This window comes from Enterobacter chuandaensis (genome assembly GCF_003594915.1).
Taxonomy (GTDB): domain Bacteria; phylum Pseudomonadota; class Gammaproteobacteria; order Enterobacterales; family Enterobacteriaceae; genus Enterobacter; species Enterobacter chuandaensis.
The window spans coordinates 1-57671 of the sequence record NZ_QZCS01000013.1; the positions used below are offsets into that span (position 1 = coordinate 1).

53 protein-coding genes (1 of these 53 running past the window's edge) are annotated in these 57671 nt (G+C 54.9%); 34 read left to right on the top strand and 19 right to left on the bottom strand.

The genetic code is table 11. The annotated features are described in order from the left end of the window. The first annotated feature begins 159 nt into the window (after positions 1 to 159). Both D5066_RS17570 and mdtD read left to right on the top strand, forming a co-directional pair. Positions 160 to 867, top strand: coding sequence for a FadR/GntR family transcriptional regulator (locus tag D5066_RS17570; RefSeq protein WP_080329726.1), 708 nt, complete (start codon positions 160 to 162; stop codon positions 865 to 867). Next, complete coding sequence (mdtD, locus tag D5066_RS17575) at positions 864 to 2297, top strand: multidrug transporter subunit MdtD (RefSeq protein ID WP_119916685.1); 1434 nt, start codon at positions 864 to 866, stop codon at positions 2295 to 2297. The genes D5066_RS17570 and mdtD overlap by 4 nt, the downstream gene beginning before the upstream one ends. Here the strand turns inward: mdtD and rbsR are convergent. From rbsR to kup, 7 genes are all read right to left on the bottom strand, one after another. Next, positions 2263 to 3255, bottom strand: coding sequence for a ribose operon transcriptional repressor RbsR (gene rbsR, locus D5066_RS17580; protein WP_119916686.1), 993 nt, complete (start codon positions 3253 to 3255; stop codon positions 2263 to 2265). The two genes, mdtD and rbsR, sit on opposite strands and share 35 nt — an antisense overlap. A gap of 3 nt (positions 3256 to 3258) precedes the next feature. Continuing rightward, entirely contained in the window at positions 3259 to 4188 is a 930-nt protein-coding gene (gene rbsK / locus D5066_RS17585) for a ribokinase (protein ID WP_119916791.1), read from the bottom strand. A 106-nt stretch (positions 4189 to 4294) separates the two neighbouring features. Then, positions 4295 to 5185 carry a ribose ABC transporter substrate-binding protein RbsB gene (gene rbsB / locus D5066_RS17590; RefSeq protein ID WP_010426610.1) on the bottom strand — a complete coding sequence of 297 codons (891 nt, stop codon included), beginning with the start codon at positions 5183 to 5185 and terminating at the stop codon, positions 4295 to 4297. Positions 5186 to 5212: 27 nt separating this feature from the next. Continuing rightward, on the bottom strand, positions 5213 to 6178 hold the full coding sequence (gene rbsC / locus D5066_RS17595) for a ribose ABC transporter permease (protein WP_006808742.1): 966 nt from the start codon (positions 6176 to 6178) through the stop codon (positions 5213 to 5215). Positions 6179 to 6182: 4 nt separating this feature from the next. Next, positions 6183 to 7688 carry a ribose ABC transporter ATP-binding protein RbsA gene (gene rbsA, locus D5066_RS17600; RefSeq protein WP_024907897.1) on the bottom strand — a complete coding sequence of 502 codons (1506 nt, stop codon included), beginning with the start codon at positions 7686 to 7688 and terminating at the stop codon, positions 6183 to 6185. Between the two features lie 7 nt (positions 7689 to 7695). Continuing rightward, complete coding sequence (gene rbsD, locus D5066_RS17605; RefSeq protein ID WP_003862392.1) at positions 7696 to 8115, bottom strand: D-ribose pyranase; 420 nt, start codon at positions 8113 to 8115, stop codon at positions 7696 to 7698. Positions 8116 to 8341: 226 nt separating this feature from the next. Next, entirely contained in the window at positions 8342 to 10210 is a 1869-nt protein-coding gene (gene kup, locus D5066_RS17610) for a low affinity potassium transporter Kup (protein WP_119916687.1), read from the bottom strand. A 222-nt stretch (positions 10211 to 10432) separates the two neighbouring features. Here kup and ravA point away from each other — a divergent pair, with 222 nt between their 5' ends. Further along, a complete protein-coding gene (ravA, locus tag D5066_RS17615) occupies positions 10433 to 11929 on the top strand; it encodes an ATPase RavA (RefSeq protein WP_119916688.1) in 1497 nt (498 codons plus the stop codon). Beyond that, positions 11923 to 13374, top strand: coding sequence for an ATPase RavA stimulator ViaA (gene viaA / locus D5066_RS17620; protein ID WP_119916689.1), 1452 nt, complete (start codon positions 11923 to 11925; stop codon positions 13372 to 13374). The genes ravA and viaA overlap by 7 nt, the downstream gene beginning before the upstream one ends. On the opposite strand, the gene asnA is transcribed toward viaA, so the two are convergent. Then, positions 13375 to 14367, bottom strand: a complete 993-nt coding sequence (gene asnA / locus D5066_RS17625) for an aspartate--ammonia ligase (RefSeq protein WP_119916691.1) — start codon at positions 14365 to 14367, stop codon at positions 13375 to 13377. It lies immediately after the preceding gene. Positions 14368 to 14518: 151 nt separating this feature from the next. On the opposite strand from asnA, the gene asnC reads away from it, so the two are divergent. The 24 genes from asnC (at position 14519) to phoU (ending at position 39820) form a co-directional block, all read left to right on the top strand. Beyond that, entirely contained in the window at positions 14519 to 14977 is a 459-nt protein-coding gene (gene asnC / locus D5066_RS17630) for a transcriptional regulator AsnC (RefSeq protein ID WP_008500198.1), read from the top strand. A 90-nt stretch (positions 14978 to 15067) separates the two neighbouring features. After that, positions 15068 to 15517: an FMN-binding protein MioC gene (gene mioC / locus D5066_RS17635; protein ID WP_041911749.1), complete on the top strand. Its 450-nt coding sequence runs from the start codon at positions 15068 to 15070 to the stop codon at positions 15515 to 15517. 374 nt (positions 15518 to 15891) lie between these two features. Beyond that, the gene (gene mnmG / locus D5066_RS17645) at positions 15892 to 17781 is read left to right on the top strand and encodes a tRNA uridine-5-carboxymethylaminomethyl(34) synthesis enzyme MnmG (RefSeq protein ID WP_119916693.1); all 1890 of its coding nucleotides are present in this window, start codon (positions 15892 to 15894) and stop codon (positions 17779 to 17781) included. A gap of 107 nt (positions 17782 to 17888) precedes the next feature. After that, a complete protein-coding gene (gene rsmG / locus D5066_RS17650) occupies positions 17889 to 18512 on the top strand; it encodes a 16S rRNA (guanine(527)-N(7))-methyltransferase RsmG (RefSeq protein ID WP_013099403.1) in 624 nt (207 codons plus the stop codon). Positions 18513 to 19128: 616 nt separating this feature from the next. Then, the gene (gene atpI, locus D5066_RS17655; protein ID WP_008500194.1) at positions 19129 to 19509 is read left to right on the top strand and encodes a F0F1 ATP synthase subunit I; all 381 of its coding nucleotides are present in this window, start codon (positions 19129 to 19131) and stop codon (positions 19507 to 19509) included. Between the two features lie 8 nt (positions 19510 to 19517). After that, on the top strand, positions 19518 to 20333 hold the full coding sequence (gene atpB / locus D5066_RS17660) for a F0F1 ATP synthase subunit A (protein WP_014881883.1): 816 nt from the start codon (positions 19518 to 19520) through the stop codon (positions 20331 to 20333). A gap of 49 nt (positions 20334 to 20382) precedes the next feature. Beyond that, a complete protein-coding gene (gene atpE, locus D5066_RS17665) occupies positions 20383 to 20622 on the top strand; it encodes a F0F1 ATP synthase subunit C (protein ID WP_000429386.1) in 240 nt (79 codons plus the stop codon). Positions 20623 to 20670: 48 nt separating this feature from the next. Next, a complete protein-coding gene (gene atpF / locus D5066_RS17670) occupies positions 20671 to 21141 on the top strand; it encodes a F0F1 ATP synthase subunit B (RefSeq protein WP_003862370.1) in 471 nt (156 codons plus the stop codon). A 14-nt stretch (positions 21142 to 21155) separates the two neighbouring features. Further along, complete coding sequence (atpH, locus tag D5066_RS17675; protein WP_003862369.1) at positions 21156 to 21689, top strand: F0F1 ATP synthase subunit delta; 534 nt, start codon at positions 21156 to 21158, stop codon at positions 21687 to 21689. A gap of 12 nt (positions 21690 to 21701) precedes the next feature. Then, positions 21702 to 23243, top strand: a complete 1542-nt coding sequence (gene atpA / locus D5066_RS17680) for a F0F1 ATP synthase subunit alpha (RefSeq protein ID WP_080329736.1) — start codon at positions 21702 to 21704, stop codon at positions 23241 to 23243. 51 nt (positions 23244 to 23294) lie between these two features. Then, positions 23295 to 24158: a F0F1 ATP synthase subunit gamma gene (atpG, locus tag D5066_RS17685; protein ID WP_032673476.1), complete on the top strand. Its 864-nt coding sequence runs from the start codon at positions 23295 to 23297 to the stop codon at positions 24156 to 24158. 31 nt (positions 24159 to 24189) lie between these two features. Further along, positions 24190 to 25572 carry a F0F1 ATP synthase subunit beta gene (gene atpD / locus D5066_RS17690; RefSeq protein ID WP_003862362.1) on the top strand — a complete coding sequence of 461 codons (1383 nt, stop codon included), beginning with the start codon at positions 24190 to 24192 and terminating at the stop codon, positions 25570 to 25572. Positions 25573 to 25592: 20 nt separating this feature from the next. Further along, a complete protein-coding gene (locus D5066_RS17695; RefSeq protein WP_006177560.1) occupies positions 25593 to 26012 on the top strand; it encodes a F0F1 ATP synthase subunit epsilon in 420 nt (139 codons plus the stop codon). Between the two features lie 138 nt (positions 26013 to 26150). Then, positions 26151 to 27521 carry a bifunctional UDP-N-acetylglucosamine diphosphorylase/glucosamine-1-phosphate N-acetyltransferase GlmU gene (glmU, locus tag D5066_RS17700; protein ID WP_119916694.1) on the top strand — a complete coding sequence of 457 codons (1371 nt, stop codon included), beginning with the start codon at positions 26151 to 26153 and terminating at the stop codon, positions 27519 to 27521. A 241-nt stretch (positions 27522 to 27762) separates the two neighbouring features. Beyond that, positions 27763 to 29592: a glutamine--fructose-6-phosphate transaminase (isomerizing) gene (gene glmS, locus D5066_RS17705; protein ID WP_119916696.1), complete on the top strand. Its 1830-nt coding sequence runs from the start codon at positions 27763 to 27765 to the stop codon at positions 29590 to 29592. 443 nt (positions 29593 to 30035) lie between these two features. Beyond that, entirely contained in the window at positions 30036 to 30617 is a 582-nt protein-coding gene (locus tag D5066_RS17710) for a chaperone-usher fimbrial major subunit (protein ID WP_119916698.1), read from the top strand. A 69-nt stretch (positions 30618 to 30686) separates the two neighbouring features. Then, positions 30687 to 31373, top strand: coding sequence for a fimbrial chaperone (locus D5066_RS17715; protein WP_119916699.1), 687 nt, complete (start codon positions 30687 to 30689; stop codon positions 31371 to 31373). Between the two features lie 17 nt (positions 31374 to 31390). Next, entirely contained in the window at positions 31391 to 33901 is a 2511-nt protein-coding gene (locus tag D5066_RS17720; protein WP_119916793.1) for a fimbria/pilus outer membrane usher protein, read from the top strand. A 9-nt stretch (positions 33902 to 33910) separates the two neighbouring features. Further along, positions 33911 to 34984, top strand: coding sequence for a fimbrial protein StgD (stgD, locus tag D5066_RS17725; RefSeq protein ID WP_119916701.1), 1074 nt, complete (start codon positions 33911 to 33913; stop codon positions 34982 to 34984). A 245-nt stretch (positions 34985 to 35229) separates the two neighbouring features. After that, positions 35230 to 36270, top strand: coding sequence for a phosphate ABC transporter substrate-binding protein PstS (gene pstS / locus D5066_RS17730; protein WP_080329742.1), 1041 nt, complete (start codon positions 35230 to 35232; stop codon positions 36268 to 36270). 127 nt (positions 36271 to 36397) lie between these two features. Further along, a complete protein-coding gene (pstC, locus tag D5066_RS17735) occupies positions 36398 to 37357 on the top strand; it encodes a phosphate ABC transporter permease PstC (RefSeq protein ID WP_080329743.1) in 960 nt (319 codons plus the stop codon). After that, a complete protein-coding gene (pstA, locus tag D5066_RS17740) occupies positions 37357 to 38247 on the top strand; it encodes a phosphate ABC transporter permease PstA (protein ID WP_119916703.1) in 891 nt (296 codons plus the stop codon). Before pstC ends, pstA begins: the two co-directional genes overlap by 1 nt. A gap of 47 nt (positions 38248 to 38294) precedes the next feature. After that, positions 38295 to 39068, top strand: coding sequence for a phosphate ABC transporter ATP-binding protein PstB (gene pstB, locus D5066_RS17745; protein ID WP_010426574.1), 774 nt, complete (start codon positions 38295 to 38297; stop codon positions 39066 to 39068). A gap of 26 nt (positions 39069 to 39094) precedes the next feature. After that, a complete protein-coding gene (gene phoU, locus D5066_RS17750; RefSeq protein ID WP_008500182.1) occupies positions 39095 to 39820 on the top strand; it encodes a phosphate signaling complex protein PhoU in 726 nt (241 codons plus the stop codon). Between the two features lie 44 nt (positions 39821 to 39864). On the opposite strand, the gene yieH is transcribed toward phoU, so the two are convergent. After that, a complete protein-coding gene (gene yieH, locus D5066_RS17755; protein WP_119916705.1) occupies positions 39865 to 40530 on the bottom strand; it encodes a 6-phosphogluconate phosphatase in 666 nt (221 codons plus the stop codon). A gap of 166 nt (positions 40531 to 40696) precedes the next feature. Here yieH and adeP point away from each other — a divergent pair, with 166 nt between their 5' ends. Next, complete coding sequence (gene adeP, locus D5066_RS17765; RefSeq protein WP_139784207.1) at positions 40697 to 42034, top strand: adenine permease AdeP; 1338 nt, start codon at positions 40697 to 40699, stop codon at positions 42032 to 42034. A 91-nt stretch (positions 42035 to 42125) separates the two neighbouring features. Here adeP and D5066_RS17770 read toward each other — a convergent pair whose 3' ends face one another. The 9 genes from D5066_RS17770 to rpmH form a co-directional block, all read right to left on the bottom strand. Beyond that, the gene (locus tag D5066_RS17770; protein ID WP_080329747.1) at positions 42126 to 42692 is read right to left on the bottom strand and encodes an NADPH-dependent FMN reductase; all 567 of its coding nucleotides are present in this window, start codon (positions 42690 to 42692) and stop codon (positions 42126 to 42128) included. 36 nt (positions 42693 to 42728) lie between these two features. Continuing rightward, on the bottom strand, positions 42729 to 43475 hold the full coding sequence (locus D5066_RS17775) for a 4'-phosphopantetheinyl transferase family protein (RefSeq protein WP_119916706.1): 747 nt from the start codon (positions 43473 to 43475) through the stop codon (positions 42729 to 42731). Positions 43476 to 43597: 122 nt separating this feature from the next. Further along, on the bottom strand, positions 43598 to 44569 hold the full coding sequence (gene yidZ, locus D5066_RS17780; protein ID WP_080329749.1) for an HTH-type transcriptional regulator YidZ: 972 nt from the start codon (positions 44567 to 44569) through the stop codon (positions 43598 to 43600). Next, complete coding sequence (locus tag D5066_RS17785) at positions 44538 to 45713, bottom strand: MFS transporter (protein ID WP_119916707.1); 1176 nt, start codon at positions 45711 to 45713, stop codon at positions 44538 to 44540. The genes yidZ and D5066_RS17785 overlap by 32 nt, the downstream gene beginning before the upstream one ends. Before the next feature lie 111 nt (positions 45714 to 45824). Further along, the gene (mnmE, locus tag D5066_RS17790; protein ID WP_048961460.1) at positions 45825 to 47189 is read right to left on the bottom strand and encodes a tRNA uridine-5-carboxymethylaminomethyl(34) synthesis GTPase MnmE; all 1365 of its coding nucleotides are present in this window, start codon (positions 47187 to 47189) and stop codon (positions 45825 to 45827) included. Between the two features lie 72 nt (positions 47190 to 47261). Then, positions 47262 to 48905, bottom strand: a complete 1644-nt coding sequence (gene yidC, locus D5066_RS17795; protein WP_119916708.1) for a membrane protein insertase YidC — start codon at positions 48903 to 48905, stop codon at positions 47262 to 47264. Between the two features lie 2 nt (positions 48906 to 48907). Further along, positions 48908 to 49165, bottom strand: a complete 258-nt coding sequence (gene yidD, locus D5066_RS17800; RefSeq protein WP_001307474.1) for a membrane protein insertion efficiency factor YidD — start codon at positions 49163 to 49165, stop codon at positions 48908 to 48910. Continuing rightward, positions 49129 to 49488: a ribonuclease P protein component gene (gene rnpA / locus D5066_RS17805; protein WP_014072458.1), complete on the bottom strand. Its 360-nt coding sequence runs from the start codon at positions 49486 to 49488 to the stop codon at positions 49129 to 49131. Before rnpA ends, yidD begins: the two co-directional genes overlap by 37 nt. 16 nt (positions 49489 to 49504) lie before the next feature. Then, a complete protein-coding gene (gene rpmH, locus D5066_RS17810) occupies positions 49505 to 49645 on the bottom strand; it encodes a 50S ribosomal protein L34 (RefSeq protein ID WP_000831330.1) in 141 nt (46 codons plus the stop codon). Between the two features lie 599 nt (positions 49646 to 50244). Here rpmH and dnaA point away from each other — a divergent pair. From dnaA to gyrB, 4 genes are read left to right on the top strand one after another with little or no spacing between them, the layout of a single operon-like run. After that, the gene (dnaA, locus tag D5066_RS17820; RefSeq protein WP_119916710.1) at positions 50245 to 51639 is read left to right on the top strand and encodes a chromosomal replication initiator protein DnaA; all 1395 of its coding nucleotides are present in this window, start codon (positions 50245 to 50247) and stop codon (positions 51637 to 51639) included. Between the two features lie 4 nt (positions 51640 to 51643). Then, positions 51644 to 52744 (top strand): DNA polymerase III subunit beta, encoded by a 1101-nt coding sequence (dnaN, locus tag D5066_RS17825; RefSeq protein ID WP_008500170.1) that lies wholly within the window; start codon positions 51644 to 51646, stop codon positions 52742 to 52744. Beyond that, positions 52744 to 53817, top strand: coding sequence for a DNA replication/repair protein RecF (gene recF, locus D5066_RS17830; RefSeq protein WP_045260850.1), 1074 nt, complete (start codon positions 52744 to 52746; stop codon positions 53815 to 53817). The genes dnaN and recF overlap by 1 nt, the downstream gene beginning before the upstream one ends. Positions 53818 to 53845: 28 nt before the next feature. Beyond that, entirely contained in the window at positions 53846 to 56257 is a 2412-nt protein-coding gene (gyrB, locus tag D5066_RS17835; protein WP_119916712.1) for a DNA topoisomerase (ATP-hydrolyzing) subunit B, read from the top strand. A 34-nt stretch (positions 56258 to 56291) separates the two neighbouring features. On the opposite strand, the gene D5066_RS17840 is transcribed toward gyrB, so the two are convergent. Further along, a complete protein-coding gene (locus tag D5066_RS17840; RefSeq protein ID WP_119916713.1) occupies positions 56292 to 57227 on the bottom strand; it encodes a LysR family transcriptional regulator in 936 nt (311 codons plus the stop codon). A 110-nt stretch (positions 57228 to 57337) separates the two neighbouring features. On the opposite strand from D5066_RS17840, the gene D5066_RS17845 reads away from it, so the two are divergent. After that, on the top strand, positions 57338 to 57671 hold the start of the coding sequence (locus D5066_RS17845; RefSeq protein ID WP_119916715.1) for a zinc-dependent alcohol dehydrogenase family protein. 692 nt of this gene lie beyond the right edge of the window; only the first 334 of its 1026 coding nucleotides appear in the window; the start codon lies at positions 57338 to 57340; its stop codon lies beyond the right edge, outside the window.

The window sequence follows — 57671 nt, forward strand, 5'->3', positions numbered from 1 at the left end:
TAAGTGACAAGAGGAAATTTAAAAAAAGTTTCCATACGTGTTTTTTTTCACCAACAGCGATGAAATCAAGCTACAAATTGTTCTATTTGATGTATCTGCAACCACAATCACATCCGAGGTGGCATAATTATCAGCATGAAACATTAAGGAATAAAAGCGATGCCATTAAGCGCACAACAGCTGGCCGCCCAAAAAAATCTGTCGTACGTGCTGGCAGAAAAGCTGGCGCAGCGGATTTTAGCGGGCAAATATGCCCCGGGTAGCATCCTGCCGGGTGAAATGGAGCTGGGTGAGCAGTTTGGGGTAAGCCGCACCGCCGTTCGCGAAGCGGTGAAAACGTTGACGGCAAAAGGCATGGTGCTTCCGCGCCCTCGTATTGGCACACGCGTGATGCCACAAAGTAACTGGAATTTTCTCGATCAGGAGCTGCTATCCTGGTGGATGACCGAAGATAACTTTCACCAGGTCGTCGATCACTTTCTGGTGATGCGCAGCAGCCTTGAACCTCAGGCATGCCTGCTTGCCGCCACGCTTGGCACAGCAGAGCAGAAAGCGCAGCTTAACGCCTTGATGGAAGAGATGGTGTTCCTGAAAAAGCACTTCAACCGGGAACGCTGGGTAGAGGTTGATATGGCCTGGCATGAACATATCTATATGATGAGCGCGAATCCGTTCCTCACTTCCTTTGCCTCGTTGTTCCATTCGGTGTACCACACCTACTTTACCTCTATTACTCAAGACGAAGTGGTAAAGCTGGATTTGCACCAGGCAATCGTAGATGCCATTCAGGAAAGCGACGGGCAGCGAGCCCTGACAGCATGCCAGGCATTGCTCACCGCGCCAACCCACCAGCAGGTAGCTAAATGACAGAGAAAAAAGCGCGCAGTATGGCCGGATTGCCATGGATTGCAGCCATGGCGTTCTTTATGCAGGCACTGGATGCCACTATCCTCAACACAGCGCTCCCCGCAATTGCGCAAAGCCTTAACCGTTCTCCGCTGGCGATGCAGTCCGCCATCATCAGCTACACCCTCACGGTAGCGATGCTGATCCCGGTAAGCGGCTGGCTGGCCGACCGCTTCGGCACCCGCAGAGTCTTCATGCTGGCCGTAACGCTCTTTACGCTCGGTTCGCTGGCCTGCGCGCTCTCCACTTCATTAACGGAACTGGTAATCTTCCGCGTGCTGCAGGGAATAGGCGGCGCGATGATGATGCCCGTGGCGCGCCTCGCCTTGCTGCGTGCCTATCCGCGCAGCGAACTGCTTCCCGTGCTCAACTTCGTCACCATGCCAGGGCTGGTCGGCCCGATTCTTGGCCCGGTACTCGGCGGCGTACTGGTGACCTGGGCAAGCTGGCACTGGATATTCCTGATCAATATTCCGATTGGTGTGGCAGGCCTGATCTATGCCCGCAAATATATGCCGAACTTCACCACGCCAAGACGGAGCTTCGATATGGGCGGCTTTTTCCTGTTTGGCCTGAGTCTGGTGCTGTTCTCCAGCGGGATGGAGCTGTTTGGTGAGAAAATCGTTGAAACGTGGCTGGCGCTGGCCGTCATCCTCAGCGGAATTCTGCTGTTCCTTCTTTATATACGTCACGCGCGCCGTCACCCGACGCCGCTAATCTCACTTGGGCTCTTTAACACCCGAACCTTTTCCGTCGGGATCGCGGGCAATATTGCCTCACGCCTGGGCACGGGCTGCGTACCGTTCCTGATGCCGCTGATGCTGCAGGTCGGTTTTGGCTACCCGGCGCTGATTGCGGGCTGCATGATGGCGCCCACGGCGATGGGCTCGATCCTGGCGAAATCAACGGTTACGCAGGTACTGCGCTGGTTTGGCTATCGTAAAACGCTGGTTGGCGTGACGGTCTTTATCGGTCTGATGATTGCGCAGTTCTCGCTGCAATCCGCTGCGTTACCGGTCTGGATGCTGATCCTGCCGCTGTTTGTGCTGGGAATGGCGATGTCAACGCAGTTCACGTCAATGAACACCATCACCCTTGCGGACCTGACCGACGAGAATGCAAGCAGCGGCAACAGCGTACTGGCGGTTACGCAACAGTTATCAATTAGTCTTGGGGTTGCCGTGAGCGCGGCGGTACTGCGGTTTTATGAAGGGTTCGATAGTACAAATACCGTTGAGCAGTTCCACTACACCTTTATCACCATGGGCGCGCTTACCGTGGTATCGGCGCTGGTCTTTATGTTGTTAAAACCGAAAGATGGCCGAAACCTGATTAAAGAACGTCACAAAGAAAAGGCTAAACCGAACCGCGTTCCATCAAAACAGGAGTAAGCTGCAGACGTTGCTGCTGCAGCGTGGGCTGCGCCATACGGTGGATTAGTACATCGATGGCCAGCTCACCCAGTTCATCCTTCGGCTGATGGATAGTGGTCAGCGGCGGCGTCATATAGCGCGCCAGTTCGATATCATCGTAGCCCACGATCGCCATATCGTCCGGAACGCGTAGCCCCGCCTGATACAGCGCCTGATAAGCGCCAAACGCCATCGCATCGTTACCGATAAACACCGCCTGCGGGCGCGGCTTTTGCGCCAGCAGCTTCTGCATCGCCTCGAATCCACCGTTAAACTCGAAATCGCCGGTGATGCGGTAGCCATCAGGAATGGCAAGCCCTGCCCGCTCCATTGCCGAAAGATAGCCTTCCAGACGCAGGCGCGCCGGGGTTTTATCCAGCGGGCCGGTAATGCAGGCGATGCGGGTATGGCCCTTATCGATCAGATGCTGAGTCGCCATATCGCCGCCCAGCAGGGAGTTATCCTGAATCAGATCGCTGGTCCCATCGAACGGCGCCCAGTCCATCATCACTGTGGGAATCGAGGGATAGCGCTGGATGATCTCTTTCGAGGGTTGATGCGTTTCGGTACAGAGCAGCAGCAGCCCGTCGACGCGTTTTTGCATCAGCGTTTCCAGGTTGCGGTTCATGCGCTGCTCGTCGCCTTCGGTATTGCACAGCACCAGGCTGTAGCCACGCTCGAAGCAGCTGCGCTCCACGCCGCGCACCAGTTCAGAATAGAAAGGGTTCGTACTGGCCGTGATCAGCATGCCGATGGTGCGCGTCTGGTTGAGCTTGAGACTGCGCGCCAGCGCCGACGGCGCATAGTTGAGATCTTTTACTGCGGCTTCGACTTTCTCCCGAATCGCCTCGCTGACGAAACGATCGTTATTAATAACGTGAGAGACGGTCGAAGTAGAAACGCCCGCCATGCGGGCGACATCTTTCATCGTAGCCAAGCGTTACCCCTGCTGACTTAAGAATTCATCGATCTCTTTACGCCACGGAACGGAAGGCTGTGCGCCTTTGCGCGTCACCGCGATAGCCGCAGCCGCATGCGCAAAGCGGATGGCATCATCCATCGCTTTTCCTTCCAGCAGCGCCGTCACCAGCGCACCGTTAAAGGTATCTCCCGCTGCGATGGTATCAATGGCTTTCACCTTAAAGCCCGGCACGCGACGACCTTCGCAGTTTACGCTTGCCCACACGCCGCGGCTGCCGAGGGTAATAATAACGGTGCCGATACCTTTATCGTGCAGCGCTTTTGCCGCACGCGCTGCATCGTCGTCATTCTCAACACGAATGCCCGTCAGCTTTTCCGCTTCGGTTTCGTTTGGCGTGATGATGTCCACCAGCACCAGCAGCTCGTCTGATAATACACGGGCTGGGGCCGGGTTAAGTACTACAGTGGTATGATTTTCATGCGCAATTTTCGCGGCAGCCAGCACGCTTTCAACCGGAGATTCCAGCTGCATCAGCAGGGCTTCCGCTCTGGCAATGATCCCGCGCTGCGCGTCGACGCGTTCTGTCGTTAACGCAGCATTAGCCCCCGCATGAATACCGATAACATTCTCACCTTCCGCGTTGACGAAAATCAGCGCCACGCCGGTAGATTCCCCTGCAACTACGCTGACCGGCGCGATATCAATACGATCGCTGACCAGCTGTTTGCGAACGCGCTCGCCCGTATCGTCATCACCCGTGCAGGCGATAAACGCAATATTCGCTCCGCTGCGTCCGGCAGCGACGGCCTGATTTGCGCCTTTACCGCCAAACGCCACCTGATACTGATTACCGGTGACGGTTTCGCCCGGCGTAGGGAACGATTCAAGGTTAAGAATGTGATCGGCATTGATACTGCCAAGGACGACGAGGTTGCCTGCGGTTTTCATGGTTGGGTTGTCCATCTGAGAGCGCCACCGGTATTACCCGGTGGCGTATGCCACACTTTTCTTTATTGGTGTCCCTCAGGCAGCCAGCGACTGCCTGATTCGCCTTTTACTGCTTGATGACCAGCTTCAGGTCAACCGGGTATTTGGCCTGAACTTTTTCGCCCTTCAGCACTTTGTCGGCAGTTTCAACGCCAGTCGCGCCAATCTGCTCAGGCAGCTGAGCGATGGTCGCCGCCAGTTTGCCATCATTTACTGCTTTTTCACCATCCGGCGTACCGTCAAATCCGACAACCATCACATCAGATTTACCTGCGGTCTGCAGGGCACGCAGCGCGCCGAGCGCCATTTCGTCGTTCTGGGCGAATACCGCCTGCACGTCAGGATGCGCGGTCAGCAGGTTCTGCATAACGTTCAGACCCTTAGTACGGTCGAAGTCTGCCGGCTGGCTTGCCAGCACGTTAAATTTGTGCGCAGCCACAGCCTGCTGGAAGCCTTCACCACGCTCACGCGCTGCGGAAGTCCCGGCAATGCCCTGCAGTTCGATAACTTTCGCGCCTTCACCGGCTTTCTTCGCAATGTAGTCACCCGCGATTTTGCCGCCCAGCACGTTATCAGACGCAATGTGACTCACTACTTCGCCCTTCGTTGCCTGACGGTCCAGGGTGATTACCGGGATCTTCGCCTGGTTTGCCATTTTAACGGCGTTACCTACTGCATCGGAATCGGTTGGGTTGATCAGCAGAATTTTAGTACCACGCACGGTCAGGTCCTGAACGTTCGCCAGCTCTTTCGCCGGGTTGTTCTGAGAATCCAGCACCACCAGGTTGTAGCCCAGCTTATCCGCTTCTTTCTGCGCACCATCCTTCAGGGAGACGAAGAACGGGTTGTTCAGGGTAGAGACAACCAGCGCGATGGTATCTTTCGCCATGGCGTTAGCACTTACGGTTGCGCTCAGCGCGACAGCAGAAACCAGGGTAGCCAGTTTTTTCATGTTCATATCTAAGATGTCCTGTAGTGTCGTCAGTTACTGTTTTTTGTTGTCTACCAGGACCGCCAGCAAAATCACCACTGCCTTAACGATCATCTGGTAATAGGAGGAAACACCTAACAAATTCAAACCATTATTCAGGAAACCAAGAATCAGTGCGCCGATCAATGTCCCAACAATGCGACCTTTACCGCCCGCAAGACTCGTACCGCCCAGAACCACTGCCGCAATGGCATCCAGCTCATAACCCGTACCTGCCGTTGGCTGCGCAGAGGAGAGACGCGCCACTTCAATGATGCCCGCCAGCGACGCCAGCAGGCCGCACAGGGAGTAAACGATAATTTTGACTTTATTGACGCTGATACCGGACAGGCGCGTTGCCGCTTCGTTACCGCCCAGCGCGTAGATATAACGGCCCAGACGAGTGTGGTGCAGCATGTACCACGCCGCCAGGAAGACGATAGCCATGATCCAGACCGGCGTCGGAACCCCCAGCGGGCGACCGATACCGAACCAGCCAAACAGATCCGCGTTATCGGTGAAGCCGGTATTAACCGGGCTGCCGTTGGTGTAAACCATGGTCACACCGCGCAGCAGCAGCATCATCACCAGCGTGGCGATGAACGCCTGAACGCGGCCTTTTGCCACAATCACGCCGGTTACGGCACCAATCGCCGCGCCAGCGGCCAGCGCAGCGGCAACGGCCACCAGCGCGTTGACTTCAATGCCAACAATCGAAGCGGCGATCGCACCGGTGAGCGCCAGCAGGGAACCGACGGACAGATCGATACCCGAGGTCAAAATCACCAGCGTCATGCCGACCGCCATAATGGCATTCACCGACGTCTGCTGCAGAATGTTGAACAGGTTATTCACGGTGAAGAAATTCGGGCTCATAGTCGACACAATCGCGATCAACACCAGCAGGGCAATCAGCGATTTTTGTTCCATCAGCCATGCCTTTGTGAAATAGCGGCGACCAGAAACAGCCTGGGTAGTCATCTTCTTACTCCTGATTCACGCGATTAAGCTTGCCCACAGCGGCAGCCATCAGAACTTCCTGGGTGGCCTGCTCGCGAGTGAATTCACCGCCGAGATGCCCTTCATGCATGACGATAATGCGATCGCTCATGCCTAATACCTCTGGCATCTCGGAAGAGACCAGAATGATGCTCAGACCGTCGGCCTTAAACTGGTTAATCAGCTGATAGATCTCTTTCTTCGCGCCCACGTCTACGCCGCGGGTTGGCTCATCGAGGATCAGCACTTTCGGGCGCGTCATCAGCCCGCGGGCAATCGCCACTTTCTGCTGATTCCCGCCGGACAACAGGCCAATCGCCTGCTCCATTGACGGGGTTTTGACGTTAAAGAGACGGATAAAATCGCTGACCGCCTGCTGTTCGTCTTTATGCTTCAGGCTACCGCCGCTATGGCTGAAATAGCGCAGCGCGGTCAGGGACATGTTCTCTTTTACCGACATGCCCAGCACTAAGCCGTCGCGCTTACGGTCTTCAGAGATATAGACGATGCCGTTCGCCAAGCCGTCCTGCGGCGAGCGGGTCACCACTTCATGACCATCAAGGGTGACGTAACCGCTCGTGCGCGGCAGTGCGCCGTAGAGTACTTTCATCAACTCGGTACGGCCCGCGCCCATCAGGCCCGCCACACCCAGGATCTCGCCCTGACGCAGGGTAAAGGTCACATCATTCACACCCGGACCGCAGAGGTTGTCCACCTTCAGGCGGATCTCACCCGGCGCTTTGTCCAGATGCGGATACTGATCTTCGAGCTTACGTCCCACCATCATTTCGATAAGCGTATCTTCGGTCAGCGTCGCCACTTCGCGCTCGGCAATAAACTGCCCGTCGCGGAAGACGGTAACGTCATCGCAGATCTCGAAAATCTCTTTCATACGGTGGGAGATATAGACAATCCCGCGCCCCTGCGATTTCAGCTCGCGGATAACGCGGAACAGGGATTCGGTTTCGGTATCGGTCAGGGCGTCGGTCGGTTCATCCATAATGATGACCTTCGATTCAAAGCTCAGCACCTTCGCAATTTCCACCATCTGCTGATCGCCGATGGAGAGATCGCCCACCAGGCGGTCACTCTTAAAGCGCAGGTTCAGCTTCGCCAGCAGCTTGTCCGCTTCGGCGTACATGGTTTTCCAGTCGATTTTACCGAACCGGTTCACAAACTCGCGGCCGAGGAAGATATTCTCGGCAATGGTGAGCTGCGGGATGAGGTTCAGCTCCTGGTGGATAATGCCGATACCCGCTTCCTGAGAGGATTTCGGGCCGTTAAAGGTGGTCTCTTTACCCAGCCATAAGAGCGAACCGGCATCGCGTTGGTAGATACCGGTCAGCACTTTCATCATGGTGGATTTGCCGGCACCGTTTTCGCCCACCAGCGCCATCACGCGTCCTGGATAGACGTTCAGCGCCGCACCGGAGAGGGCTTTTACGCCCGGGAACGATTTATCGATCCCTTTGAGTTGCAGTAATGCGTCCATGATGGCCTCAGAAGGTGACGCCAGCACAGAGAATGATATTCGCATACGGGGAACACTCCCCGCTGCGAATCACCGCCTGACTGTCTGCGGTTTGTTGTTTGAACTGTTCGTGCGTTGTGTAACGAATTTCTATGGTGTTTCCCTGGTGTTGTTGCAGTTGCTCAATATGGCTGAGCAACGTTTCGTGGAGTTGCGGATTATGTTGTTTGATTTCCGCCGCGAGAATGGCTGCCTCAACCTGCATCTCCGCCGTCACGACTTCCAGTACCTGCATAAACGAAGGGACACCCTGCGTTAACGCCATATCAATACGGGTTGTGCTGCGCGGAACCGGTAAGCCTGCATCGCAAACTACCAGCGTATCGGTATGCCCAAGACGGGAAATAACCGATGAGATTTCTGAGTTGAGAACCGTGCCTTTCTTCATTTTCTTGCTCCACTAGCGAAACGTTTCGCTACAAAGAGTGTAGACGCAAGAGTGTTCAGAAAACCACCATGACGTAACGGATTTGTGATCAACGTCGAAACGTTTCGCTAAGTGAAATGGAGTGGAGGTAAATGCAAAACGGTAACCCCAAGGTTACCGTTTTTTATGTTTGCGCCCTCTCCCACAGGGAGAGGGTCGGGGTGAGGGCATCAGGCCGCACAAAGACTTAAATCTCAACCTGCGTCCCCAGCTCAATCACGCGGTTAGGCGGGATCTCAAACTGGTCAGGCGCGCGCAGGGCGTTACGTTGCAGAATGAGGTACAGCTTGCCGCGCAGGCGCAGGTACCACGGACGCTTGCCGATGATCAGCGACTCGTGCGACATAAAGAATGACGTCTCCATCATCCGGCAGCTTAACCCTTCCAGACCGCAGCGGTGGAACACCTCTTCCACGTTCGGCGTTTCGCGCCAGCCGTAGCTTGCCACCACGCGCCAGAAGGTTGGCGATAGCTGCTCGATCTGCACGCGACGCACGTTGTGAACATACGGCGCATCTTCTGTACGCAGCGTCAGCAGGATCACGCGCTCGTGCAGCACCTTGTTGTGCTTAAGGTTATGCATCAGCGCAAACGGGATCACGTTCAGGGCGCGAGACATATAAACCGCGGTACCCGGCACGCGCACCGGCGGGGATTTCTCCAGCGATGCGATCATCGCCTCCAGAGAATTCCCGTGCTCATGCATGCGGCGCAGCAGACGGAAGCGCTCGCTCTTCCATGTGGTCATCACAATGAACATCAACAGGCCCAGCGTCAGCGGCAGCCAGCCGCCGGAGACAATTTTGTCGAGGTTCGCGGAGAACAGCGGTACGTCGATGCACAGGAAGCCGACCAGAATCATCGCCACGAGGAATTTATTCCAGTGCCAGTTGCGGTACGCCACCGTGGTGGAGAGAAGCGACGTCAGCACCATCGTACCGGTCACGGCAATACCATAGGCTGCCGCCAGATTACTGGAGTGCTCGAAGCTGACGATCACAATCACAACAGCAAAGTAGAGCAGCCAGTTAACGAACGGGATGTAAATCTGACCCGACTCCATTTCTGAAGTATGGATAATGCGCATTGGCGAGAGATACCCCAGACGCACGGCCTGGCGCGTCAGAGAGAAGACGCCGGAAATCACCGCCTGAGACGCAATAACCGTCGCCAGCGTAGCGAGGATCAGCATAGGCACCAGCGCCCAGTCAGGTGCCAGCAGGAAGAACGGGTTCTTAATTGCCTCCGGGTTTTTGAGTAACAGCGCGCCCTGGCCGAAGTAATTCAGTACCAGCGACGGCAGCACAACCATAAACCAGGCCACGCGGATAGGCAGCTTCCCGAAGTGCCCCATATCGGCATACAACGCCTCAACGCCGGTGATGGAAAGCACGACCGCACCCAGCGCCACGAAGGAAACCACTTTGTATTCCAGGAAGAAATGCACTGCCCAGTATGGGTTCAGCGCCTGAAGGACTTCCGGGTTAGCGATGATGCTACGCAAACCGAGCGCGGCCAGGATCAGGAACCAGGCCAGCATAATCGGCGCAAACAGTTTCCCCACCAGCCCGGTACCATGCTTCTGGATCATAAATAGCAGCGTCAGAACGATGATTGCCAGCGGGACAACCCAGGTATCAAGCTTCGGGGCAATAATTTCCAGCCCTTCAATCGCCGAGAGCACAGAGATAGCTGGCGTTATAACCACTTCCCCGTAGAAGAAGCTGCCGCCTATCAGGCCGATAATCACCAGCACAGACGTCATTCTGGCCGAGGTATTGCGCCCTGCAAGGGACATCAGGGTCAGGATACCGCCTTCACCCGCGTTATCAGCGCGCATAACGAAGGAGAGATATTTAACGGAAACGACCAGGATAAGCAGCCAGAAGATGAGGGACAGGAAGCCAAATACGGCATCGCGCTCAACTCCAAAGCCAAACTGGCCGGACAAACATTCACGAAGCGTATAAAGCGGGCTGGTGCCGATATCACCGTAGACAACCCCGATCGCCGCAAGCGTAATTGCGGGTAATGATTGCTTATTATCAGTGCTCATAGACTAGTCTTTTCGTTTAAATAACAAATGTGTTCCTGATCCCTTGGTCCACAAAAAGCGCACAGTATGCACGATTCATTGCAAAATCGTACCCCTAAATGCAACCGCATTAATGTAGCGCAAAGAAAATTGCGCCGCACTTCAGCCTATTACCAGCCCTGACTGAAACGTCTATACTCGCTTCAATTAGCCGCCACGACGGCGAAAGGATGCAAAACTATTATGGCTCACTCACATTTATTAGCAGAAAGAATTTCCCGCCTCAGCAGCGCGCTGGAGAAAGGCCTTTACGAGCGTAGCCACGCCATTCGCCTTTGCCTGCTGGCAGCGTTGAGCGGTGAAAGCGTGTTTCTGCTGGGACCGCCGGGCATTGCCAAGAGTCTGATCGCACGCCGCCTCAAGTTCGCTTTCCAGAACGCCCGCGCATTTGAATATTTAATGACGCGCTTCTCCACCCCCGAAGAAGTTTTCGGTCCGCTTTCTATTCAGGCGCTGAAAGATGAAGGGCGCTATGAACGTCTGACGGCGGGCTATCTTCCGGAAGCGGAAATCGTCTTTCTTGATGAGATCTGGAAAGCCGGTCCGGCCATTCTGAATACCCTGCTGACGGCGATTAACGAACGTCGGTTCCGCAACGGGGCCAGTGAAGAGAAAATCCCCATGCGCCTGCTGGTGGCCGCGTCAAACGAACTGCCCGAAGCCGACAGCAGTCTGGAAGCGCTGTATGACCGTATGCTGATCCGCCTGTGGCTCGATAAAGTGCAGGACAAATCCAACTTCCGCTCCATGCTGGTGAGCCAGCAGGATGAGAACGAAAACCCGGTGGCGCCGTCACTGCAGGTGACGGACGAGGAGTACCATCAGTGGCAGGACGAGATCGGCAAAATTAAACTGCCCGACGCCGTTTTTGAGCTGATCTTCATGCTGCGCCAGCAGCTTGATTTATTGCCTTCCGCCCCGTATGTCTCTGACCGTCGATGGAAAAAAGCGATTCGTCTGCTTCAGGCCAGCGCCCTGTTCAGTGGCCGTGATGCCGTCGCACCAATCGATCTGATCCTGCTGAAAGACTGCCTCTGGCACGATGCTGAAGGCATGAATCTAATGCAGCAGCAGCTGGACGTTTTGATGACCGGACACGCCTGGGGACAGCAGGCGATGCTCAATCAGCTGGGGGCAATTGCCCAACGGCGCATTCAGCTCCAGCAGCAGCAAAGCGATAAAACCGCGCTGAAAGTGAGTCGCCTGGGCGGCATGTTCGCCCGCAAACCGCATTACGAGCTACCCACCGATCTGACCGGCACGACGCTGACACTGCTGCTCCAGCAGCCACTCAAGCTGCATGATATGCAGGTGGTGCACATTACGATTGAGCGCGAGCCGCTGGCGCAGTGGCTGGATAAAGGCGGTGAGATCCGCGGCAAGCTCAACGGCATCGGTTTCGCGCAGCCGCTGAATATGGAAGTGGACAGCAGCCAGCATCTGGTGATCCGCGACGTCAGTCTGCAGGGATCGCGTCTTGCGCTTCCCGGCACCGCCACGGACAGCGTGCCGGAAGAGATTAAACAGCAGCTGGATGCACTGGATACCGAATGGCATCAGCAGCACACCCGCTTCAGCGAGCAGCAAAAATGTCTCTTTATCCATAGCGACTGGCTAGGTCGCATTGAAGCCAGCCTGCAGGACGTCAGCGCGCAGATCAAACAGGCGCGTCAATGCTAACGCTGGACACGCTCAATATGATGCTGGCCGTCAGCGAGGAAGGGTTGATCGAGGAGGTGGTGATTACCCTTCTGGCATCGCCGCAGCTGGCGGCCTTCTTTGAAAAATTCCCAAAGCTCAAAAAGGCGATGACCGACGATCTCCCTCGCTGGCGCGACAACCTGCGGCAGCGATTTAAAGAGACAGAAGTCCCGCCCGAACTGACCGAGGAAGTCGCGGCCTATCAGCAGTGTCAGCGGCTATCGACGCCGCAGTTTATCGTCCAGATTCCGCAAACCCTGACCTTGCTCGATAAAGTCCATTCTCCATTTGCCAGCCAGGCGCGCGCGCTGGTCACGGAAAATGCCACCATGACTCCGGCGCTTCACACCCTCTTTTTACAGCGCTGGCGGCTGAGCCTTATTGTCCAGACCACGACGCTGAACCAGCAGTTGCTGGATGAAGAGCGGGAACAGCTGCTCAGTGAAGTTCAGGAACGCATGACGTTGAGCGGGCAACTGGAAGAGGTGCTGGTAGAAAATGAAAACGCCGCCGGCCGCCTCTGGGATATGAGCGCCGGGCAGCTGCGGCGTGGGGATTATCAGTTGATCGTGAAGTACGGCGACTTTCTTGCCCAGCAGCCTGAGCTGATGAAGCTTGCTGAACAGCTGGGCCGCTCGCGAGAGGCCAGGTCAGTCCCAAAGAAAGATGCCCCGATGGAAACCTTCCGCACCCTGGTACGCGAACCGGCTACCGTGCCGGAACAGGTCGACGGGCTTCAGCAAAGCGACGACATCCTCAGGCTGCTGCCTACGGAGCTAAGTACGCTGGGAATGACCGAACTGGAGTATGAGTTTTACCGTCGGCTGGTGGAAAAGCAGCTTCTCACCTACCGGCTGCACGGTGAAGCCTGGCGCGAAAAGCTCAGCCAGCGCCCGGTAGTCCATCAGGATTTTGATGAACAGCCGCGCGGGCCATTCATTGTTTGTGTGGATACGTCCGGCTCAATGGGCGGCTTTAACGAGCAGTGCGCGAAGGCATTTTGTCTGGCGCTGATGCGCGTGGCGCTCGCTGACCGCCGTCGCTGCTTTATCATGCTCTTTTCCAGCGAAGTCGTGGGCTATGAGCTGACGAACCAGCAGGGTATTGAGCAGGCCATCCGCTTTTTAAGCCAGCGTTTTCGCGGCGGCACCGATCTCGCCAGCTGTTTTCGCAGCATCGTTGAACGGATGCAGGGCGGCGACTGGTACGACGCTGACGCGGTGGTGATTTCCGATTTTATTGCCCAGCGGCTGCCGGATGATGTGGTAAATAAAGTGAAGGAGCTGCAGCGGGTGCATCAGCACCGTTTCCATGCCGTCGCGATGTCCGCACATGGAAAACCCGGCATCATGCGCATTTTCGATCATATCTGGCGCTTTGATACCGGGTTGCGTAGCCGTCTGCTCAGACGCTGGCGGCGTTAATTAAAGAAGCGAGCCGACGCTTTCACGAACCTGCTGCGGCCAGACGCCACACTGCACCTGACCGATATGGGACAGCTGCAGCAACAGCATGGTCAGACGGGACTGGCCGATGCCGCCGCCGATGGTCTGCGGCATTTCACCGCGCAGCAGCGCCTGGTGCCACTCCAGCTTCAGACGATCTTCATCACCGGTCACCGCCAGCTGGCGCTTCAGCGCCTCAGCATCCACGCGGATCCCCATGGAAGAGAGCTCAAACGCATCTTCCAGAACCGGGTTCCACACCAGAATATCGCCGTTCAGCCCGGCAAATTCACCCTCACCCGCAGTGCTCCAGTCATCATAATCCGGCGCACGCACGTCATGACGTTTGCCATCAGACAATTTGCCGCCGATGCCAATCAGGAAAACCGCGCCCAGCTCTTTGGCGATCGCCCGCTCGCGGCCTTTGGCATCCAGATCCGGGAAGCGGCTCAGCAGTTCCTGGCTGTGGACAAAGTGGATCGTATCCGGCAGGAACGGTACCAGGCCAAACTCTTTGCTCACGGCCGCTTCGGTCGCTTTGATCCCGGCGTAGATCGCCTCAACGGTGGATTTCAGCGTGCCGACGTGGCGCTCGCCATCACCCATTACGCGCTCCCAGTCCCACTGGTCAACGTAGACAGAGTGAATGGGGGAAAGACGGTCTTCATCGGGGCGAAGGGCTTTCATGTGCGTGTAAAGCCCTTCGCCCGCGCTGAAGTCGTGTTGTCCCAGGGTTTGACGCTTCCACTTCGCCAGTGAATGAACCACTTCGAACTGTGCGTCTGGCAGTGTTTTCACTTTCACCTGTACCGCTTTTTCGCATCCAGACAGGTTATCCTGCGTCCCGTCACCCACGCGGCTAAGGATCGGCGCCTGAACTTCAATAAGACCAAGCTTCTCTTCCAGCTGGCGGGAAAAATGGGATTTTACGAAACTGATCTGGCGTTGTTTTGCGATGTAAGCGGTTTTCATTATTTATACTCCTGCGTCCTGTTGGTAATGATTAAGCAACAGAACTGGCAGTTAATTCAATAACCCACTAACAAAAAGCCTCCTTAACTTTTGATTCGTTAAAATAAGACGCTAGAATAGACGTATTCATTAATCTTCATAAGAAAAAGCTATGGAAAATTATCAGATCGACAATCTGGACCGCGGCATTCTGGAGGCCTTAATGGCAAATGCCCGTACCGCCTATGCCGAACTGGCGAAACAGTTTGGCGTCAGCCCCGGGACAATTCACGTTCGCGTAGAGAAAATGAAGCAGGCAGGGATCATTACCGGCGCGCGCATTGACGTCAGCCCGAAACAGCTGGGTTACGACGTTTGCTGCTTCATCGGCATCATTCTTAAAAGCGCAAAAGACTACCCCTCCGCACTGGCGAAGCTGAACGCGCTCGATGAAGTCACCGAGGCGTACTACACCACCGGGCACTACAGCATCTTTATAAAGGTGATGTGCCGATCCATCGATGCCCTCCAGCAGGTACTTATCAACAAGATCCAAACAATCGATGAAATTCAGTCCACCGAAACCCTGATCTCCCTGCAAAACCCGATCATGCGTACCATCCGCCCGTGATCGGGCAAATTCATTCCCACATTTTCCACAGGTAGATCCCAGCTCGTTCACAGCGTACAATGATCCCCTCCTTATCTGAGCGAGCGATCAATGGCGGACATTACCCTTATCAGCGGCAGCACTCTTGGCGGTGCGGAATATGTAGCGGAACATCTGGCCGAGAAGCTGGAAGATGCAGGCTTTTCTACACAAACGCTGCACGGGCCGCTGCTTGAAGATCTCCCGGCTGACGGGGTCTGGCTGCTGATCACTTCCACGCACGGCGCGGGCGATCTGCCGGATAACCTGCAACCTTTATATGACGAACTGCTGGAACAGCAGCCCGACCTGTCAAACGTCCGTTTTGGCGCGGTGGGGATCGGCAGTCGTGAATATGACACCTTTTGCGGGGCAATAGAGAAAGTTGAAGCCGCTGTTACCGCTTGCGGGGCAAAACAGCTGGGTGAAACGCTCAAGATCAACATCCTCGATCATGATATTCCGGAGGATCCAGCTGAGATCTGGCTCGCGGAATGGAAAAATTTACTCAAAAACGATTAAAGATCGCGCGATCAGATGTGGATAACTCTGGTTAAAAGCTCGTATTAACCCGTAGTTATCCAAAGAACAACGCGAGTTTAGTTTTTGACCTGTGTATAAAGCGGCGATCTGATCCCAGCTTATACGGTCCAGGATCACCGATCATTAACAGCAAACGATCCTTCCTAACTGCATGATCTTATTCATGGGATCGGACTTATCCACACAGGTCCGCGATCCTAATAAGAGATCACAATAGAACAGATCTCTAAATAAAAAGATCTTCTTTTTAATAGCCCAGGATCCCAGTGCTTTCTCGAAAGACTAAAGTTGAGTAGAATCCACGGCCCGGGCTTCAATCCATTTTCATACCGCTTTACGCGAGGCAGACCACCATGTTTTATCAGGATCCTTTTGACGTCATCATCATTGGCGGGGGTCACGCAGGCACTGAGGCCGCAATGGCCGCAGCGCGAATGGGTCAGCAGACCCTGCTTTTGACACACAATATCGACACGCTGGGACAAATGTCCTGTAATCCGGCGATTGGCGGCATTGGGAAAGGACACCTGGTAAAAGAAGTGGATGCACTTGGCGGCCTGATGGCGAAAGCGATCGATCATGCAGGTATCCAGTTTAGGATACTAAACGCAAGTAAAGGCCCCGCAGTCCGCGCCACCCGTGCGCAGGCAGACCGCGTGCTTTACCGCCAGGCCGTGCGCACTGCGCTAGAGAACCAGCCAAACTTGATGATCTTCCAGCAGGCGGTTGAAGATCTCATCGTTGAAAACGATCGCGTTGTCGGCGCAGTCACCCAGATGGGGCTCAAATTCCGCGCGAAAGCGGTGGTGCTGACCGTGGGTACATTCCTGGACGGCAAAATTCATATCGGTCTGGATAACTACAGCGGTGGCCGTGCTGGCGATCCGCCGTCTATTCCGCTGTCTCGTCGCCTGCGTGAACTGCCGCTGCGCGTCAGCCGTCTGAAAACCGGTACACCGCCGCGTATTGATGCGCGCACCATTGATTTCAGCGTGCTGGCCCAACAGCACGGTGATAACCCAATGCCGGTCTTCTCGTTCATGGGCAACGCTGCGCAACATCCGCAGCAGGTACCGTGCTACATCACGCATACCAACGAAAAAACCCATGACGTGATCCGCAATAACCTCGATCGCAGCCCAATGTACGCTGGCGTGATCGAAGGGATCGGCCCACGCTACTGCCCGTCGATCGAAGACAAAGTGATGCGCTTTGCCGATCGTAACCAGCACCAGATCTTCCTCGAGCCGGAAGGGCTGACCTCGAACGAAATTTATCCGAACGGCATCTCCACCAGCCTGCCGTTTGACGTGCAGATGCAAATTGTTCGCTCAATGCAGGGGATGGAGAATGCGAAAATCGTTCGCCCTGGCTACGCTATTGAGTACGATTTCTTCGACCCGCGTGACCTGAAGCCGACGCTGGAGAGCAAGTTCATCCACGGTCTGTTCTTCGCTGGCCAGATTAACGGCACCACTGGCTACGAAGAAGCCGCAGCGCAGGGTCTGCTTGCCGGTCTGAACGCTGCCCGCTTCTCTGCCGAGAAAGAGGGCTGGGCGCCATCGCGTTCTCAGGCCTATCTGGGCGTGCTGGTTGACGATCTCTGTACCCTGGGCACCAAAGAACCGTACCGTATGTTTACCTCTCGCGCGGAATATCGCCTGATGCTGCGCGAAGACAACGCCGACCTGCGCCTGACCGAGATGGGCCGCGAACTGGGTCTGGTGGACGACGAACGCTGGGCGCGCTTCAACGAGAAGCTGGAACGCATTGAACAGGAGCGTCAGCGCCTGAAAACCACCTGGGTGAATCCACAGGCGGAAACCGCTGCCGAAGTGAACGCTCACTTAACTGCGCCACTGTCGCGTGAAGCCAGCGGTGAAGATCTGCTGCGTCGTCCGGAAGTGACCTATGAGAATCTGGTGAAACTCACCGCGTTCGCCCCGGGTCTTGAAGACGCGGAAGCCGCTGAACAGGTCGAAATTCAGGTGAAGTACGAAGGTTACATCGCGCGTCAGCAGGATGAGATCGAAAAACAGCAGCGCAACGAAAACACGCTGCTGCCGGAAATGCTGGACTACCGTCAGGTAACGGGCCTTTCCAACGAAGTGATCGCCAAGCTGAACGATCACAAACCGGTGTCGATCGGCCAGGCTTCACGTATCTCCGGCGTTACCCCAGCAGCGATTTCGATTCTGCTGGTGTGGCTGAAAAAGCAGGGCATGCTGCGCCGCAGCGCGTAATATGTGTAATTCGCCCGGTGGCGCTGCGCTTACCGGGCCTACAGAACTCCGTAGGGCGGGTTAGCGAAGCGCCACCCGCCACTTAAGTCTCTCAACAGGTATTCACCGTGCTCAATAAACTCTCTCGTCTGCTGGATCAGGCAGGTATTTCGCTCACCGATCACCAGAAAAATCAGCTGGTGGCCTATGTCGATATGCTGAACAAATGGAATAAAGCGTACAACCTCACCTCCGTACGCGACCCCAACGAGATGCTGATTCGCCATATTCTCGATAGCATTGTGGTTGCGCCGTACCTGAACGGTGAGCGCTTTATCGATGTGGGCACGGGTCCTGGCCTGCCGGGTATTCCCCTGTCAATTGTCCGCCCGGAAAGCCATTTCACGCTGCTGGATAGCCTTGGCAAGCGCGTGCGTTTTTTGCGCCAGGTACAGCATGAGCTGAAGCTTGAGAACATCACGCCTGTGCAAAGCAGGGTAGAGGAGTTTCCGGCAGAGCCACCGTTCGACGGGGTTATCAGCCGTGCGTTTGCTTCGCTTAATGACATGGTGAGCTGGTGTAAGCACTTACCGGCAGAGAATGGCCGTTTTTATGCGCTGAAAGGGCAGTTGCCCGGCGATGAAATTGAACAGCTTCCGGACGGTTTTGCCGTCGAGTCCATTGAGAAATTACAGATTCCTCAGCTCGAAGGCGAACGTCATCTGGTGATAATTAAGCCAAACAATTTTTAAAAAATTAATAAAAAATGTGGAATTTGTGCTGTTCTGTCAGTGTTAAAAAACAGCACAACACAACGGATTTCGCCGGAGAGAATTTAACCGTGTTTTTACTAAGGGTTTTCTAATGGTTAACTTCCTCACCATTGTTCACCCTGAAGATAATCAACCACGAAAATATCAGCCTGCTAAAAGTGGAAAGCAGCAACCAGAATGCAATGTTAAATATTTATTAAGAATGTCAATAAAAGGTTTTTATTGTATACGGGGCTGTTTTGAAAATAGTTGCGACATTTTATCTTTATTTTCAGAAAGATGAAATTAAGCGATTTACGAGTTTGATAAATACAACCTTATCGCAAATGTGTGTTTTGTGATCTCGTGCACGCTTTGTAGTCAACGTTTTCGCGCTGTTTGCAGTTTTGCTCGAAGGTCGATGCTTTCTACGAAAGTTAAAAAATAGCGGCGGGGAAAAATATTTAAACATTTATTCACCTTTTCGCTACTTAATGTTTGAAATCACGGGTACGCACCGTATAATTTGTCCGCTTTTTGATGCTTGACTCTGAGCCTTAAAGGACGTTTTATACGACACGCGGCATACCTCGAAGGGAGCAGGAGTAAAAACGTGATGTCTGTGTCGCTCTTGAGTAGAAACGTTGCTCGTAAGCTTCTGTTCATTCAGTTTCTGGCTGTGATAGCAAGTGGACTGCTGTTTAGCCTCAAAGACCCCTTCTGGGGCATCTCCGCCGTGTGCGGAGGTTTGGCGGTTGTGCTGCCAAACGTGTTGTTTATGATTTTTGCCTGGCGTCATCAGGCGCATACACCCGCCAAAGGCCGCGTGGCCTGGTCCTTCGCTCTCGGCGAAGTGTGTAAGGTGTTGCTGACCTTTGCTCTACTGGTGATGGCGCTGGCGGTTTTGAAAGTGGTATTCATGCCGCTGATAGCAACGTGGGTTTTGGTGCTGGTGGTACAAGTTCTGGCTCCAGCTGTAATCAATAACAAAGGGTAAAAGGCATCATGGCTTCAGAAAATATGACGCCGCAGGATTACATAGGTCACCATCTGAATAACCTTCAGCTGGACCTGCGTACATTCTCGCTGGTGGATCCACATAACCCCCCGGCCACCTTCTGGACGATCAACATCGACTCCATGTTCTTCTCGGTGGTTTTGGGTCTTCTGTTCCTGGCCATGTTCCGCAGCGTTGCTAAAAAGGCGACCAGCGGTGTTCCAGGGAAATTCCAGACGTTCGTTGAGATGATCATCGGCTTCGTCCATGGCAGCGTGAAAGACATGTACCATGGTAAGAGCAAGCTGATTGCTCCGCTGGCCCTGACCGTGTTCGTTTGGGTCTTCCTGATGAACCTGATGGACCTGCTGCCAATTGACCTGCTGCCGTTCATCGGCGAGCACATCTTCGGCCTGCCTGCGCTGCGTGTTGTACCGTCTGCGGACGTGAACATCACCCTGTCGATGGCGCTGGGCGTGTTTATCCTGATTCTTTTCTACAGCATCAAAATGAAAGGCGTAAGCGGCTTTGTGAAAGAGCTTACCTTGCAGCCGTTCAACCACTGGGCGTTTATTCCGGTCAACCTGATCCTGGAAGGCGTTAGCCTGCTGTCCAAACCTGTTTCACTGGGTCTGCGACTGTTCGGCAACATGTATGCGGGTGAGCTGATTTTCATTCTGATCGCGGGTCTTCTGCCGTGGTGGTCACAGTGGATTCTGAATGTGCCGTGGGCCATTTTCCACATCCTGATCATTACGCTGCAAGCCTTTATCTTCATGGTTCTGACGATCGTCTATCTGTCGATGGCGTCTGAAGAGCACTGATTTTTTACCAACACTACTACGTTTTAATTGAAACAAACTGGAGACTGTCATGGAAAACCTGAATATGGATCTGCTGTACATGGCTGCCGCTGTGATGATGGGTCTGGCGGCTATCGGTGCTGCGATCGGTATCGGCATCCTCGGAGGTAAATTCCTGGAAGGCGCAGCGCGTCAACCTGATCTGATTCCTCTGCTGCGTACTCAGTTCTTTATCGTTATGGGTCTGGTGGATGCAATCCCAATGATCGCTGTAGGTCTGGGTCTGTACGTGATGTTTGCTGTCGCGTAGTAGTTGTTTTAAAACCCCAAGCCACAGAAATTTAAGAGGTATTGTGCTGTGAACATGAACGCAACAATCCTCGGCCAGGCCATCGCGTTTATTCTCTTTGTCTGGTTCTGCATGAAGTATGTATGGCCGCCTTTAATGGCTGCCATCGAAAAACGTCAGAAAGAAATTGCTGACGGTCTGGCTTCCGCAGAACGCGCTAAGAAAGATTTGGACCTTGCACAGGCCAACGCGACAGACCAGCTGAAAAAAGCGAAAGCTGAAGCTCAGGTAATCATTGAACAGGCTAACAAGCGCCGTTCTCAGATCCTGGACGAAGCCAAAGCTGAAGCAGAACAGGAACGTACTAAGATCGTGACACAGGCTCAGGCTGAAATTGAAGCTGAGCGTAAACGTGCTCGTGAAGAACTGCGTAAGCAGGTTGCGATTCTGGCTGTTGCTGGCGCCGAGAAGATCATCGAACGTTCCGTGGATGAAGCTGCTAACAGCGACATCGTGGACAAACTTGTCGCTGAACTGTAAGGAGGGAGGGGCTGATGTCTGAATTTGTTACGGTAGCTCGCCCCTACGCCAAAGCAGCTTTTGACTTTGCTGTCGAACACCAAAATGTCGATCGCTGGCAGAACATGCTGGCGTTTGCCGCTGAGGTGACGAAAAACGAACAAATGGCCGAGTTGCTTTCTGGTGCGTTAGCACCTGAAACCCTCGCCGCGTCGTTTATCGCCGTGTGCGGAGAGCAACTGGATGCCAACGGCCAGAACCTGATTAAGGTGATGGCAGAAAATGGTCGTCTCCGTGTGCTCCCGGATGTTCTCGAGCAGTTTGAGCACTTACGTGCCCTTAGTGAAGCAACTGCAGAAGTCGAAGTGACTTCCGCGACTGAACTGAGTGACGAACAGCTTGCGAAAATCACCGCCGCGATGGAAAAACGTCTGTCACGCAAAGTTAAGCTGAATTGCAAAATCGATAAGTCTGTAATGGCAGGCGTAATCATCCGTTCGGGTGATATGGTCATTGATGGCAGCGTACGCGGCCGTCTTGAGCGCCTTGCAGACGTCTTGCAGTCTTAAGGGGACTGGAGCATGCAACTGAATTCCACCGAAATCAGCGAACTGATCAAGCAGCGCATTGCTCAGTTCAGTGTTGTGAGTGAAGCTCACAACGAAGGTACTATTGTTTCTGTAAGTGACGGTGTTATCCGCATCCACGGCCTGGCCGATTGTATGCAGGGTGAGATGATTTCCCTGCCGGGTAACCGTTACGCTATCGCACTGAACCTGGAGCGCGACTCCGTAGGTGCAGTTGTGATGGGTCCATACGCTGACCTCGCCGAAGGCATGAAGGTTAAGTGTACTGGCCGTATTCTGGAAGTGCCGGTTGGCCGTGGCCTGCTGGGTCGCGTTGTTAACACCCTGGGTGCGCCAATCGACGGTAAAGGTCCGGTTGAGCACGATGGCTTCTCCCCAATCGAAGTTATCGCACCAGGCGTTATCGACCGTCAGTCCGTTGATCAGCCAGTGCAGACTGGTTATAAGTCCGTTGACGCCATGATCCCAATCGGTCGTGGTCAGCGTGAACTGATCATCGGTGACCGTCAGACCGGTAAAACTGCGATGGCAATCGACGCCATCATCAACCAGCGCGATTCCGGCATCAAATGTGTGTACGTGGCTATCGGCCAGAAAGCGTCCACCATTTCTAACGTGGTTCGTAAACTGGAAGAGCACGGCGCGCTGGCTAACACCATCGTTGTTGTGGCTACCGCTTCTGAATCCGCTGCACTGCAATACCTGGCGCCATACGCCGGTTGCGCAATGGGCGAATACTTCCGTGACCGCGGTGAAGATGCGCTGATCGTATACGATGACCTGTCTAAACAGGCTGTTGCTTATCGTCAGGTTTCCCTGCTGCTCCGTCGTCCACCAGGACGTGAAGCGTTCCCTGGCGACGTATTCTACCTCCACTCTCGTCTGCTGGAGCGTGCTTCCCGCGTTAACGCGGAATACGTCGAGAACTTCACCAAAGGTGAAGTGAAGGGTAAAACAGGTTCTCTGACCGCGTTGCCGATCATTGAAACCCAGGCGGGTGACGTTTCTGCGTTCGTTCCGACCAACGTAATCTCCATTACCGATGGTCAGATCTTCCTGGAAACCAACCTGTTTAACTCCGGTATTCGTCCGGCGGTTAACCCGGGTATCTCCGTATCCCGTGTAGGTGGTGCTGCTCAGACCAAGATCATCAAGAAACTGTCCGGTGGTATCCGTACCGCGCTGGCACAGTATCGTGAACTGGCTGCGTTCTCTCAGTTCGCATCCGATCTTGACGAAGCAACCCGTAAACAGCTGAGCCACGGTCAGAAAGTGACCGAGCTGCTGAAGCAGAAACAGTACGCACCAATGTCTGTTGCTCAGCAGGGCCTGGTACTGTTCGCGGCTGAACGCGGTTACCTCGAAGATGTGGAACTGGCGAAAATCGGTAGCTTCGAAGCCGCTCTGCTGGCTTACGTCGACCGTGATCACGCTCCGCTGATGCAAGAGATCAACCAGACCGGTGGCTATAACGACGAAATCGAAGGCAAGCTGAAAGCTATCCTCGATTCCTTCAAAGCAACCCAATCCTGGTAATCGTCCGGCGGCTTGTCTCAGGGCAAGCCGCCTGGCATTGAGGAGAAGCTCATGGCCGGCGCAAAAGAGATACGTAGTAAGATCGCAAGCGTCCAGAACACGCAAAAGATCACTAAAGCGATGGAGATGGTCGCCGCTTCCAAAATGCGTAAATCGCAGGATCGCATGGCGGCCAGCCGTCCTTATGCAGAGACCATGCGCAAAGTGATTGGTCACCTTGCAAACGGTAATCTGGAATATAAGCACCCTTACCTGGAAGAACGCGACGTTAAGCGCGTGGGCTACCTGGTGGTGTCGACTGACCGTGGTCTGTGTGGCGGCTTGAACATTAACCTGTTCAAAAAACTGCTGGCGGATATGAAAGCATGGTCCGATAAAGGCGTTCAGTGCGATCTGGCACTGATTGGCTCTAAAGGCGTCTCTTTCTTTAACTCCGTTGGTGGCAATATTGTCGCTCAGGTGACCGGTATGGGTGATAACCCGTCCCTGTCCGAACTGATCGGCCCGGTTAAAGTGATGTTGCAGGCCTACGATGAAGGCCGTCTGGACAGACTGTACGTTGTCAGCAACAAATTTATTAACACCATGTCTCAGGTTCCAACGCTCACGCAGATGCTGCCGTTACCGGCATCAGAAGATGACGAGCTGAAGCAGAAAGCCTGGGATTACCTGTATGAACCCGATCCGAAACCGCTGCTGGATACCCTGCTGCGTCGTTACGTTGAATCTCAGGTTTATCAGGGCGTTGTAGAAAACCTGGCCAGCGAGCAGGCCGCACGAATGGTGGCGATGAAAGCCGCGACCGATAATGGCGGCAGCCTGATTAAAGAGCTGCAGTTGGTTTACAACAAAGCTCGTCAGGCCAGCATTACTCAGGAACTCACCGAGATCGTCTCGGGGGCCGCCGCGGTTTAACCAGGTTTACGAATTACGTAGAGGATTCAAGATGGCTACTGGAAAGATTGTCCAGGTAATCGGCGCCGTGGTGGACGTCGAGTTCCCTCAGGACGCCGTACCACGCGTGTACGACGCGCTTGAGGTACAGAATGGTAACGAGAGCCTGGTGCTGGAAGTTCAGCAGCAGCTCGGCGGCGGTATCGTGCGTACCATCGCCATGGGTTCTTCCGACGGTCTGCGTCGTGGTCTGGAAGTTAAAGACCTTGAGCACCCGATCGAAGTCCCGGTAGGTAAAGCAACACTGGGTCGTATCATGAACGTATTGGGTCAGCCAATCGACATGAAAGGCGACATCGGTGAAGAAGAGCGTTGGGCTATCCACCGCGCGGCACCTTCCTACGAAGAGCTGTCCAGCTCTCAGGAACTGCTGGAAACCGGTATCAAAGTTATCGACCTGATGTGTCCGTTCGCGAAGGGCGGTAAAGTTGGTCTGTTCGGTGGTGCGGGTGTAGGTAAAACCGTAAACATGATGGAGCTGATCCGTAACATCGCGATCGAGCACTCCGGTTACTCCGTGTTTGCGGGCGTAGGTGAACGTACTCGTGAGGGTAACGACTTCTACCACGAAATGACCGACTCCAACGTTCTGGACAAAGTATCCCTGGTTTACGGCCAGATGAACGAGCCACCAGGAAACCGTCTGCGCGTTGCGCTGACCGGTCTGACGATGGCTGAGAAGTTCCGTGACGAAGGCCGTGACGTTCTGCTGTTCGTTGATAACATCTACCGTTACACCCTGGCCGGTACGGAAGTATCTGCACTGCTGGGTCGTATGCCTTCAGCGGTAGGCTACCAGCCGACCCTGGCGGAAGAGATGGGTGTTCTTCAGGAACGTATCACCTCTACCAAAACCGGTTCTATCACCTCCGTTCAGGCGGTATACGTACCTGCGGATGACTTGACTGACCCATCTCCTGCCACCACCTTTGCTCACTTAGATGCAACCGTGGTACTGAGCCGTCAGATCGCGTCTCTGGGTATCTACCCGGCCGTTGACCCGCTGGACTCCACCAGCCGTCAGCTGGATCCACTGGTTGTTGGTCAGGAACACTACGACACCGCGCGTGGCGTACAGTCCCTGCTGCAGCGTTACCAGGAACTGAAAGACATCATCGCGATCCTGGGTATGGATGAACTGTCTGAAGAAGACAAACTGGTGGTAGCACGTGCGCGTAAGATCCAGCGCTTCCTGTCCCAGCCGTTCTTCGTTGCGGAAGTATTCACCGGTTCTCCAGGTAAATACGTTTCCCTGAAAGACACCATCCGTGGCTTTAAAGGCATCATGGAAGGCGAATACGATCACCTGCCAGAGCAGGCGTTCTACATGGTTGGTTCCATCGAAGAAGCCGTGGAAAAAGCCAAAAAACTTTAACGCCTTAATCGGAGGGTGATATGGCAATGACTTACCACCTGGACGTCGTCAGCGCAGAGCAACAAATGTTCTCTGGTCTGGTCGAGAAAATCCAGGTAACGGGCAGTGAAGGTGAACTGGGGATTTTCCCGGGTCACGCACCGCTGCTCACCGCCATTAAGCCTGGTATGATCCGCATCGTTAAACAGTTCGGTCATGAAGAGTTTATCTATCTGTCCGGCGGCATTCTTGAAGTGCAGCCTGGCAGTGTGACCGTTCTGGCCGATACCGCTATTCGTGGCCAGGATCTCGACGAAGCGCGAGCCCTGGAATCGAAGCGTAAGGCTGAAGAGCACATTAGCAGCTCTCATGGTGACGTGGATTACGCTCAGGCGTCTGCGGAGCTGGCCAAAGCGATCGCGAAACTGCGCGTTATCGAGTTGACCAAAAAAGCGATGTAACACCGGCTTGAAAAGCACAAAAGCCAGTCTGGATACCAGGCTGGCTTTTTTTTTGGCGCTTAATTCATGATAAAAAAGATGTAGAATTTTAAGCATCAAACGTTTTTACTTCTCACTCAAACTACCGTCAGGATGCGTATGTCAAACAGTGCGATGAGCGTGGTGATCCTTGCCGCAGGCAAAGGTACCCGCATGTATTCCGATTTGCCAAAAGTGCTCCACACGCTGGCAGGAAAGCCAATGGTGCAGCATGTCATTGATGCCGCGAATGAACTGGGTGCTCGTCAGGTTCACCTGGTCTACGGCCACGGTGGCGATCTGCTGAAAAAGACGCTGAGCGATGACGCGCTCAACTGGGTGCTTCAGGCTGAACAGCTGGGTACCGGTCATGCGATGCAGCAGGCTGCGCCGTTCTTTGCCGATGACGAAGACATTCTGATGCTTTACGGCGACGTTCCGCTGATCTCCGTTGAAACGCTGACTCGCCTGCGTGCGGCCAAGCCGCAGGGCGGCATCGGCTTATTAACCGTTGTGCTGGACGATCCAACGGGCTATGGCCGTATCACACGTGAAAACGGCAACGTCACGGGTATTGTTGAGCACAAAGATGCCAGCGACGAACAGCGTCAGATTCAGGAGATCAACACCGGCATCCTGATTGCCAACGGCGCGGACATGAAGCGCTGGCTCTCTCAGCTCAACAACAACAACGCGCAGGGTGAGTACTACATCACCGACATCATTGCGATGGCGTACCATGAAGGGCGTAAAATTGCCGCCGTTCATCCGGCGCGTATCAGCGAAACGGACGGCGTGAATAACCGCCTGCAGCTTTCCCGTCTTGAGCGTATTTATCAGTCCGAGCAGGCCGAAAAGCTGCTGCTGGCGGGCGTGATGCTGCGCGATCCGGCGCGTTTCGATCTGCGTGGCACCTTGTCTCACGGGCGTGACGTTGAAATTGATACTAACGTTATCGTTGAAGGCAACGTGACGCTGGGCAACCGCGTCAAAATTGGCACCGGCTGCGTGATTAAAAACAGCGTCATCGGTGACGACTGCGAAATCAGCCCGTACAGCGTGGTAGAAGATGCCCGTCTGGATGCCGCCTGTACCATCGGGCCGTTTGCGCGTCTGCGCCCGGGCGCTGAGCTGCTGGAAGGCGCGCACGTGGGCAACTTCGTGGAAATGAAAAAAGCGCGTCTGGGTAAAGGCTCGAAAGCCGGTCATCTGACTTATCTGGGCGATGCGGAGATTGGCGACAACGTGAACATTGGTGCAGGAACCATTACCTGTAACTATGACGGCGCCAATAAATTTAAAACCATCATCGGTGATGATGTGTTCGTTGGTTCGGACACGCAGCTGGTGGCGCCTGTTACCGTGGGTAACGGGGTGACCATTGCCGCTGGCACAACCGTCACGCGCGATGTAGCCGAGAACGCGTTGGTGTTAAGCCGCGTGCCGCAGGTCAGCAAGCAGGGCTGGAAACGCCCGGTGAAGAAAAAGTAACAATAATATACCCCCCTCACCCTGACCCTCTCCCCCTGGGGGGAGAGGGGAACTGAACGGTGCGGTTTTCACCCTTTCCCCTATGGGGAGAGGGCTGGGGTGAGGGGATAATATAATCCTCCCCCCACAGGCAGTACCCATAACTATAACCCCACTCTCTACAAGGCTCGGGGTGCCCGGAAAGGGCAAATACAGGTCAGCGACAACGCATGGCATAACGCCATAATCAGGAAATCTAACTATGTGTGGAATTGTTGGCGCAGTTGCGCAGCGTGATATTGCTGAAATCCTTCTCGAAGGTTTACGTCGTCTGGAATACCGTGGTTACGACTCTGCCGGTCTGGCTGTCGTGGATGCAGAAGGTCACATGACCCGCCTGCGTCGTCTCGGTAAAGTGCAAATGCTGGCTCAGGCCGCGGAAGAACATCCGCTGCACGGTGGTACCGGTATCGCGCACACCCGCTGGGCGACGCACGGCGAACCGTCTGAAGGTAACGCGCACCCGCATGTGTCTGAATACATCGTGGTGGTGCATAACGGCATTATCGAAAACCACGAACCGCTGCGCGAAGAACTGAAAGCGCGCGGCTATACCTTCGTCTCTGAAACCGATACCGAAGTGATTGCTCACCTGGTGCACTGGGAGCTGGCACAGGGCGGTACGCTGCGTGAAGCCGTGCTGCGCGCTATCCCTCAGCTGCGCGGTGCGTACGGTACAGTGATCATGGATTCCCGCGACCCGTCTACCCTGCTGGCCGCGCGTTCCGGTAGCCCGATGGTGATCGGTCTGGGCATGGGTGAAAACTTTATCGCCTCCGATCAGCTGGCGCTCCTGCCTGTTACCCGTCGCTTTATCTTCCTGGAAGAGGGGGATATCGCGGAAGTGACTCGCCGCAGCGTGACCGTCTTCAATACCAAAGGCGAGCAGGTGAAACGCCAGGAGATCGAATCGAACCTGCAGTACGACACGGGCGACAAAGGCGCTTACCGTCACTACATGCAGAAAGAGATCTACGAGCAGCCAAACGCCATCAAAAACACCCTGACCGGGCGCATCAGCCACGGTGAAGTGGATCTGAGCGAGCTGGGCGCAAACGCCAACGAACTGCTCAGCAAAGTTGAGCATATTCAGATCGTGGCCTGCGGCACCTCCTACAACTCCGGTATGGTCTCTCGCTACTGGTTTGAGTCCCTGGCGGGCGTGCCGTGCGATGTGGAAATCGCGTCTGAGTTCCGCTACCGCAAGTCTGCGGTGCGTCGTAACAGCCTGATGATTACCCTTTCCCAGTCCGGCGAAACGGCGGATACGCTGGCAGCGCTGCGTCTGTCTAAAGAACTGGGTTATCTGGGCTCGCTGGCCATCTGTAACGTTCCGGGCTCATCCCTGGTGCGTGAATCCGATCTGGCGCTGATGACCAAAGCGGGTACTGAAATCGGCGTGGCCTCTACCAAAGCGTTTACCACTCAGCTGACCGTTCTGCTGATGCTGGTGGCGAAGCTGGCGCGTCTGAAAGGCGAAGATGCTTCCGTTGAGCACGACATCGTTCATGGCCTGCAGGCCCTGCCGAGCCGTATTGAGCAGATGCTGTCTCAGGACAAACGCATTGAAGCGCTGGCGGAAGATTTCTCTGACAAACATCACGCCCTGTTCCTGGGTCGTGGCGATCAGTATCCAATTGCGCTGGAAGGCGCACTGAAGCTGAAAGAGATCTCTTACATCCACGCTGAAGCCTATGCGGCGGGTGAGCTGAAACACGGCCCGCTGGCGCTGATTGATGCAGATATGCCGGTTATCGTTGTGGCACCGAACAACGAACTGCTGGAAAAACTGAAATCCAATATCGAAGAAGTGCGCGCCCGCGGCGGCGTACTGTACGTCTTCGCGGATAAAGATGCCGGTTTCGCCAGCAGCGACAACATGCACATCATCGAGATGCCGCATGTGGAAGAGGTGATTGCACCAATCTTCTACACCGTTCCGCTGCAGCTGCTGGCCTATCACGTGGCGCTGATCAAAGGCACCGACGTTGACCAGCCGCGTAACCTGGCGAAATCCGTTACCGTAGAATAATCCCTTCTGTTAATGGCTACACGACGTGTAGCCATTTTTTCCTTACTTTTTTCTCATCAGCTTTCTCTTTGCTATCAATCATCTTATTCTGACGTATTTCGTTACTTTATTGTGTGAATAATGAACGAGATTGCGTCTAAGCATTAGTATTCGCTATTTTGATCACTAAACGATCAGCTTTTATTAACGTAATCCTAAAAATGGTTTGTTTATAAAAGATGTGTCCTTTTTATGTGTATACTGAAAAGAAATATTGATGGTTTAACTAAAATAATATTATATTTGTTTTTCTCTATTATTATTCCACCTATGGTTCGTCATTATTCCATTATTTTAAATCCCCCCCTTGAAGATCATTCTTCCCGAAGAGTATTATTTCATCGCATTTGGGATGGCGTTGTCTTTATGATAAACGCAATAGTGATTTAATTAATGGAGTTATCATGAAAAATAATGGAATTACGGTGGCGATTGCACTTGCATCGGCGTTAATGGCAGGACAAGCATTTGCTGCGGATGGAACGGTTCATTTCCGCGGAGAGGTTATTGATTCAACGTGTGAAGTGACGCCTGATACCGCCGATCAGACGGTGAATATCGGCCGCGTTGCCAAAACGACGTTCTCCGGCATTGACTCAACGGCGTCAGTAAAAGATTTCCATATTAAACTGGAGAAATGCCCTGCAACCTATACTCAGGCAGCGGTTCGTTTCGACGGAACAGAAGATAAAGACACCATCGGCAAAGGTTATTTGTCTATTGGCACGCCTGTTAACGGTGAAGCGGGTACTGACGGTATTTACACCGGCGAAGGTGAAGCCGTTACGGCTACCGGCGTTGCAATCAAGCTCTTCAATCTGAACGATGATACGGCGATCCCGCTGTACAATAATTCAAATTATGTTGCTATCACCGATGGCAAAGCGGACATGGGCTTCAAAGCGAAGTTTGTGCAGACGCTGGCTACGGTTACGCCGGGTACAGCGAACGCGGATTCCCAGTTCACCATTGAATACCTGAAATAATCTTCAGCTGTTCGCCGGGAGCCTGTTTTATCCTTTTGCAGGCTCCACCACAGGATGTGAGGATAACTGATGTATCTACGGCGTTTGTTGACTCTGTTCATCATGCTCTCTTTTTCATTTTTAACACCCTTGTCGTCGGCTGGCGTCATTATTGGCGGAACCCGCGTTATTTATAGTAGCGATAAATCCGATGCGACAATTAGCATAAAAAATAACGAAGCGACCACGCCTTATCTCATACAGACGTGGGTCGATCCTTTTAAAGGCGATACAGCGTCGAATAAACCTCCTTTTACCGTTATTCCTCCAGTTTCAAGGCTGGAGGCCGGGCAGGAGAAAATATTGCGCATCATGAAAGTGAAGGGCGAACTGCCTCACGATCGGGAATCGTTGTTCTGGCTCAACATCAAAAATATTCCTCCGTCCAGTTCAAACCCTAATTCGCTCGAAATTGCCATTAAGACGCGGATAAAACTTTTTTGGCGTCCGGCGACCCTGAATATCACGCCTGAACGCGCTGCGGCGAAGGTTAAATGGCGTGTCCAAAACCGACAGCTCGTGATTGAAAATCCGAGCCCGCTACATATTAACGTTATGAATGTCACCGTCGATAAAAAAGACGTTCCCTTAAACATCATTCCCCCTTTTGACACCGTGCGTTTGCCGCTTCCGGAAGGGATTAACGGCCACGCGCTGGACTGGCGTTTCGTTAACGATTTTGGGGCGATCAGTCAGGAAATTCACGTCACGCTGTAAACATAGGGATGTTTGATATGGGATGTTTCCGTTTTTTCATAGCGCTGGCCTCGGGGGTATCTCTCGGCTTTTCAGGAGTGACGCTGGCAAAAGATATCTTTAACCCTGCGCTTCTCGAAATTGACCATCCGGTGGATGTTGATATCCACCAGTTTAACCGCGCCAATACGTTACCTGCGGGCTCTTATAAGGTTGATATTCATGTTAACGATGAGTTTATCGATAGCCGGGAGGTCACTTTTATTGAAGATAAGGCTGGCGATAGGCTGCATCCCTGTTTTAAGCACGTCAGGACGGTGCTTGCGGAGATCGGGGCTAAGGTGGCGGCGATCGGTTCGCTGGATCGCCTGGACGAAAACGCCTGTGTGGACCCTACCCCGCTGATCCCTGGCGCCACATGGACGTTCGATACCGATAAGCTGCTGCTCAACGTCACGCTGCCGCAGATTTACATTGATACCACCGCCCGCGGCACCATCAATCCTGCCCGCTGGGATGAAGGTATTAATGCGTTGATGATGAACTATGACTTTTCCGGCTCCAGCACGTTGCAGTCTGATGACGACGACAATAGCGATTTCTACTATCTGAACCTGCGAAACGGGGCGAACATTGGCGCGTGGCGTTTACGCAATTACAGCACGCTAAACATCATTGACGGTCATTCGGATTACCATTCCATCAGCACCTATGTGCAGCAAAACCTCGCGGCGTTACGCAGCCAGATCATGCTGGGTGATACCTGGACCGCGAGCGATGTCTTCGACAGTACCCAGGTGCGCGGCGTGCGACTGTATACCGATGATGAAATGCTTCCTTCCAGCCTGACGGGCTTTGCGCCGGTCGCGAAAAGCAATGCGACGGTGATTATTCGGCAGAACGGCTACATCATTTATCAATCTGCCGTGCCGCAGGGACCGTTTGCGCTTAAAGATTTAAACACCACCAGCTCCGGCGGCGACCTCGACGTGACCATCAAAGAAGAAGACGGCAGTGAGCAACACTTCACGCAGCCCTACGCCTCGCTGGCCATCCTCAAGCGTGAAGATCAGACCGACGTTGATATCAGCGCGGGTGAACTGCGCGATAAGAGCGAATTTCAGCCCAACGTTTTTCAGGCGCAGCTTCTGCACGGCTTTCCTGCCGGGATAACGGTATACGGTGGCGTGCAGGCCGCGGAAGCGTATCGCTCGGCAGCGGTGGGGATCGGTAAAGATATGGGTGCAGTTGGCGCGTTTTCCGTCGATATCACCCAGGCACGCGCGCAGTTTACGGACGAGGACTCAGAGGCGTCCGGCCAGTCCTGGCGTTTTCTCTATTCGAAACGGTTTGATGAGACGGATACCACGCTGAGGCTGGTGGGGTATCGCTACTCAACACAGGGCTACTACACCCTCAATGAATGGGCGTCACGCCAGAACAGTCAGCGCGATTTCTGGGTAACGGGCAACCGACGCAGCCGGCTTGAAGGGACCTGGACGCAGAATTTCGGCGATGGGATGGGGAACATTTATCTCACGCTGAGCCGCCAGCAGTACTGGAAAACCGACGAAGTTGAACGGCTGGTTCAGCTTGGCTACAGCAATGTCTGGCGGTCTCTTTCCTGGAACCTCTCCTGGAACTACAGTGATTCCATCACCACGGCGCAGAGCGCGGAGTATTCAGATAGCGACGACCGAGAAAGCGAACAGGTTTTTATGCTGTCGTTCTCCGTGCCGCTGTCAGCATTGCTGCCGGACAGCTATGTGAGCTACGGCCTCACGCAGAACAACAGCGGAAAAGGAATGCACCAGCTTGGCCTGAACGGTACGGCGCTTGATAACCGTAATCTCTCCTGGAACCTCCAGCAGTCCTGGGATGCGGATGACAGTGTGTACAGCAGCAACGCGGGGGTGGGATATGACGGAACCTATGGTTCGGTTAACGGCAGCTATGACTACAACCAGGAGAGCCAGCGGCTCAACTACGGCGCGCGCGGCGGGATCCTGCTGCATGGCGATGGAGTGACGTTCTCGCAGGAGATGGGCGAAACCGTGGCGCTGATTAAAGCACCCGGCGCAGCCGGTCTGGCAATGGAAAACGGCACCGGTACGGCTACCGACTGGCGAGGTTATACCGTTCAAACGCAGCTTAATGCTTACGATGAAAACCGTGTGGAAATTGAGAGCGATTACTTTGAAAAAGCGAACGTCGAACTGGAGAACAGCGTGCTTAACGTGATCCCCACGCGAGGTGCGGTGGTGCGGGCCGAATTTATCACCCACGTTGGCTATCGCGTGCTCTTTGAGGTCACACAGGCTAACGGCAAACCGGTCCCCTTTGGCGCAGTGGCGTCTGCCGAACTGGCGACGGGCAGCGTGACGGGCATTACCGGCGAGAATGGCGAACTGTATCTTTCGGGCATGCCGGAAGAGGGAACGTTCACGCTGAAATGGGGGAGAGAAAATACGAAACCTTGCGAGGTCCATTATCAGTTCCCCAAACCAACGGGTGTTGAACTGGTTCAAACAGCGGTAATGTGCCAATAGGGAAATGAGATGAAACGACGTATCACTTTTATAGCAGTCGCCATGCTGCTTTTTACCCCTTTTTCCCACGCTGCGACGACAGAAGGCGGGGTGTGTTTCGCCATCGGCGGCACCTATATTTTCAACCTGAATCTTAACGGGGCAGAAATACCGGCAGATAAAAACCAGGCGGGAACCGAGGTGCGCGATCTGGCGACCCTGCAGTCGCCTTCCCAGTATAAGCTGGGATGTAACTGCCTGACCCATTTCACCACTACATATCGTAGCGTCTACTTCACCGCGCGTTCGCCCTTAAGCGTTGATACCGTTAAAAACGGATATACCTACTACAAGTTGAACGACCAGCTCAGCATTGCGTCCTCCATTCACGTGTTGGGACGCGACTATCTCCCCGTTCCCTTTGAGGCGGAGCCCAACCGGGTGACGTCCGGTATTTACTGCTATGCCTCCGGTGAAGAAGGCTCAGAGGCAACGCTTGATACCGGCTCTCAGGTAAAATTATCGTTTTTGATCGACAAGCCCTTTATTGGAAAAGTTACCGTTCCGGGGACGACGATTGCCACGCTCTACGGCGGTATCGATGAAGCGTCCTCTTTGGCAAGTACCGAGAAGCTCGCTGAAATAAAAATTGCCGGGGACATCGTGGTACCGCAAAACTGCGAGATCGCGCCGGGTCAGTCGCTGGAAATCGATTTTGGAAAAATTCCCGCCAGCGCGTTTTCTGCCACCAAAGGCGAGGCGGTCGGTAGCCATAAAATCCGCAAGATGATACAGGTGAAATGTACCGGCATGCTGGATGAGAACATCGTCCGATCCGCTTTCCATGCCGATCCCGTTGACGCTGACGCCACGATGATGAAAGTGAACGGCAATGATGACGTAGGGATCGTTATTTATGATAAATGGGACCGCGTCGTCAGCGTCAATGGGGGAAGCATGGAGATGGATATGGGAGCCAACCAGGGGGGCGCCGAAGTAAACTCGCTCACCTTCTCTGCCGCCCCGGCCAGCGCGACGGGGAGTATTCCGAAGCCCGGCACCTTTGAAGCCTGGGCAACACTGACCCTCGAAATTCAAAATTAATGACAACGGCTGTTTATGACAGCCGTTGTCATATTCACGTCTTTGAACCAGGCTTAACGCATCTCAGTGTGACATTATCATGACAGGGATATGATTTTATTTATATTAAAATCATTACCTTAAATCAAATACGTTGATTGTCATAAAACTGTCATAATTCGTACATTTATCTGTCACCTGTTTGTCCTATTTTGCTCATCGTAGCCACTTAAACAATGATTTACGAAATCCTTGCAGGAGACATTATGAAAGTTATGCGTACCACTGTCGCAACTGTTGTCGCCGCGACCTTATCTCTGAGCGCTTTCTCTGCTTTCGCAGCAGCAAGCCTGACTGGCGCTGGTGCAACCTTCCCTGCGCCGGTGTATGCCAAATGGGCAGATACCTACCAGAAAGAAACCGGTAACAAGGTTAACTATCAGGGTATCGGCTCCTCCGGTGGCGTAAAACAAATTACCGCGAATACCGTTGATTTCGGTGCATCAGACGCTCCGCTGTCTGACGAGAAACTGAATCAGGAAGGCCTGTTCCAGTTCCCGACCGTGATCGGCGGTGTTGTGCTGGCTGTTAACATCCCTGGCCTGAAATCAGGCGAGCTGGTGCTGGACGGCAAAACCCTGGGCGACATCTACCTGGGCAAAATCAAAAAATGGGATGACGAAGCCATCACTAAGCTGAACCCGGGCGTTAAGCTGCCTTCGCAGAACATCGCTGTGGTTCGCCGTGCGGACGGCTCCGGTACCTCTTTCGTCTTCACCAGCTACCTGGCGAAAGTGAACGAAGAGTGGAAATCTAAAGTCGGTTCTGGCTCTACCGTTAACTGGCCAACCGGTCTGGGCGGTAAAGGTAACGACGGTATCGCCGCGTTCGTACAGCGTCTGCCTGGCTCTATCGGCTACGTAGAATATGCGTACGCTAAGCAGAACAACCTGGCTTACACCAAACTGGTTTCTGCTGACGGCAAACCGGTTAGCCCAACCGAAGAGAACTTCGCTAACGCCGCGAAAGGCGCTGACTGGAGCAAATCCTTCGCACAGGATCTGACTAACCAGAAAGGCGAAGGCGCGTGGCCAATCACTTCCACCACCTTCATCCTGGTTCACAAAGAGCAGAAGAAACCTGAGCAGGGCGCTGAAGTGCTGAAGTTCTTCGACTGGGCATACAAAAACGGCGGCAAACAGGCTAACGACCTGGATTACGCCAGCCTGCCAGACAGCGTGGTTGAGCAGATCCGTGCTGCATGGAAAACCAACGTGAAAGACAGCAGCGGTAAAGCGCTGTACTAACAGGATATATTTAACGAAGATGGCGGGTGGCGCTGCGCTTACCCGCCCTACGGTTCATCCTGTAGGCCCGGTAAGCGTCAGCGCCACCGGGCATATTCGTAAGACGTCTCATAAAGAAGAGTAATTTATGGCTGCAACCAAGCCTGCATTTAACCCTCCGGGTAAAAAAGGTGACATGATTTTCGGCGCGCTGGTCAAACTGGCTGCGCTGATTGTGCTATTGCTGCTGGGCGGCATTATCGTGTCTCTGATTTTCTCCTCCTGGCCGAGCATTCAGAAATTCGGTTTCTCCTTCCTGTGGACCAAAGAGTGGGACGCGCCGAATGACATCTACGGTGCGCTGGTGCCGATTTACGGCACGCTGGTGACCTCGTTTATCGCTCTGCTTATTGCCGTTCCGGTAAGCTTCGGTATTGCGCTGTTCCTGACTGAACTGGCGCCGGGCTGGCTGCGTCGCCCGCTGGGTATTGCCATCGAACTGCTGGCGGCCATTCCAAGTATCGTTTACGGCATGTGGGGCCTGTTTATCTTTGCGCCGCTGTTTGCAACGTACTTCCAGGAGCCGGTCGGTAACGTTCTCTCTGCCATTCCGTTTGTGGGGGCCCTGTTCTCTGGTCCGGCATTCGGCATCGGCATTCTGGCAGCAGGTGTGATCCTCGCCATCATGATTATTCCGTACATTGCGGCGGTAATGCGCGATGTCTTCGAACAAACTCCGGTGATGATGAAAGAGTCGGCCTACGGCATCGGCTGCACCACCTGGGAAGTTATCTGGCGCATTGTCCTTCCGTTCACCAAAAATGGGGTGATCGGCGGCGTGATGCTGGGCTTAGGTCGCGCGCTGGGTGAAACCATGGCGGTGACCTTTATCATCGGTAACACCTACCAGCTCGACAGCGCCTCACTCTATATGCCGGGTAACAGTATTACCTCCGCGCTGGCGAATGAGTTTGCCGAAGCGGAATCCGGGCTTCACGTCGCAGCGCTGATGGAACTGGGTCTGATTCTGTTCGTTATCACCTTCATTGTTCTGGCGATTTCCAAGCTGATGATCCTGCGTCTCGCGAAAAATGAGGGGGCTCGCTGATGGCAACGCTCGAAATGCAAAATACCACTGCGCTTGCGGAATCCCGCCGCAAAATGCAGGCGAAGCGTCGTTTCAAAAACCGTATTGCGCTGACGCTTTCCATGGCAACGATGGCATTCGGCCTGTTCTGGCTGATCTGGATCCTGATGTCCACCATCACCCGTGGTATTGATGGAATGTCGCTGGCGCTGTTCACTGAGATGACGCCGCCGCCAAATACGGCGGGTGGTGGCCTGGCGAACGCCCTGGCGGGCAGCGGCCTGCTGATCCTGTGGGCGACCGTTTTCGGTACGCCGCTGGGCATCATGGCCGGTATCTATCTCGCGGAGTACGGGCGTAAATCCTGGCTGGCAGAGGTGATTCGTTTCATTAACGACATCCTGCTTTCCGCTCCGTCGATTGTCGTGGGCCTGTTTGTTTACACCATCGTGGTCGCGCAAATGGAACACTTCTCCGGCTGGGCTGGGGTGATTGCGCTGGCGCTGCTGCAGGTGCCTATCGTCATTCGTACCACCGAAAACATGCTGAAACTGGTGCCGGACAGCCTGCGTGAAGCGGCTTACGCGCTGGGTACGCCGAAATGGAAAATGATTTCTGCGATCACCCTGAAAGCGTCGGTCTCGGGGATCATGACCGGTATCCTGCTGGCTATCGCCCGTATCGCCGGTGAAACGGCACCGCTGCTGTTTACTGCCCTCTCCAACCAGTTCTGGAGCACGGACATGATGCAGCCGATCGCCAACCTGCCGGTGACGATCTTTAAATTTGCGATGAGCCCATTCGCGGAATGGCAGCAGCTGGCCTGGGCCGGGGTGCTGATCATCACCCTTTGCGTACTGTTGCTGAACATTCTGGCGCGCGTCATTTTCGCGAAGAAGAAACACGGTTAATTTTTTACGGCGCGGCAGCTCGCGGCGCCGAATGAGGAAATGAGTCAATGAGTATGGTTGATACTGCCCCGGGTAAGATTCAGGTTCGTGATTTGAACTTCTACTACGGCAAATTCCATGCCCTGAAGAACATCAACCTGGATATCGCGAAGAACCAGGTCACGGCATTCATCGGTCCGTCTGGCTGTGGCAAGTCCACGCTGCTGCGTACCTTTAACAAAATGTATTCGCTCTATCCGGAGCAGCGCGCTGAAGGTGAAATTATCCTGGATGGCGAAAACATTCTGACACAGGCTCAGGATATCGCCCTGCTGCGCGCCAAAGTGGGGATGGTGTTCCAGAAACCGACGCCGTTCCCGATGTCCATCTATGACAACATCGCGTTTGGCGTTCGCCTGTTTGAGAAGCTCTCCCGTGCCGATATGGACGAGCGCGTGCAGTGGGCATTGACCAAGGCCGCATTATGGAACGAAACCAAAGATAAACTTCATCAGAGCGGGTACTCTCTCTCCGGTGGTCAGCAGCAGCGTCTGTGCATTGCGCGCGGTATCGCCATTCGCCCGGAAGTGTTGCTGCTGGATGAGCCGTGTTCGGCCCTGGATCCGATCTCCACCGGTCGTATTGAAGAGCTGATCACTGAGCTGAAGCAGGATTACACCGTGGTTATCGTGACCCACAACATGCAGCAGGCTGCGCGTTGTTCCGATCATACGGCGTTTATGTACCTGGGCGAGTTGATTGAGTTCAGCGATACGGATGCGCTGTTCACCCGGCCCGCGAAGAAGCAAACCGAAGATTATATTACTGGCCGCTACGGTTGATTTGCCTTAGTGCATGTGGAGAAACCATGGACAACCTCAATCTTAATAAACACATTTCAGGCCAGTTCAACGCAGAGCTGGAAAGTATTCGCACGCAGGTAATGACCATGGGTGGCATGGTTGAGCAGCAGCTTTCTGATGCGATTACGGCGATGCACAACCAGGACAGCGAGCTGGCGAAGCGCGTCATTGAAGGCGACAAAAACGTCAACATGATGGAAGTCGCCATTGACGAGGCCTGTGTGCGTATTATCGCCAAGCGTCAGCCGACGGCGAGCGACCTGCGTCTGGTGATGGCGATCATCAAAACCATCGCTGAGCTGGAACGTATCGGTGACGTGGCCGATAAAATCTGCCGCACTGCGCTGGAGAAATTCTCTCAGCAGCACCAGCCGCTGCTGGTGAGCCTGGAATCGCTGGGCCGCCACACCGTGCAGATGCTGCACGACGTGCTGGATGCCTTTGCGCGCATGGATCTGGACGAAGCGGTCCGTATCTACCGTGAAGACAAGAAAGTCGACCAGGAGTATGAAGGCATCGTGCGTCAGCTGATGACCTACATGATGGAAGATTCCCGTACGATCCCAAGCGTACTGACGGCCCTGTTCTGCGCGCGCTCTATCGAGCGTATCGGTGACCGCTGCCAGAACATTTGCGAATACATTTTCTACTTTGTGAAGGGGCAGGACTTCCGTCACGTGGGCGGCGACGAGCTGGACAAGCTGCTGGCGGGTAAAGATCCGAAAGAGTGATGTTTGTGGCGGGTGGCGCTAGCGCTTACCCGCCCTACGTTAATTCAACGCGTAATATCCCACCCGCGCGCTTTCCACAACGCTGGCAGCTGCGCCAGATCGGTAAAGGTCGTCACTTTTGGATGATCGATCGGCTTGTTGTGCGGATCGGCGCAGAAATAAAACACCTCCATCCCCGCATCAATCCCTGACTGCGCGCCCGCAGACGAGTCATCCACCAGAATACAGTTCTCCACGTTGACGTTCATCGCTTTTGCCGCATGGAACATCAGCGCCGGGTCTGGCTTCCAGCGCTGGATATCGTAGCCGCTGAACAGTTTTTCCGGGAAGTGATGCAACATCTCCAGCTTGCCGAGCGAATGCTGCATTTTGCTGACCGGACCGTTGGAAACTACGCAGATTGGCACCGTCATCGCATCCAGCAGCGCGTTAGCCCCGGCAATAACCTCCAGTTCTGAGTCGAAGAGGCGTGCGACCTCGGCGCGGTACACCGGTTCCAGCTCCGCTTTCGCCAGGTCCACTCCGTGTTCTTCGTTAATGATGTCGATGATCTCGTAGAGCTTCACGCCCTTAAAGCGTTTAAACACCTCTTCGAGTTCCAGCGTAATGCCAAATTCCTGGAACATGGCCACATACGCGCGGGAACAAATGACCTCACTGTCGACCAGCGTACCGTCGCAGTCGAAAAATACCGCTTCAATTCCGGACATGCCTTTCCCTTTTTAATAAGTTTAACGTTTTCGTACGGCAGTTCACCGGGACGCAATCGTTGCCGTATAAGCAAATTCAATGTAAAAAGTATCCCGTAACCGCCACTATTGTCGCATTTTGGTATAGGATAGCGACGAATTTTCCCTCCTTGTTCGGAAATTGATGATGAGTCAACAACACACTACCCAGACATCTGGTCAGGGTCTGCTTGAGCGCGTGTTTAAACTGCGCGAGCACGGCACAACGGCACGCACCGAAGTGATCGCCGGTTTCACCACCTTCCTGACGATGGTCTATATCGTTTTTGTTAACCCGCAAATTCTGGGCGTTGCTGGCATGGATACCAGCGCCGTCTTCGTGACCACCTGTCTGATCGCCGCCCTTGGCAGCATTCTGATGGGCGTGTTCGCTAACCTGCCGGTCGCGCTGGCTCCGGCGATGGGTCTGAACGCATTCTTCGCGTTCGTGGTCGTTCAGGCGATGGGGCTGCCGTGGCAGGTTGGCATGGGGGCGATCTTCTGGGGCGCCATTGGCCTGCTGCTGCTGACCATTTTCCGCGTACGTTACTGGATGATTGCAAACATTCCTGTGAGCCTGCGCGTGGGCATCACCAGCGGTATCGGTCTGTTCATCGGTATGATGGGGCTGAAAAACGCCGGTGTGATCGTGGCGAACCCGGAAACCCTGGTGAGCATTGGTCACCTGACTTCCCACAGCGTGCTGCTGGGCGTGCTGGGCTTCTTTATCATCGCGATCCTCGCCTCCCGCAATATTCACGCGGCAGTGCTGGTGTCCATCGTGGTGACCACTCTGCTGGGCTGGATGCTGGGTGACGTACATTACAACGGTATCGTCTCTGCGCCACCGAGCGTCTCTACCGTGATTGGTCACGTTGACCTCGCGGGCTCCCTGAACCTGGGGCTGGCGGGCGTGATTTTCTCCTTCATGCTGGTGAACCTGTTTGACTCCTCCGGTACGCTGATTGGCGTAACCGACAAAGCAGGCCTGGCGGACGAGAAGGGAAAATTCCCGCGCATGAAGCAGGCGCTGTATGTGGATAGTATCTCTTCCGTGGCGGGTTCTTTCATTGGTACCTCGTCTGTTACCGCTTACATTGAATCCTCTTCCGGCGTCTCCGTGGGTGGCCGCACCGGCCTGACGGCAGTGGTTGTTGGTATCCTGTTCCTGCTGGTGATCTTCCTCTCTCCGCTGGCGGGTATGGTGCCACCCTACGCGGCAGCCGGCGCGCTGATCTACGTCGGCGTGCTGATGACGTCGAGCCTGGCGCGCGTGAAGTGGGAAGATTTAACAGAAGCGGTACCGGCGTTTATTACCGCGGTGATGATGCCGTTCAGCTTCTCGATCACCGAAGGTATCGCGCTGGGCTTTATCTCTTACTGCATTATGAAGATCGGTACCGGCCGCTTCCGCGAACTCAGCCCGTGTGTGATTATCGTGGCGCTGCTGTTTGTGCTGAAGATTGTGTTTATTGACGCGCACTAAGGTGCGGTTTGTGGTGTCAGGTGGCGCTTCGCTTACCTGACCTACTGACGAGTGTAGGCCCGGTAAGCGCTAGCGCCACCGGGCTTTTTTATCAGGCTTTAACCCGCTTAATATAATCCCCAAACGCCGTCAGCTGGCCAGACAGATGGTCACGCGTGCTCTGATCCACCACTTCACCCGTCTGCGGGTCGACCTTGTTCTGAATCACGCCACCCATAAATTCCGGCTTGTTCATCACCATCGCATCCAGGAACACCAGGATCTGACGCAGGTGATACTGGCAGCGCGCACCACCAATCGCGCCCATTGAGCTGGTCTGGATCAGCACCGGTTTGCCGGACAGCGGCTGCTCCGGTAAACGGGATAACCAGTCGATGGCGTTCTTCAGGCCGCCCGGAACCGAGTAGTTATACTCCGGCGTGACAATGACTACACCGTCAGCCTGGCGGATCTGCTCGGCTATCGCCTCCACGCTCTGCGGGAACCCTTCGTCCTGCTGGACATCCGCATCATACAGCGGGATATCGCCAATCGACGGCAGGGCGCTAATCTCCATACCTGCCGGTGCCAGCTGTGGCAACGTGCGGGCCACCATCCCGTTAAATGAACCTTTGCGCAGGCTTCCCAGTAACGTAACAACTTTCAACGTATCAGACATGATTACTCCTGTTTCATCATGATGACCCTGAATGGATCAGCTAAGGATGTATGCTTTTTCTGCCGGTAAACTGGTTAACCGCATCAGACGCGCGGCGGGCGCGTTGGCGCGCTCGGGCACATCCGGAAGGCTACTCCATCCATCTTTACTGTCAAATTCCCAGATCTTCAACCGTTCGATGGCGGGGCTCACCGCAACAGACCATATCAACACGTCTTCTGCATCGCTGAGCGCCTCTACAAGCGTGGCTTGAGCGGCACGCAGGCGTCCGGAGCCTGGCAGCAATTGCAACAGACTGGCGTCGTCTGAGGCGCACCCGCAGAGCTTGCGGATGCTCTGACGCAGGGTGATGAGCTGCGCTCTGGCCTCGACGGGATCGTTCTGGTTGCGTACCCACAGCTTTTCATTGCTGGAGAGCGGGTAGTCATCGTGCGGGCTTGCGCCATGGAACCCTCGCGTCGCACGCTGAAGCTCCATATCCAGCCCGCAATCCCCTTCGGTGGTCAGCGCCACGCCAATGATATTGCCCGTATAGGCAATGGAAAATCGCGGGAGATCCGGGTCGGCAAAGACCGGGCGGCCCTCGGGCTGAGTGATAATCTCCGGCAGTTCGCTGGTGCCGTACAGCATAAACAGCAGTTCTGCGAGAAGTGCTCTGGACGCTAAAAACCGCGTCCTGCGGTGTTCGGGAAGTTTGAGTGCCTCACTGTGACAGGCTGAAGAGAGTCTGGCCGATACGAGACGTCCGTCTGTAAGTATCCCTCTTGCAAAGTGCGTTGCCATTTTTCGCTCCTTGATAATGGTCGTAATCGGTTAAACGGTTACATGATTATCGCTTAACTTGCCTCCTGTTTTAATCAGTAAATGGGAGTAAGAGAAGCCTGAGGACCGAACTTTACATTTTCTTAGGCAAAAATTGGATCGCTGCCACCGTACAACGCCTTGATGGTCTCCCGCAGCCAGAGGATTTTCGGGTTATGGCTGTTCCGTTTATGCCAGATCAGCGTGAAGGGAACGGTCAGCTTTTCAGACTGGGCTTCGTCAATGGGAATAGGAAGCGCAATCAGCTTCCGCTGGTGGAGTTGATTATAGTGATGGCAGTAGTGCGGTGCGGTGGCGATATAGTGATGACCGGGTTGCGCCGCCATAAACATCGCCTGTTCGAAGCCCGGCAGGCTCATGGCGACAGTGCGCTCACGTCCCATCTCCTTGAGGACTTCATCAAGTGCCCAGGTGTCGCTGCGTTCCCAGAAGATACTGATATGGGGATAGCGCAGGAATGTCTCCAGGTTCCACTCCTCCTGCAAAGCGGGATGGTCTTCGCGCAGATAGACGCAGGGGCGGTCGCTAAACAGGATTTCGTAGTCGATAAACCACGGCATCAGCTTCAGCAGCTCGCGGGAACGCGGATGCGTTTCGCGTCCGGTAAAACCGAGATCGACCTCTCCGCGGGTAATGGCGTCCAGCGAGTCGTAATCCCAGTGACGCATCTTCACCGTCGCCTGCGGATAGCGCTGATTCACCTGCTCCAGCAGGGTATTAAACCGGATCAGCATCAGCGGCGTTTCTGCCGCGAGTTCGAAGTTCAGACCGCCGGGCGAATCATGGTGGAATTTGTCGAGGATCTGGTTGCCAATCTGCATCCAGTCGGCCAGATCCTGCTCCAGGCTGACCGTCAGCGGCGTGGGCAGCAGCCCTAACGGCGTTTTGACAAACAGCGGGTCGTCAAACCAGTCGCGCAGCTTGGCCAGCGATTTACTCACCGCCGACGGCGTCACGTTCATACGCTTCGCGGCTTTGGTGACGCTGCGCTCCTGCAGCAAAAGCTGCAGGCAAAGCAACAGGTTAAGATCGAGACTGCTGATGGGCTTCTTCATACTGTGCCGCGGGCTGGATGACCATAAGTAAGGTGATGCAGACTATGCTACAGCCAATCAGAATCCCGATCAGCATATTGAGAGCGTTAAGTCCGATGACCGCCGCCAGCCATATCCACAGAGACGAGCCGCAGACCTGAGCAATACCCAGCACCGAGCTTGCCACGCCTGCCCGCAGCGAGAAGGGACCGAGTGCCTGACTCATCGCCACGCCAAAGCCAACCGAGAACCCGGCGCAGATAAGAGTAATGCCCACCAACATTATTGCGTGTGAACTGGTGGCTGCCAGGATTACGCCTGCGGCGAGGAACTGCACCTGGGACGTCAACATCAGCGTGCGCTGGCGGAAGAGATTCAGCGCAAAGGGGGTCGAGAACGAGACCGCCATGCTAACCATGGCGGTTAAGGCCATCACGGTAGAATACTCACCGCGATCGAAGCCCATGGTCTCCATCAATAAAACCGGGGAAACGTTTACATACGTCAGGATCACCGCCACGCTTAGCGTGGTCACGGCCAGACGGCTTAGGAAAAAGCGGTTAAGCAGCTTCTCTGCCGGATGAATGGTCGCGGTATGGTTGGGGTGCTGCGAGCCCGGGTGGGTCTCTTTCAGCACGGCGATTGACAGGATAAACACCAGCGCACCCATGGCAGACATGGTCCAGAACAGGCTCTGCCACGGGAATTTCAGCATGATCAGATACCCCACAACCGGTGCCAGCACCGGAATGATGCAGGTTATCCCGTTCAGCATGGAGAGCACTTTGGCACGGCGCTGGGCGCTTAAGGTGTCGCGCAAAATGGCAAACGCCACCACGTAGCAGCCGCCTGCACCAATTCCCTGGACGAAGCGTCCTGACAGGAACAATGTGCTTTCCTGCGCGACCGAACACAGTATTGATGCCAGCGCGAAGACAATTGCACCGGTAATGGCGACGGGCTGACGGCCAGCCTTATCCGCGATCTTCCCGGCAAAGACCATCGACGACGCCATTCCTGCGAGGTAGGCCGAAAACGCGATGTGCAGCTGCGCTTCGCTGGCATCCAGATCGCGGGCGATGTGCGGTAATCCCACCAGATACATATCAATGCCGGACGGATAAAGCAGAACTAATGCGAAACTACAAAACAGAAAACGCGCCATAAACCCCCCATAGATGCAGGCATGCAGAATAGGGGGTGAAAAGGGATTAGGCGAGTTGCCATTTGGACAATGGTGATTTCCTGAGAGGAAATCACCATGAATTAGCGGAAACTATTTACCAATACAGAAGCTCGAGAAAATCCTGCCCAGCAGATCGTCCGACGTAAACTCTCCGGTGATCTCGCTTAGATTCTGCTGCGCCAGGCGCAGCTCTTCCGCCAGAAGTTCACCCGCCCACGCGCCAATCAGTTGCGCTTTGCCCTGGTCAAGATGGCGTGCCGCCTCTTCCAGCGCCTGCAGGTGGCGACGACGCGCCAGGAAACCGCCTTCCATGCTGGTATCAAAGCCCATGCTCTGCTTGAGGTGGTTACGCAGATCGTCCACGCCTTCACCGGTACGCGCCGACAGGCGAATCAGTGAGTGACCATTCACATCGCTGATACCCAGCGTTTCGCCGGTAACGTCTGCTTTGTTACGCACCACGGTGATCGGCAGCTTAGCCGGCAGACGGGCAATAAAGTCTGGCCAGATCTCCGCCGGGTCAACGGCGTCGGTCGTGGTGCCGTCCACCATAAACAGCACGCGGTCGGCCTGCTCGATCTCCTGCCAGGCGCGTTCAATACCGATGCGTTCCACTTCGTCGCTGGCATCGCGCAGACCGGCGGTGTCGATAATGTGCAGCGGCATCCCGTCGATGTGGATATGCTCGCGCAGCACGTCGCGGGTGGTGCCGGCTATGTCGGTGACGATCGCCGCTTCACGGCCCGCAAGGGCGTTCAGCAGGCTCGATTTCCCGGCGTTCGGGCGACCAGCAATGACGACCTTCATCCCTTCACGCAGCAGGCTTCCCTGACGCGCTTCGGCGCGAACGGCATCGAGATCGTTCATCACCTGGTTGAGCTGGGCTTCGATTTTGCCGTCAGAAAGGAAGTCGATCTCCTCATCCGGGAAGTCGATAGCCGCTTCCACGTAGATTCTGAGGTGAGTAAGTGCTTCCACAAGGTGATTCACGCGCGCGGAAAACGCGCCCTGTAACGAGTTCAGGGCGGAGCGGGCCGCCTGTTCCGAACTGGCGTCGATCAGGTCTGCAATCGCTTCGGCCTGCGCCAGGTCGAGCTTGTCGTTGAGGAAAGCACGCTCGGAGAACTCGCCCGGCTTCGCAATGCGCAGGCCGGGCAGGGTCAGAATACGTTTTAACAGCAGGTCGAGGATGACCGGGCCGCCGTGGCCCTGCAGCTCCAGCACGTCTTCGCCGGTGAAGGAGTTCGGGCCGGGGAACCACAGCGCAATGCCCTGGTCCAGCGGCGTGCCGTCGGCATCTTTAAACGGCAGGTAATCAGCGTAGCGCGGCTTTGGCAGTTTACCCAGCACCGCTTCGGCCACCTCGCGCGCCTTCAGGCCGGAGATACGCAGAATGCCTACACCACCGCGTCCCGGTGGGGTTGCCTGGGCGACGATAGTGTCGTTATGGCTCATGGTTGCTCTCGTTCAATACAAATAAAAAAGGCGGTCAATCGACCGCCCTTATTTTAGCGTTAACTTACCGAATCAGGACTTTTTCTTTTCGCGGCTATGCAGGCCACGTTTTTCCAGACCACGGTAAATCAGCTGCTGCTGGATGATGGTCACCAGGTTGCTGACGATATAGTACAGCACCAGACCTGACGGGAACCACAGGAAGAACACGGTGAAGATAACCGGCATAAAGGTCATGATCTTCTGCTGCATCGGGTCGGTCACGGTGGTCGGCGACATCTTCTGGATGAAGAACATCGTCACGCCCATCAGGATCGGCAGGATGTAGTACGGGTCTTGTGCGGACAGGTCATGGATCCACAGGGCGAACGGCGCGTGGCGCAGCTCAACGGAACCCATCAGCATGTAGTACAGCGCAAGGAAGATTGGCATCTGAATCAGCAGCGGGAAGCAACCACCCAGTGGGTTAACTTTCTCTGCTTTATACAGGGCCATCATCTCCTGGCTCTGACGCTGTTTGTCATCGCCCAGACGCTCACGCATCGCCTGAATCTTCGGCTGCAGCATGCGCATCTTCGCCATGGAGGTGTACTGCGCTTTAGTCAGCGGGTACATGATGCCACGCACGATGAAGGTGATAACGATGATGGAGAAGCCCCAGTTACCCAGGAAGCTGTGGATGAACTTCAGCAGCTTAAACAGCGGCTGAGAGATGAACCACAACCAGCCGTAATCAACGGTCAGATCCAGGTGCGGTGCAACGGCAGCCATTTTATCCTGGATTTCCGGGCCGACCCACAGGGTGCTTGCCAGGTTACCGGTTTGACCCGGCTGAACCAGAACCGGCTGAGATTTGTAGCCGATAGCGGCAAGACCGTTACCCAGGTTCGCGGTATAGAAGTTGTTGGTACCGTCGTTATTTGGGATCCATGCAGTCGCGAAATACTGCTGCAGCATTGCTACCCAACCGCCTTTGGAGCTGACATTCAGGTTTTCGTTATCGGCAATGGTGTCGAATTTGTATTTCTCATACTTCGCGTCAGGCGTGGAGTACGCCGCGCCACGGAAGGTATGCAGCGCAAAGTTGCTGCTTCCGGTGTCACGGTGAGACGGCAGATTGATGGACTGCTTCAGCTGACCAAAGGTAGACAGTTCCAGCGGTTTCGCGCCGGTATTCTGTACGCTGTAGCCCACGTTCACCGCATACTCACCGCGTTTCAGGGTGAAGGTTTTGGTGAAGGTGTTGCCTGCCGCGTCGGTGTAGGTCATCGGGATAGCGATTTCGTTCTGACCGTCAGCCAGTACGAAAGTATCTTTCTCGACGTTGTACAGTGGACGCGCACCGTTAGCCGGGTTATCCGGGCCATCACGACCGGTCAGGCCGCTCTGCGCCTGGTAGATAAACTCAGGCGTGGTTTCCAGTAACTGGAACGGTTCGGTAGACTTCAGCTCTTTCGGGTAGGTCAACAGCAGCGCCTGCTCAACATCACCACCACGGGTGTTGATAGTCAGCTCAAGCACATCGGTCTTAACCGTAATCTGTTTCCCCTGGCCACTGGCCGGTACGCCCTGATCGGCGGCGCTACCCGTTGCGGTGGTCGTAGTCTGCGTGGTCTGCTGCTGGGGTTGAGGATTTTTATCCTGCTCCCATGCCTGCCAGATCATGAAAGACACGAACAACAAAGCGATGATAAGAAGATTGCGTTGCGAATCCATCGTTAGTGTTCTCTGGTATCAAAGGGTCCTGGGGGGACGGGGTCGTCTCCACCGGGGTGTAAAGGGTGGCATTTTAATACGCGTTTCACCGTCAACCAACTGCCTTTTATCACTCCAAACCTGCGCAATGCCTCAATTCCGTAGCTTGAGCATGTTGGTGTGAAACGGCAGTGCGGCCCGAGTAGCGGACTAATCAGGCGTTGATAGACCCGAATGAGGGCTATCAGGACCCGTGAGCCAGGCGACAGTGGCGGCGCCATAATTTTTCCAACGCTTCCGAGAGAGCACGGTTATCGAGGTCGGCAACCCCTTTTTTAGCCACCACCACGAAATCCATTGAAGGCAGTTCGTGCTGACGTAAACGGAAGCTTTCACGCGTCAGACGTTTAATCCGGTTGCGTTCATGCGCTCGCTTAACGTTTTTCTTAGCGACTGTGAGACCGATGCGGGGATGCCCCAGCGAATTTTGGCGGCCGAGGATGGTGATTTGCGGCGTGCCAGCCCGTTGTGGCTGCTGGAAGACGAAAGTGAAATGAGTGGGAGTTAACAAACGTAACTCCCTGGGAAATGCTAGCTTAACCACTCAGGGGTTAGCTTTATTACTTGGAAACGGTCAGACGAGCGCGGCCTTTAGCACGACGACGTGCCAGAACCTGACGACCATTTTTAGTAGCCATACGAGCACGGAAGCCGTGAGAACGGTTGCGCTTCAGTACAGACGGTTGAAAAGTGCGTTTCATGGCGATTTCTACCTAAACTTGAAAAAATTCATGACTTTTGCGGATGCCCGACCGAGTTTCGAATGACGGACGCCGAAGCCGTGGGTGATTAAAGAGGCCGGATTGTAATAATTGTACACTCCGGAGTCAATTCTCTTTCCTTATTTCCCGCGTATTTCCGCACGATTTCGCGTGGAAAATGAGCAACGGACGACGCAGGAAGATGAGCATCACGCGCCGGGTCGAGGATTATACGGCCTCGCCAACAAAGCGCAAGGATCGTCCCGGATCTTCGTTAGATCATTTAAGCAATAAATTGTCGCTGCTCATTAAATTTTCCAATATGCGGGCTAAATCGCGGGGCACTCGCGCCAGGATCGTTTACACTTACCCGGTTTCGGATCTTCCTGTGGATAAATCGGGAAGAATCTGTGAGAAACAGAAGATCTCTGGCTCAGTTTACGCTATGATCCGCGGTCCCGATCGGGATCCCAGGATCCTGGTCAGGATAAATTGCAGATAGCAATTCGCACGTCCCCCTTTACACAGGGTCATGTCGATGTGCGCCAACAATCATGAATATTCAATAGTTTTCTTTTATTGTTCGAGTGGAGTCCGCCGTGTCACTTTCGCTTTGGCAGCAGTGTCTTGCCCGATTGCAGGATGAGTTACCAGCCACAGAATTCAGTATGTGGATCCGCCCGTTGCAGGCGGAGCTGAGCGATAACACGCTGGCTTTGTATGCGCCAAACCGTTTTGTGCTCGATTGGGTAAGAGACAAGTACCTCAATAACATCAATGGCCTGCTGAACGATTTCTGCGGGTCAGATGTTCCACAGCTGCGTTTTGAAGTGGGCACAAAGCCGGTCACCCAAACCGTTCGTGAAACCGTGAACGTCACCGCGCCCGCTCAGGCTGTTCCGGCTCCGGCGCCTCGCGTCGCACCTGCTCGTCAGGGCTGGGATAACGTCCCTGCGCCCGCTGAGCCCACCTATCGTTCTAACGTTAACGTGAAGCACACGTTCGATAACTTTGTTGAAGGTAAGTCGAACCAGCTGGCGCGCGCGGCGGCCCGTCAGGTTGCCGATAACCCCGGCGGGGCCTACAACCCGCTGTTCCTGTATGGCGGCACGGGTCTGGGTAAAACGCACCTGTTGCATGCGGTGGGTAACGGCATTATGGCGCGCAAGCCCAACGCGAAAGTGGTGTATATGCACTCCGAGCGCTTCGTTCAGGACATGGTAAAAGCCCTGCAAAACAATGCGATCGAAGAGTTTAAACGCTACTACCGTTCCGTTGACGCGCTGCTGATCGATGACATCCAGTTCTTTGCTAATAAAGAACGATCGCAGGAAGAATTTTTCCACACCTTCAACGCCCTGCTGGAAGGCAATCAGCAGATCATTTTGACCTCGGATCGTTATCCAAAAGAGATCAACGGTGTTGAAGATCGTCTGAAATCCCGCTTCGGCTGGGGCCTGACCGTGGCGATCGAGCCACCGGAGCTGGAAACCCGCGTCGCGATCCTGATGAAGAAAGCCGATGAGAACGACATCCGCCTGCCGGGTGAAGTGGCTTTCTTCATTGCCAAGCGTCTGCGCTCCAACGTGCGTGAGCTGGAAGGGGCGCTGAACCGCGTTATCGCCAATGCCAACTTCACCGGTCGTGCGATCACCATCGATTTTGTGCGTGAAGCACTGCGTGATTTGTTGGCATTGCAGGAAAAACTGGTCACCATCGACAATATTCAAAAGACGGTGGCTGAGTACTACAAGATCAAAGTGGCAGATTTACTGTCTAAACGTCGTTCCCGCTCGGTGGCGCGTCCGCGTCAGATGGCGATGGCGCTGGCAAAGGAGTTAACCAACCACAGTCTGCCGGAAATCGGCGATGCGTTTGGTGGCCGTGACCATACGACCGTGCTGCACGCTTGTCGTAAGATTGAGCAGTTACGCGAAGAAAGCCACGACATAAAAGAAGATTTTTCCAATCTAATCAGAACATTATCATCGTGACGCTATGAAATTTACCGTTGAACGTGAACATTTATTAAAACCGCTGCAACAGGTGAGTGGCCCATTAGGCGGCCGCCCAACGCTGCCTATTCTCGGAAACCTGTTGCTTCAGGTCGCGGACGGTACGCTGTCGCTGACCGGCACAGACCTGGAAATGGAAATGATCGCGCGCGTTACGCTGACTCAGCCGCACGACGCGGGCGCGACCACGGTTCCTGCACGTAAATTCTTTGATATCTGCCGCGGGCTGCCGGAAGGCGCTGAAATCGCCGTGCAGCTGGAAGGCGACCGTATGCTGGTGCGCTCTGGCCGCAGCCGTTTCTCGCTCTCCACGCTGCCAGCTGCGGACTTCCCGAACCTGGACGACTGGCAGAGCGAAGTTGAATTCACCCTGCCACAGGCGACGATGAAGCGCCTGATTGAAGCCACGCAGTTCTCCATGGCGCATCAGGACGTGCGTTACTACTTAAACGGCATGCTGTTCGAAACCGAAGGTGAAGAGCTGCGTACCGTCGCGACTGACGGCCACCGTCTGGCGGTCTGTTCCATGCCGATTGGCGATTCGCTGCCAAACCATTCGGTGATCGTGCCGCGTAAAGGGGTGATTGAGCTGATGCGTATGCTCGACGGTGGCGACACGCCGCTGCGCGTGCAGATCGGCAGCAACAACATCCGCGCGCACGTGGGCGATTTTGTCTTCACCTCGAAGCTGGTTGACGGTCGTTTCCCGGATTATCGCCGCGTGTTGCCGAAGAACCCGGACAAAACGCTGGAAGCGGGCTGCGATAGCCTCAAGCAGGCCTTTGCACGTGCGGCTATTCTCTCCAACGAGAAATTCCGCGGCGTGCGCCTGTACGTGAGTGAAAACCAGATCAAAATCACCGCTAACAACCCGGAGCAGGAAGAGGCAGAAGAGATTCTGGACGTCACCTACGCCGGGGCTGAGATGGAAATCGGCTTTAACGTCAGCTACGTGCTGGATGTGCTCAATGCACTGAAATGCGAGAACGTACGCATTCTGCTGACTGACTCCGTTTCGAGCGTACAGATTGAAGATGCCGCATCACAGTCGGCTGCTTATGTTGTCATGCCAATGAGACTGTAATGTCGCTCACCCGTCTGTTGATCCGCGACTTTCGCAATATCGAAAGCGCGGATCTCGCTTTATCCCCCGGCTTTAACTTTCTGGTTGGCGCGAACGGCAGCGGCAAAACCAGCGTGCTGGAAGCCATCTATACGCTCGGCCACGGCCGGGCGTTTCGCAGTTTGCAGATTGGTCGCGTCATTCGCCACGAGCAGGAATCCTTTGTTCTGCACGGGCGTTTGCAGGGGGCGGAGCGAGAAACCGCCATCGGCCTGACCAAAGACAAGCAGGGCGACAGCAAGGTGCGCATCGACGGCACCGACGGCCACAAGGTGGCGGAGCTGGCGCTGCTGATGCCGATGCAGCTGATTACGCCCGAGGGGTTTACTTTACTCAACGGCGGCCCCAAATACAGAAGAGCGTTCCTCGACTGGGGATGCTTTCACAATGAAGCCGGTTTCTTTAACGCCTGGAGCAACCTGAAGCGTCTGCTCAAGCAGCGTAACGCTGCACTGCGCCAGGTGACCCGTTACGCCCAGCTGCGTCCGTGGGATATGGAGTTAATTCCTCTCGCGGAACAAATCAGCCGTTGGCGTGCCGAATACAGCGCGGGTATTGCCGAAGATATGGCCGACACCTGCAAACAGTTTTTACCCGAGTTCTCTCTCACCTTTTCCTTCCAGCGCGGCTGGGAGAAAGAGACGGATTATGCCGAGGTGTTAGAGAGAAGCTTCGAGCGCGACCGCATGTTGACCTACACCGCGCACGGCCCGCACAAGGCGGATTTCCGCATTCGTGCCGACGGTGCGCCGGTGGAAGACACGCTGTCGCGCGGGCAGCTCAAGCTCCTGATGTGCGCGCTGCGCCTGGCGCAGGGGGAGTTCCTCACCCGCGAGAGCGGACGGCGCTGCCTGTACCTGATAGATGATTTTGCCTCGGAACTTGACGACGCGCGGCGCGGGCTGCTTGCCAGCCGCTTAAAAGCCACGCAGTCGCAGGTTTTCGTCAGCGCCATTAGCGCTGAACACGTTATGGACATGTCGGACGAAAATTCGAAGATGTTTACCGTGGAAAAGGGTAAAATAACGGATTAACCCAAGTTGAAATGAGCGAGAAACGTTGATGTCGAATTCTTATGACTCCTCCAGTATCAAAGTCCTGAAAGGGCTGGATGCGGTGCGTAAGCGCCCGGGTATGTATATCGGCGACACGGATGACGGCACCGGTCTGCACCACATGGTATTCGAGGTGGTAGATAACGCTATCGACGAAGCGCTCGCGGGTCACTGTAAAGACATCGTGGTCACCATCCATGCGGACAACTCCGTCTCCGTCACCGATGATGGCCGTGGCATCCCGACCGGTATTCACCCGGAAGAGGGCGTCTCTGCTGCGGAAGTGATCATGACCGTGCTGCACGCAGGCGGTAAGTTCGATGATAACTCCTATAAAGTTTCCGGCGGCCTGCACGGCGTAGGCGTTTCCGTAGTAAACGCCCTGTCGCAGAAGCTGGAGCTGGTTATCCAGCGCGAAGGCAAAATTCACCGTCAGATCTACCAGCACGGCGTGCCTGAAGCCCCGCTGGCCGTTACCGGCGATACCGAGAAAACCGGTACCATGGTGCGTTTCTGGCCGAGCCTTGAAACCTTCACCAACGTCACCGAATTCGAGTACGACATCCTGGCGAAGCGCCTGCGTGAACTGTCGTTCCTGAATTCCGGCGTCTCTATTCGCCTGCGCGACAAACGCGACAACAAAGAAGACCACTTCCACTACGAAGGCGGTATCAAGGCGTTCGTTGAGTATCTGAACAAGAACAAAACGCCAATTCACCCGAATATCTTCTACTTCTCCACCGAAAAAGACGGTATCGGCGTAGAAGTGGCGCTCCAGTGGAACGACGGTTTCCAGGAAAACATTTACTGCTTCACCAACAACATTCCACAGCGCGACGGCGGTACGCACCTTGCGGGCTTCCGCGCGGCGATGACCCGTACCCTGAACGCCTACATGGATAAAGAAGGCTACAGCAAAAAAGCGAAAGTCAGCGCCACCGGTGACGACGCCCGTGAAGGCCTGATTGCCGTGGTCTCCGTGAAGGTGCCGGATCCGAAGTTCTCCTCACAGACTAAAGACAAGCTGGTCTCTTCCGAGGTGAAATCCGCGGTTGAACAGCAGATGAACGAACTGCTGAGCGAATACCTGCTGGAAAACCCGAACGACGCGAAAATCGTTGTGGGCAAAATTATTGATGCGGCGCGTGCCCGTGAAGCGGCGCGTAAAGCCCGCGAAATGACCCGCCGTAAAGGCGCGCTGGACCTGGCTGGCCTGCCGGGCAAGCTGGCTGACTGTCAGGAACGCGACCCGGCGCTGTCCGAACTGTACCTCGTGGAAGGGGACTCCGCGGGCGGTTCTGCGAAGCAGGGCCGTAACCGTAAGAACCAGGCGATTCTGCCGTTGAAGGGTAAAATCCTCAACGTTGAGAAAGCGCGCTTCGACAAGATGCTCTCTTCTCAGGAAGTGGCGACGCTCATCACCGCGCTGGGCTGCGGCATTGGTCGCGATGAGTACAACCCGGACAAGCTGCGCTATCACAGCATCATCATCATGACCGATGCGGACGTCGACGGCTCGCACATTCGTACGCTGCTGTTGACCTTCTTCTATCGTCAGATGCCTGAAATCGTTGAGCGTGGCCACGTCTACATTGCACAGCCGCCGCTGTACAAAGTGAAGAAAGGCAAGCAAGAACAGTATATTAAAGACGACGACGCGATGGATCAGTACCAAATCGCGATCGCCCTTGACGGTGCGACCCTGCACGCGAACTCGCACGCCCCTGCACTGGCCGGTGAGCCGCTGGAGCGTCTGGTCTCCGAGTTTAACGCCACGCAGAAAATGATTACGCGTATGGAACGCCGTTATCCGAAAACGCTGCTGAAGGAACTGGTCTATCAGCCAACCCTGACCGAAGCCGATCTGAGCAACGAGCAGACCGTGACCCGCTGGGTGAACACCCTGGTGAGCGAGCTGAACGAGAAAGAGCAGCACGGCAGCCAGTGGAAGTTCGACGTTCAGCAGAATGCGGCACAGCAGTTTGAGCCGATTGTTCGCGTGCGTACTCACGGCGTCGACACCGACTACCCGCTGGAGCACGAATTTGTAACCGGCCCGGAATACCGCCGTATCTGCACGCTCGGCGAGAAGCTGCGCGGCCTGATCGAAGATGATGCGTTCATCGAACGTGGCGAACGTCGTCAGCCGGTAGCCAGCTTCGAGCAGGCGCTGGACTGGCTGGTGAAAGAGTCCCGTCGCGGCCTCTCTATCCAGCGTTATAAAGGTCTGGGCGAAATGAACCCGGATCAGCTGTGGGAAACCACCATGGATCCGGAAAGCCGCCGCATGCTGCGCGTCACCGTGAAAGACGCGATTGCTGCCGACCAGCTGTTCACGACCCTGATGGGCGATGCGGTAGAACCACGTCGTGCCTTCATCGAAGAGAACGCGCTGAAAGCGGCAAATATCGATATTTAATCGTCGTTATACTGCATGATAACTGGCCGCGCTTTTAGCGCGGCTTTTTTGTGGGCGCAGGCATATCCAGCGACATCACGGACGGTAAACGGCTCGCCAGCGTATCTATCGCTATTCTTACCCTCAGCGGCAGGTGCGGCGTCTGCTGCCAGACGGCATGAACGTTGAAATGCACATCCGGTGCCTGCTTTAAGAGCGGGACGAGTTTACCCTGGTGAATATCTTTAACGACCATCCAGCACGGCAGCCATGCAATGCCGTGTCCGGCCAGCGCAGCGTCGCAAATAGCCTGTAAGTCATCCATATTGAGTGAGGAACGGGGAGTAAAGGTGTGCGACGTCCCTTCGTCATCCATCAGTTGCCAGGACAACACTCTGCCTGCGCGCAGATAGTTAATGGCCGTATGCTCGGGTAAATCATCCACCCTTTGCGGCTGGCCCTTCTTCAGCAGATACTCCGGCGCGGCGCACAGCACCATGCGGTGCTCTCCCAGCTTTCTGGCCACCAGCACGCTGCTGTCCTGCAGCGTGCCGTTGCGCACCGCCATATCGAAGCCTTCCTCGACCAGATCCACCACGCGGTCGCTGAATGACATTTCAAGCTCAAGCCCCGGGTGTTCCTGCGCCAGCGCGATCAGCAGCGGGGCGACGCACTGGCGGCCAAACAGCACCGGCATGGCAACGCGCAGGCGGCCGCTGACCTGCTGTTTTCCGGTTTCAAGCAGCGATTCCGCGCCACGAATTTCCTCCAGCGCGCGAAGGCAGCGTTCATAAAAAAGCGCGCCGTTATCGGTCAGCCTCTGGCTGCGGGTGGTGCGTTGAAAAAGGCGCACTCCCAATCGCTGTTCGAGGCGAGCGATGCTTTTTCCCACCGCTGAGCGCGACAAATGCAGCCTGATAGCGGCCTGGGCAAAACTTCCTGCCTCAACGGCGGCCACAAAAACAGGAATATCCTTCAGCGTATCGGACATGGATTGTATCTATTCTGGCGTCAATAAAGAGAAAACTTATCGCCACTGGTGATAATCAGTCAACGGTAGACTGTCAGGACTAAAGCTCATCTGATGGCAGGAGAAATAAAATGACAGAGACAATGCAACGCTGGTCCATGGATGCCCTCGGGCGCGAGAACCTCAAGCTCATTCAGGAACCTGTTCCACAGCCCGGCCCGGGTGAGATCCGCGTGCGGGTGAATGCCGTTGCGCTTAACTATCGCGATAAAATGGTTGTTGAAGGCACAATGCCGATCCCGCTTTCCTTCCCTTTTACCCCGGCGTCTGACATGGCGGGCGTGGTGGACAGTATTGGTGAAGGCGTTACGCGCTTCAAACCCGGCGCACGCGTCATCTCAACCTTCTTCCCTGAGTGGATCGACGGTAAGCCGCAGGCGGACGCGCGTAATCTGCCCTATAAAA

What these genes read in the sequence shown, in the direction of transcription:
- D5066_RS17570 (WP_080329726.1), top strand. Translation starts at nt 160, where the DNA reads ATGCCATTAAGCGCACAACAGCTGGCCGCCCAAAAAAATCTGTCGTAC.
- mdtD (WP_119916685.1), top strand. Translation starts at nt 864, where the DNA reads ATGACAGAGAAAAAAGCGCGCAGTATGGCCGGATTGCCATGGATTGCA.
- rbsK (WP_119916791.1), bottom strand. Translation starts at nt 4,188, where the DNA reads ATGAAAACCGCAGGCAACCTCGTCGTCCTTGGCAGTATCAATGCCGAT.
- rbsB (WP_010426610.1), bottom strand. Translation starts at nt 5,185, where the DNA reads ATGAACATGAAAAAACTGGCTACCCTGGTTTCTGCTGTCGCGCTGAGC.
- rbsC (WP_006808742.1), bottom strand. Translation starts at nt 6,178, where the DNA reads ATGACTACCCAGGCTGTTTCTGGTCGCCGCTATTTCACAAAGGCATGG.
- rbsA (WP_024907897.1), bottom strand. Translation starts at nt 7,688, where the DNA reads ATGGACGCATTACTGCAACTCAAAGGGATCGATAAATCGTTCCCGGGC.
- rbsD (WP_003862392.1), bottom strand. Translation starts at nt 8,115, where the DNA reads ATGAAGAAAGGCACGGTTCTCAACTCAGAAATCTCATCGGTTATTTCC.
- kup (WP_119916687.1), bottom strand. Translation starts at nt 10,210, where the DNA reads ATGAGCACTGATAATAAGCAATCATTACCCGCAATTACGCTTGCGGCG.
- ravA (WP_119916688.1), top strand. Translation starts at nt 10,433, where the DNA reads ATGGCTCACTCACATTTATTAGCAGAAAGAATTTCCCGCCTCAGCAGC.
- viaA (WP_119916689.1), top strand. Translation starts at nt 11,923, where the DNA reads ATGCTAACGCTGGACACGCTCAATATGATGCTGGCCGTCAGCGAGGAA.
- asnA (WP_119916691.1), bottom strand. Translation starts at nt 14,367, where the DNA reads ATGAAAACCGCTTACATCGCAAAACAACGCCAGATCAGTTTCGTAAAA.
- asnC (WP_008500198.1), top strand. Translation starts at nt 14,519, where the DNA reads ATGGAAAATTATCAGATCGACAATCTGGACCGCGGCATTCTGGAGGCC.
- mioC (WP_041911749.1), top strand. Translation starts at nt 15,068, where the DNA reads ATGGCGGACATTACCCTTATCAGCGGCAGCACTCTTGGCGGTGCGGAA.
- mnmG (WP_119916693.1), top strand. Translation starts at nt 15,892, where the DNA reads ATGTTTTATCAGGATCCTTTTGACGTCATCATCATTGGCGGGGGTCAC.
- atpI (WP_008500194.1), top strand. Translation starts at nt 19,129, where the DNA reads ATGTCTGTGTCGCTCTTGAGTAGAAACGTTGCTCGTAAGCTTCTGTTC.
- atpB (WP_014881883.1), top strand. Translation starts at nt 19,518, where the DNA reads ATGGCTTCAGAAAATATGACGCCGCAGGATTACATAGGTCACCATCTG.
- atpE (WP_000429386.1), top strand. Translation starts at nt 20,383, where the DNA reads ATGGAAAACCTGAATATGGATCTGCTGTACATGGCTGCCGCTGTGATG.
- atpH (WP_003862369.1), top strand. Translation starts at nt 21,156, where the DNA reads ATGTCTGAATTTGTTACGGTAGCTCGCCCCTACGCCAAAGCAGCTTTT.
- atpA (WP_080329736.1), top strand. Translation starts at nt 21,702, where the DNA reads ATGCAACTGAATTCCACCGAAATCAGCGAACTGATCAAGCAGCGCATT.
- atpG (WP_032673476.1), top strand. Translation starts at nt 23,295, where the DNA reads ATGGCCGGCGCAAAAGAGATACGTAGTAAGATCGCAAGCGTCCAGAAC.
- atpD (WP_003862362.1), top strand. Translation starts at nt 24,190, where the DNA reads ATGGCTACTGGAAAGATTGTCCAGGTAATCGGCGCCGTGGTGGACGTC.
- D5066_RS17695 (WP_006177560.1), top strand. Translation starts at nt 25,593, where the DNA reads ATGGCAATGACTTACCACCTGGACGTCGTCAGCGCAGAGCAACAAATG.
- glmU (WP_119916694.1), top strand. Translation starts at nt 26,151, where the DNA reads ATGTCAAACAGTGCGATGAGCGTGGTGATCCTTGCCGCAGGCAAAGGT.
- glmS (WP_119916696.1), top strand. Translation starts at nt 27,763, where the DNA reads ATGTGTGGAATTGTTGGCGCAGTTGCGCAGCGTGATATTGCTGAAATC.
- D5066_RS17710 (WP_119916698.1), top strand. Translation starts at nt 30,036, where the DNA reads ATGAAAAATAATGGAATTACGGTGGCGATTGCACTTGCATCGGCGTTA.
- D5066_RS17715 (WP_119916699.1), top strand. Translation starts at nt 30,687, where the DNA reads ATGTATCTACGGCGTTTGTTGACTCTGTTCATCATGCTCTCTTTTTCA.
- D5066_RS17720 (WP_119916793.1), top strand. Translation starts at nt 31,391, where the DNA reads ATGGGATGTTTCCGTTTTTTCATAGCGCTGGCCTCGGGGGTATCTCTC.
- stgD (WP_119916701.1), top strand. Translation starts at nt 33,911, where the DNA reads ATGAAACGACGTATCACTTTTATAGCAGTCGCCATGCTGCTTTTTACC.
- pstS (WP_080329742.1), top strand. Translation starts at nt 35,230, where the DNA reads ATGAAAGTTATGCGTACCACTGTCGCAACTGTTGTCGCCGCGACCTTA.
- pstC (WP_080329743.1), top strand. Translation starts at nt 36,398, where the DNA reads ATGGCTGCAACCAAGCCTGCATTTAACCCTCCGGGTAAAAAAGGTGAC.
- pstA (WP_119916703.1), top strand. Translation starts at nt 37,357, where the DNA reads ATGGCAACGCTCGAAATGCAAAATACCACTGCGCTTGCGGAATCCCGC.
- pstB (WP_010426574.1), top strand. Translation starts at nt 38,295, where the DNA reads ATGAGTATGGTTGATACTGCCCCGGGTAAGATTCAGGTTCGTGATTTG.
- phoU (WP_008500182.1), top strand. Translation starts at nt 39,095, where the DNA reads ATGGACAACCTCAATCTTAATAAACACATTTCAGGCCAGTTCAACGCA.
- yieH (WP_119916705.1), bottom strand. Translation starts at nt 40,530, where the DNA reads ATGTCCGGAATTGAAGCGGTATTTTTCGACTGCGACGGTACGCTGGTC.
- adeP (WP_139784207.1), top strand. Translation starts at nt 40,697, where the DNA reads ATGAGTCAACAACACACTACCCAGACATCTGGTCAGGGTCTGCTTGAG.
- D5066_RS17770 (WP_080329747.1), bottom strand. Translation starts at nt 42,692, where the DNA reads ATGTCTGATACGTTGAAAGTTGTTACGTTACTGGGAAGCCTGCGCAAA.
- D5066_RS17775 (WP_119916706.1), bottom strand. Translation starts at nt 43,475, where the DNA reads ATGGCAACGCACTTTGCAAGAGGGATACTTACAGACGGACGTCTCGTA.
- yidZ (WP_080329749.1), bottom strand. Translation starts at nt 44,569, where the DNA reads ATGAAGAAGCCCATCAGCAGTCTCGATCTTAACCTGTTGCTTTGCCTG.
- D5066_RS17785 (WP_119916707.1), bottom strand. Translation starts at nt 45,713, where the DNA reads ATGGCGCGTTTTCTGTTTTGTAGTTTCGCATTAGTTCTGCTTTATCCG.
- mnmE (WP_048961460.1), bottom strand. Translation starts at nt 47,189, where the DNA reads ATGAGCCATAACGACACTATCGTCGCCCAGGCAACCCCACCGGGACGC.
- yidC (WP_119916708.1), bottom strand. Translation starts at nt 48,905, where the DNA reads ATGGATTCGCAACGCAATCTTCTTATCATCGCTTTGTTGTTCGTGTCT.
- yidD (WP_001307474.1), bottom strand. Translation starts at nt 49,165, where the DNA reads ATGGCGCCGCCACTGTCGCCTGGCTCACGGGTCCTGATAGCCCTCATT.
- rpmH (WP_000831330.1), bottom strand. Translation starts at nt 49,645, where the DNA reads ATGAAACGCACTTTTCAACCGTCTGTACTGAAGCGCAACCGTTCTCAC.
- dnaN (WP_008500170.1), top strand. Translation starts at nt 51,644, where the DNA reads ATGAAATTTACCGTTGAACGTGAACATTTATTAAAACCGCTGCAACAG.
- recF (WP_045260850.1), top strand. Translation starts at nt 52,744, where the DNA reads ATGTCGCTCACCCGTCTGTTGATCCGCGACTTTCGCAATATCGAAAGC.
- gyrB (WP_119916712.1), top strand. Translation starts at nt 53,846, where the DNA reads ATGTCGAATTCTTATGACTCCTCCAGTATCAAAGTCCTGAAAGGGCTG.
- D5066_RS17840 (WP_119916713.1), bottom strand. Translation starts at nt 57,227, where the DNA reads ATGTCCGATACGCTGAAGGATATTCCTGTTTTTGTGGCCGCCGTTGAG.